At 65.0% G+C, this 56,045-nt stretch carries 51 protein-coding genes and 5 tRNA genes (2 of these 56 only partly in view); 30 read left to right on the top strand and 26 right to left on the bottom strand.

The window, feature by feature from the left end; translation table 11 throughout:
* On the bottom strand, positions 1–2,357 hold the 5' portion of the coding sequence (locus IE243_RS23840) for an enoyl-CoA hydratase-related protein (RefSeq protein ID WP_191318106.1). Its footprint begins 4 nt before the window's first position; only the first 2,357 of its 2,361 coding nucleotides appear in the window; it begins with the start codon at positions 2,355–2,357; its stop codon lies beyond the left edge, outside the window.
* 249 nt (positions 2,358–2,606) lie between these two features.
* Complete coding sequence (locus tag IE243_RS04260) at positions 2,607–4,751, bottom strand: sensor histidine kinase (RefSeq protein ID WP_191318105.1); 2,145 nt, start codon at positions 4,749–4,751, stop codon at positions 2,607–2,609.
* Between the two features lie 107 nt (positions 4,752–4,858).
* Between IE243_RS04260 and IE243_RS04255 the strand changes: the two genes are divergently transcribed.
* The 3 genes from IE243_RS04255 to IE243_RS04245 all read left to right on the top strand — a co-directional run bounded on the left by IE243_RS04255 (position 4,859) and on the right by IE243_RS04245 (position 6,564).
* A complete protein-coding gene (locus tag IE243_RS04255; protein WP_191318104.1) occupies positions 4,859–5,590 on the top strand; it encodes a response regulator transcription factor in 732 nt (243 codons plus the stop codon).
* Between the two features lie 144 nt (positions 5,591–5,734).
* The gene (locus IE243_RS04250) at positions 5,735–5,998 is read left to right on the top strand and encodes a hypothetical protein (RefSeq protein ID WP_191318103.1); all 264 of its coding nucleotides are present in this window, start codon (positions 5,735–5,737) and stop codon (positions 5,996–5,998) included.
* Between the two features lie 377 nt (positions 5,999–6,375).
* Positions 6,376–6,564, top strand: coding sequence for a DUF3008 family protein (locus IE243_RS04245; RefSeq protein ID WP_191318102.1), 189 nt, complete (start codon positions 6,376–6,378; stop codon positions 6,562–6,564).
* A gap of 266 nt (positions 6,565–6,830) precedes the next feature.
* On the opposite strand, the gene IE243_RS04240 is transcribed toward IE243_RS04245, so the two are convergent.
* The 5 genes from IE243_RS04240 to IE243_RS23130 form a co-directional block, all read right to left on the bottom strand.
* On the bottom strand, positions 6,831–7,532 hold the full coding sequence (locus IE243_RS04240; RefSeq protein WP_191318101.1) for a nitroreductase: 702 nt from the start codon (positions 7,530–7,532) through the stop codon (positions 6,831–6,833).
* A 187-nt stretch (positions 7,533–7,719) separates the two neighbouring features.
* Positions 7,720–8,547: an SDR family NAD(P)-dependent oxidoreductase gene (locus IE243_RS04235; RefSeq protein ID WP_191318100.1), complete on the bottom strand. Its 828-nt coding sequence runs from the start codon at positions 8,545–8,547 to the stop codon at positions 7,720–7,722.
* 470 nt (positions 8,548–9,017) lie between these two features.
* On the bottom strand, positions 9,018–10,124 hold the full coding sequence (locus tag IE243_RS04230; RefSeq protein ID WP_210319792.1) for an NADH:flavin oxidoreductase: 1,107 nt from the start codon (positions 10,122–10,124) through the stop codon (positions 9,018–9,020).
* A gap of 144 nt (positions 10,125–10,268) precedes the next feature.
* Positions 10,269–10,544 carry a con-10 family general stress protein gene (locus IE243_RS23400; protein ID WP_244642746.1) on the bottom strand — a complete coding sequence of 92 codons (276 nt, stop codon included), beginning with the start codon at positions 10,542–10,544 and terminating at the stop codon, positions 10,269–10,271.
* 448 nt (positions 10,545–10,992) lie between these two features.
* A complete protein-coding gene (locus tag IE243_RS23130) occupies positions 10,993–11,391 on the bottom strand; it encodes a hypothetical protein (protein WP_191318098.1) in 399 nt (132 codons plus the stop codon).
* Between the two features lie 102 nt (positions 11,392–11,493).
* Between IE243_RS23130 and IE243_RS23125 the strand changes: the two genes are divergently transcribed.
* From IE243_RS23125 to IE243_RS04210, 3 genes are all read left to right on the top strand, one after another.
* Positions 11,494–11,814 carry a hypothetical protein gene (locus IE243_RS23125; protein ID WP_191318097.1) on the top strand — a complete coding sequence of 107 codons (321 nt, stop codon included), beginning with the start codon at positions 11,494–11,496 and terminating at the stop codon, positions 11,812–11,814.
* A 9-nt stretch (positions 11,815–11,823) separates the two neighbouring features.
* Positions 11,824–12,111 (top strand): hypothetical protein, encoded by a 288-nt coding sequence (locus tag IE243_RS04215; protein WP_191318096.1) that lies wholly within the window; start codon positions 11,824–11,826, stop codon positions 12,109–12,111.
* 460 nt (positions 12,112–12,571) lie between these two features.
* Entirely contained in the window at positions 12,572–13,408 is an 837-nt protein-coding gene (locus IE243_RS04210; RefSeq protein ID WP_191318095.1) for an alpha/beta fold hydrolase, read from the top strand.
* 122 nt (positions 13,409–13,530) lie between these two features.
* On the opposite strand, the gene IE243_RS04205 is transcribed toward IE243_RS04210, so the two are convergent.
* From IE243_RS04205 to IE243_RS04185, 5 genes are all read right to left on the bottom strand, one after another.
* The gene (locus tag IE243_RS04205) at positions 13,531–14,499 is read right to left on the bottom strand and encodes an alpha/beta fold hydrolase (protein ID WP_191318094.1); all 969 of its coding nucleotides are present in this window, start codon (positions 14,497–14,499) and stop codon (positions 13,531–13,533) included.
* Between the two features lie 399 nt (positions 14,500–14,898).
* Positions 14,899–18,633 carry a vitamin B12-dependent ribonucleotide reductase gene (locus IE243_RS04200; protein WP_191318093.1) on the bottom strand — a complete coding sequence of 1,245 codons (3,735 nt, stop codon included), beginning with the start codon at positions 18,631–18,633 and terminating at the stop codon, positions 14,899–14,901.
* Positions 18,634–19,480: 847 nt separating this feature from the next.
* Positions 19,481–19,888 (bottom strand): nucleoside diphosphate kinase regulator, encoded by a 408-nt coding sequence (gene rnk, locus IE243_RS04195; protein ID WP_191318092.1) that lies wholly within the window; start codon positions 19,886–19,888, stop codon positions 19,481–19,483.
* Between the two features lie 667 nt (positions 19,889–20,555).
* Positions 20,556–20,632 (bottom strand) — tRNA-Arg (locus tag IE243_RS04190).
* Positions 20,633–20,954: 322 nt separating this feature from the next.
* The gene (locus IE243_RS04185) at positions 20,955–21,263 is read right to left on the bottom strand and encodes an ETC complex I subunit (RefSeq protein WP_191318091.1); all 309 of its coding nucleotides are present in this window, start codon (positions 21,261–21,263) and stop codon (positions 20,955–20,957) included.
* 384 nt (positions 21,264–21,647) lie between these two features.
* Between IE243_RS04185 and IE243_RS04180 the strand changes: the two genes are divergently transcribed.
* Together IE243_RS04180 and IE243_RS04175 are read left to right on the top strand one after the other, a co-directional pair.
* Positions 21,648–22,175 carry an invasion associated locus B family protein gene (locus IE243_RS04180; RefSeq protein ID WP_191318090.1) on the top strand — a complete coding sequence of 176 codons (528 nt, stop codon included), beginning with the start codon at positions 21,648–21,650 and terminating at the stop codon, positions 22,173–22,175.
* A gap of 357 nt (positions 22,176–22,532) precedes the next feature.
* A tRNA-Pro gene (locus tag IE243_RS04175) sits at positions 22,533–22,609 on the top strand.
* A 543-nt stretch (positions 22,610–23,152) separates the two neighbouring features.
* Here IE243_RS04175 and IE243_RS04170 read toward each other — a convergent pair.
* Positions 23,153–23,560 carry a hypothetical protein gene (locus IE243_RS04170; RefSeq protein ID WP_191318089.1) on the bottom strand — a complete coding sequence of 136 codons (408 nt, stop codon included), beginning with the start codon at positions 23,558–23,560 and terminating at the stop codon, positions 23,153–23,155.
* Between the two features lie 307 nt (positions 23,561–23,867).
* Positions 23,868–24,233, bottom strand: coding sequence for a hypothetical protein (locus tag IE243_RS04165; RefSeq protein WP_191318088.1), 366 nt, complete (start codon positions 24,231–24,233; stop codon positions 23,868–23,870).
* A 576-nt stretch (positions 24,234–24,809) separates the two neighbouring features.
* Between IE243_RS04165 and IE243_RS04160 the strand changes: the two genes are divergently transcribed.
* From IE243_RS04160 to IE243_RS04150, 3 genes are all read left to right on the top strand, one after another.
* Positions 24,810–26,738, top strand: coding sequence for an ArnT family glycosyltransferase (locus tag IE243_RS04160; RefSeq protein WP_244642745.1), 1,929 nt, complete (start codon positions 24,810–24,812; stop codon positions 26,736–26,738).
* Between the two features lie 348 nt (positions 26,739–27,086).
* The gene (locus IE243_RS04155; protein ID WP_373301559.1) at positions 27,087–27,830 is read left to right on the top strand and encodes a glycosyltransferase family 2 protein; all 744 of its coding nucleotides are present in this window, start codon (positions 27,087–27,089) and stop codon (positions 27,828–27,830) included.
* Entirely contained in the window at positions 27,830–28,162 is a 333-nt protein-coding gene (locus IE243_RS04150; RefSeq protein WP_191318086.1) for a lipid-A-disaccharide synthase N-terminal domain-containing protein, read from the top strand. The genes IE243_RS04155 and IE243_RS04150 overlap by 1 nt, the downstream gene beginning before the upstream one ends.
* A gap of 127 nt (positions 28,163–28,289) precedes the next feature.
* On the opposite strand, the gene IE243_RS04145 is transcribed toward IE243_RS04150, so the two are convergent.
* Together IE243_RS04145 and metC are read right to left on the bottom strand one after the other, a co-directional pair.
* The gene (locus IE243_RS04145; protein WP_191318085.1) at positions 28,290–29,411 is read right to left on the bottom strand and encodes a DUF4424 family protein; all 1,122 of its coding nucleotides are present in this window, start codon (positions 29,409–29,411) and stop codon (positions 28,290–28,292) included.
* An 8-nt stretch (positions 29,412–29,419) separates the two neighbouring features.
* Positions 29,420–30,628 (bottom strand): cystathionine beta-lyase, encoded by a 1,209-nt coding sequence (gene metC, locus IE243_RS04140; RefSeq protein ID WP_191318084.1) that lies wholly within the window; start codon positions 30,626–30,628, stop codon positions 29,420–29,422.
* Between the two features lie 244 nt (positions 30,629–30,872).
* Between metC and IE243_RS04135 the strand changes: the two genes are divergently transcribed.
* The 4 genes from IE243_RS04135 (at position 30,873) to IE243_RS04120 (ending at position 35,272) form a co-directional block, all read left to right on the top strand.
* The gene (locus IE243_RS04135) at positions 30,873–31,898 is read left to right on the top strand and encodes an amino acid ABC transporter substrate-binding protein (protein WP_191318083.1); all 1,026 of its coding nucleotides are present in this window, start codon (positions 30,873–30,875) and stop codon (positions 31,896–31,898) included.
* Positions 31,899–32,125: 227 nt separating this feature from the next.
* A complete protein-coding gene (locus IE243_RS04130; RefSeq protein ID WP_244642744.1) occupies positions 32,126–33,340 on the top strand; it encodes an amino acid ABC transporter permease in 1,215 nt (404 codons plus the stop codon).
* 1 nt (position 33,341) lies between these two features.
* Positions 33,342–34,493 carry an amino acid ABC transporter permease gene (locus IE243_RS04125; RefSeq protein WP_191318082.1) on the top strand — a complete coding sequence of 384 codons (1,152 nt, stop codon included), beginning with the start codon at positions 33,342–33,344 and terminating at the stop codon, positions 34,491–34,493.
* A gap of 56 nt (positions 34,494–34,549) precedes the next feature.
* Positions 34,550–35,272 carry an amino acid ABC transporter ATP-binding protein gene (locus IE243_RS04120; RefSeq protein WP_244642772.1) on the top strand — a complete coding sequence of 241 codons (723 nt, stop codon included), beginning with the start codon at positions 34,550–34,552 and terminating at the stop codon, positions 35,270–35,272.
* A 22-nt stretch (positions 35,273–35,294) separates the two neighbouring features.
* Here IE243_RS04120 and sseA read toward each other — a convergent pair whose 3' ends face one another.
* From sseA to IE243_RS04100, 4 genes are all read right to left on the bottom strand, one after another.
* Positions 35,295–36,164, bottom strand: a complete 870-nt coding sequence (gene sseA / locus IE243_RS04115; protein WP_191318080.1) for a 3-mercaptopyruvate sulfurtransferase — start codon at positions 36,162–36,164, stop codon at positions 35,295–35,297.
* Between the two features lie 152 nt (positions 36,165–36,316).
* Positions 36,317–37,087: a type IIL restriction-modification enzyme MmeI gene (locus tag IE243_RS23835; protein WP_308432015.1), complete on the bottom strand. Its 771-nt coding sequence runs from the start codon at positions 37,085–37,087 to the stop codon at positions 36,317–36,319.
* A 319-nt stretch (positions 37,088–37,406) separates the two neighbouring features.
* Positions 37,407–37,571, bottom strand: coding sequence for a hypothetical protein (locus IE243_RS04105; RefSeq protein ID WP_191318078.1), 165 nt, complete (start codon positions 37,569–37,571; stop codon positions 37,407–37,409).
* A gap of 288 nt (positions 37,572–37,859) precedes the next feature.
* Positions 37,860–38,630 (bottom strand): VOC family protein, encoded by a 771-nt coding sequence (locus IE243_RS04100; protein ID WP_191318077.1) that lies wholly within the window; start codon positions 38,628–38,630, stop codon positions 37,860–37,862.
* A 211-nt stretch (positions 38,631–38,841) separates the two neighbouring features.
* On the opposite strand from IE243_RS04100, the gene IE243_RS04095 reads away from it, so the two are divergent.
* On the top strand, positions 38,842–39,420 hold the full coding sequence (locus tag IE243_RS04095) for a TetR/AcrR family transcriptional regulator (RefSeq protein WP_191318076.1): 579 nt from the start codon (positions 38,842–38,844) through the stop codon (positions 39,418–39,420).
* Positions 39,421–39,561: 141 nt separating this feature from the next.
* On the opposite strand, the gene IE243_RS04090 is transcribed toward IE243_RS04095, so the two are convergent.
* Both IE243_RS04090 and IE243_RS04085 read right to left on the bottom strand, forming a co-directional pair.
* A tRNA-Asn gene (locus tag IE243_RS04090) sits at positions 39,562–39,636 on the bottom strand.
* Between the two features lie 72 nt (positions 39,637–39,708).
* Positions 39,709–39,783, bottom strand: a tRNA-Asn gene (locus IE243_RS04085).
* A gap of 194 nt (positions 39,784–39,977) precedes the next feature.
* On the opposite strand from IE243_RS04085, the gene IE243_RS04080 reads away from it, so the two are divergent.
* From IE243_RS04080 to IE243_RS04055, 6 genes are all read left to right on the top strand, one after another.
* Positions 39,978–40,051 (top strand) — tRNA-Cys (locus IE243_RS04080).
* Between the two features lie 76 nt (positions 40,052–40,127).
* The gene (locus IE243_RS04075) at positions 40,128–40,787 is read left to right on the top strand and encodes a protein-L-isoaspartate O-methyltransferase family protein (RefSeq protein ID WP_191318075.1); all 660 of its coding nucleotides are present in this window, start codon (positions 40,128–40,130) and stop codon (positions 40,785–40,787) included.
* 575 nt (positions 40,788–41,362) lie between these two features.
* Positions 41,363–42,751, top strand: a complete 1,389-nt coding sequence (locus IE243_RS04070; RefSeq protein WP_244642743.1) for a TolC family outer membrane protein — start codon at positions 41,363–41,365, stop codon at positions 42,749–42,751.
* 497 nt (positions 42,752–43,248) lie between these two features.
* A complete protein-coding gene (locus tag IE243_RS04065) occupies positions 43,249–44,199 on the top strand; it encodes a PopZ family protein (protein WP_191318074.1) in 951 nt (316 codons plus the stop codon).
* A gap of 195 nt (positions 44,200–44,394) precedes the next feature.
* The gene (locus IE243_RS04060) at positions 44,395–47,151 is read left to right on the top strand and encodes a valine--tRNA ligase (protein ID WP_191318073.1); all 2,757 of its coding nucleotides are present in this window, start codon (positions 44,395–44,397) and stop codon (positions 47,149–47,151) included.
* Between the two features lie 495 nt (positions 47,152–47,646).
* Positions 47,647–48,615: a tetratricopeptide repeat protein gene (locus tag IE243_RS04055; protein ID WP_191318072.1), complete on the top strand. Its 969-nt coding sequence runs from the start codon at positions 47,647–47,649 to the stop codon at positions 48,613–48,615.
* 231 nt (positions 48,616–48,846) lie between these two features.
* Here the strand turns inward: IE243_RS04055 and xth are convergent, their stop codons facing one another.
* Positions 48,847–49,644 (bottom strand): exodeoxyribonuclease III, encoded by a 798-nt coding sequence (gene xth, locus IE243_RS04050; RefSeq protein WP_191318071.1) that lies wholly within the window; start codon positions 49,642–49,644, stop codon positions 48,847–48,849.
* A 311-nt stretch (positions 49,645–49,955) separates the two neighbouring features.
* On the opposite strand from xth, the gene IE243_RS04045 reads away from it, so the two are divergent.
* Complete coding sequence (locus IE243_RS04045) at positions 49,956–50,786, top strand: transglycosylase SLT domain-containing protein (RefSeq protein WP_191318070.1); 831 nt, start codon at positions 49,956–49,958, stop codon at positions 50,784–50,786.
* Between the two features lie 441 nt (positions 50,787–51,227).
* Here IE243_RS04045 and IE243_RS04040 read toward each other — a convergent pair whose 3' ends face one another.
* Positions 51,228–51,812 (bottom strand): P-loop nucleotide/nucleoside kinase family protein, encoded by a 585-nt coding sequence (locus IE243_RS04040; protein ID WP_191318069.1) that lies wholly within the window; start codon positions 51,810–51,812, stop codon positions 51,228–51,230.
* A 121-nt stretch (positions 51,813–51,933) separates the two neighbouring features.
* Here IE243_RS04040 and IE243_RS04035 point away from each other — a divergent pair, with 121 nt between their 5' ends.
* From IE243_RS04035 to IE243_RS04010, 6 genes are all read left to right on the top strand, one after another.
* Positions 51,934–52,386: a hypothetical protein gene (locus tag IE243_RS04035; protein ID WP_191318068.1), complete on the top strand. Its 453-nt coding sequence runs from the start codon at positions 51,934–51,936 to the stop codon at positions 52,384–52,386.
* A gap of 45 nt (positions 52,387–52,431) precedes the next feature.
* Positions 52,432–52,815 carry a hypothetical protein gene (locus tag IE243_RS04030; RefSeq protein ID WP_191318067.1) on the top strand — a complete coding sequence of 128 codons (384 nt, stop codon included), beginning with the start codon at positions 52,432–52,434 and terminating at the stop codon, positions 52,813–52,815.
* Positions 52,816–52,826: 11 nt separating this feature from the next.
* The gene (locus tag IE243_RS04025; protein WP_191318066.1) at positions 52,827–53,144 is read left to right on the top strand and encodes a hypothetical protein; all 318 of its coding nucleotides are present in this window, start codon (positions 52,827–52,829) and stop codon (positions 53,142–53,144) included.
* The gene (locus IE243_RS04020) at positions 53,141–53,743 is read left to right on the top strand and encodes a hypothetical protein (RefSeq protein ID WP_191318065.1); all 603 of its coding nucleotides are present in this window, start codon (positions 53,141–53,143) and stop codon (positions 53,741–53,743) included. Before IE243_RS04025 ends, IE243_RS04020 begins: the two co-directional genes overlap by 4 nt.
* Entirely contained in the window at positions 53,740–54,003 is a 264-nt protein-coding gene (locus IE243_RS04015) for a hypothetical protein (protein WP_191318064.1), read from the top strand. The genes IE243_RS04020 and IE243_RS04015 overlap by 4 nt, the downstream gene beginning before the upstream one ends.
* 137 nt (positions 54,004–54,140) lie before the next feature.
* Positions 54,141–54,719, top strand: coding sequence for a hypothetical protein (locus IE243_RS04010; RefSeq protein ID WP_191318063.1), 579 nt, complete (start codon positions 54,141–54,143; stop codon positions 54,717–54,719).
* On the opposite strand, the gene IE243_RS04005 is transcribed toward IE243_RS04010, so the two are convergent.
* Positions 54,661–55,311 carry an SOS response-associated peptidase family protein gene (locus tag IE243_RS04005; RefSeq protein WP_308432019.1) on the bottom strand — a complete coding sequence of 217 codons (651 nt, stop codon included), beginning with the start codon at positions 55,309–55,311 and terminating at the stop codon, positions 54,661–54,663. The genes IE243_RS04010 and IE243_RS04005 overlap by 59 nt on opposite strands.
* A gap of 69 nt (positions 55,312–55,380) precedes the next feature.
* On the bottom strand, positions 55,381–55,722 hold the full coding sequence (locus tag IE243_RS04000; protein ID WP_191318061.1) for a hypothetical protein: 342 nt from the start codon (positions 55,720–55,722) through the stop codon (positions 55,381–55,383).
* A 149-nt stretch (positions 55,723–55,871) separates the two neighbouring features.
* On the opposite strand from IE243_RS04000, the gene ku reads away from it, so the two are divergent.
* Positions 55,872–56,045 carry the 5' portion of a non-homologous end joining protein Ku gene (gene ku, locus IE243_RS03995; RefSeq protein WP_191318060.1) on the top strand. Its footprint extends 645 nt past the window's final position, so the window shows 174 of its 819 coding nt (coding positions 1–174); it begins with the start codon at positions 55,872–55,874; its stop codon lies beyond the right edge, outside the window.

Genomic DNA, 56,045 nt, shown 5'->3' with positions numbered 1-56,045 from the left:
GAGCCGCTCCATTGGGGTTTGCGTTTTTCGGCGAAGGCGGTGACGCCCTCGCGGAAATCGCGGGTGCGCATCAGTCGACCGAAAATGCGGTTGTTGGCCTCCATCGCCTTTTCAAGCGATTCCAGTTCTTCCAGCCGGTTCAACGCCTCCTTCGAGGCCCGGATCGCCGACGGTGAGTTCTCCAGAAGCCGGGCGGCGAAGGCGCGCGCCGCGGCCATGGCCTGGCCGTCTTCCACCTGCTGGTTGATGACGCCCAGGTCTTCCGCCTCGGCCGCGCCGAAGTGGCGGCCGGTGAGGATCAGCTCCATCGCCGCCTTGCGGCCAATCTGCCGCGTCAGGCGCTGCACGCCGCCGGCCGCGGCGTAGAGGCCGACTTTCACCTCCGGAAGGGCGAACCGCGCCTTGCTGTCGGCCACGGCGAGATCACAGGCGAGGACAATTTCCAGGCCGCCGCCCATGGCGACGCCGTTGACCGCGGCGATCACCGGCTTGGTGCGATCAAAGCGCGAGCACAGACCGGCGAATCCCGAGGACGGCATCGACATGTCGCCGCCCCTGGCCGTGACCTTCAGATCGTTGCCGCTGCAGAACGCCCGGTCGCCGGCGCCGGTGATGACGCCGACCCACAGGTCGGGATCGTGCTCGAATTCATCCCAGATTTCATGCAGTTCAAAGTGAACGGCGCTATGCAGGGCGTTCATCGCCTCGGGACGGTTCAGCGTCACCTCGAGCACATGACCATCGCGGCGGACAAGCACATGCTCGAACCGCCGCTCTGGCAGGCCGCCAGCAGGGGCGGGCTCGCACAGACGGTGGGACGGCGCGATGAAGTTGACGCCGTTCTCATGGACGATGCGCACCCGCCGGCCGACAGGGTCGGCCTCGTGCAGGCTGTACAGGGTCGGGCGGTGGCCGGTGCGGACCCGGGCAAGAATGCGCCCCCGGCTGTTGGACGCGATCAGATAGCCACGCGAGGGACGTCCCTTTTTCCAGGTGACGGTGTAGGCCTCGACGGTGGCCTCGGTGGTCTCCGACAGCAGGCGTGGCGCCGGCGCGGCGTCGATGCGGGCCTGCATGTCGTCGCCAGGAACAACGGCGTGACGCGGCCGCCATGCGTCTGGCGAGGTGGTTGAGTAGACGCCCGCGGCTTCCTTGGAAAGGAAGCCGCCGTTGGCCAGCACCAGCCCCCAGGCCCCAGGCGACGCCCGCATCCGCTCGGCCATCGTGGCGATGGCGTGCATGGAGTAGTTGTTGCCGGCGCCGCCGAAGAACGGCAACCCGCCGGTCACCGTGCACGGCGTCTTGCGCCAGTCGAGGCCGATGGCTTCGGCGGCGATCAGCACGGCGCAGGGGAAGCAGCTGTACAGGTCGAACTGGCTGATGTCGGCGGTGGTCTTGCCGGCCATATTGAGCGCGCCATGCAGCGCCGCTTCCATGGCGCGCGACCGCGACAGATCAGGCCGCTCGACGATCAGCCTGTCCTTCGCGGCGGCGTAGCCGTGCAGGAACACCCATTTCGAGGGGTCGACCCCGGCCTCGCGCGCGGCGCCGACCGAGGTGAGAATGAGGGCGGCGCCCTGGTTCACCGCATCCTGCGCCACATGCCACTTCAAGTAGGGATCGGCGATGCGGTAGTTGGCGGCGCTCTCCGTCGCCAGAAACTCACGGCTGCGGGCCTCGGGGAACTGCGCGTAAGGGTTCTGCGCCGCCACGGTCGAGAACCCGGCCAGAAGCTCCGCCATCAGGTCGACATAGGCGGTCTGGTCGAGGCCGAGGCGGTTGCGCAGGGCATGCTCGAACACCGTGTAGCTCTGGGTTGGCATGCCAAGACCGTTGGCGATCTCGTATTCGGACAGCAGCGTCGGCCCGATGCCGCGATCTTCCCACGCGCCATCGACAGTGCGCGACCAGTCCAGCCGGGCCTTCGTCCTGAGCGCCATCTTGAGGGCTGCGGTCGCCTCGGAGCCGGCCAGCAGCGCCGCCCGGACCTCGCCGGCGAAAATCGCTTCCGCAGCCTCATTCACCAGCGCCTGGGGCTGATCGCCGCCGACCACTGAATAGACGCGCCGGGTGGGGGACAGGCCAAGCTCCGCCGCCAGGGTCGCCGGCGGGTTGGCGCAGCGGCCGAGCGGATGGCGCACGCTGCGCATGGAATCATGGTTGGCCCGAACGACGAAGACGCTGTCGATCACGGATGCCAGGGCGGCGGCCGCGCCGCTGTCAGCCAGGGCGGCCCTGGCCGCGTCGACCTGAAGGCTCAGGGGGCTGGGCGCCGCCGCGACATCCTTGCCGTCCCAGTGGCGAACGATCTGGCCAACGCCGACCAATACTGGAGTGCGGGGATCTGTTTCCAACATGGTCGGCTCTGTCTCCTCATGTGATTTAAATTCATATTTAAAATGTCGATTAAATGAACGTTTAAGGCGCGTCAATGCACATGACGCGATCGCGGGGCCAGGCGTCGGATCGCGCGCGGACGCCGGCTGGATGCGGATGGGTCAGGCGGATGCGGAACGCGCCAGCGCGCACGCGGCGACCACATTCGTCAGACGCCGCGCGCCCGGGGGCAGGAAAAGCGGGAAAGGGAGCGGCGAGCCTCCGGGGCTTCAGGACGCCGTGATTGCGGCGCGGGCGGGATCAGCGGCCGCGTCGGTTTGCGACGCCAGCGGCAGCGTGATCGTCACCGTGGTTCCAGCGCCGGCGATGCTGTCGATATGAAGCTTGCCGCCATGCGCCGCGACGATCCGCGAAACCAGGGAGAGGCCGAGGCCAGAGCCCTCCGTGTTGATGGCGTTGGAACCCCGCACCGCGCGCGCGGTGACGGCGTCGATCTCCCCGGCGGGAATGCCGACGCCCTGGTCCCGCACGGTGATGACCGCATCGGCGCCTGTCGCATCGCAGGCCAGTGCGACCGGCGGCGCCCCGTTCGCGACGGAATATTTCACCGCGTTCTCCAGCAGATTGATCAACGCCAGTTCGAGCATTTCCGCATCGGCGCGGATCGTCGCCCGCCGCGCGGCGGGCGTGGTTTCCAGGCTGATCCGCCCGGAGAGCATGTCGCCGGCGCGCGCGGCCGCGGTCGCGACCACATCAGCCAGCGGATGCGCATGCATCTGTGGGGCGAAGGCGGCGCCATGCAGACGGCTGCGCGCCACATTGACTTCCAGCGTCTCCACCAGGCGGACAATGCCGCGTCGCACCCGGTCCAGGCGTCCCCGGTTGGCCGCGTCTTCGGGCGGCAGACTGAGGCCAATGCTGTCCACATTTGAGCGGATCACCGCAAGGGGTGTGCGGTACTGGTGCGAGATCACCTCCATGAACCGCACCTGACGCTCCTGGGAATCCAGCTCCGCCTGCAGGGCGTCCTCGGCCACCCGCTTTGCTTCGGCCAGTTCGGCCGTGCGGGTTTCCACCAGGCGAGCGGCGCGACGCTCCGCCGCCTGGGCTGCCTGCAGCGCCTGCTCACGCATGGATTTGTTGAGCGCCTCGGCGGCGCGCAGACGCACCGCCAGCGAGCCAGTGAGCAGCAGGGTGTGCACAAGGCAGCTGACGGCATAAGCGTGCGCCACCCAGTTGGGCAGCGAAAGCATGCCGGTGCGCTGCACCATGGTGATGATCAGGCCGCACCACAGGATGGTGTAGGCGGCGGCGCGCAGGCGGGTGCCGGAGGCGTTGCGGTCAATGCCGACAATGCCCATGACCATGCCGAGCGTCGACAGGGTGGTGATGACCAGATAGCCAGGCCCGGCGAATTCGGGATGGACGTCGGCGAGCGCGAAGCCGACGCCCACCAGCCCTGTGCAGGCCAGCCCCTGGAAAATCCGGTTGATTACCGGGTGGCGGCGCGGCAGCTCCAGGATGCTCGCGCCGGCCACGCCGCTGGCGAACAGGCCCAGCCAGACGGATCCGCCAGTGAACCAGTCGTTGCCGCGTCCGCCATGGGGAAACAGCCACAGGCGCGACACGCCCAGATTGCCCATATAGACCATCATGGCGGCGCAGGTGCTGAAAGCCAGCAGGATATAGAACGGCTTGCGATCGAACAGGAAGAACACCACCTGGATCGCCGCCAGCACCGCCATGCCGCCGAACCAGAAGCCGGAAAGCAGGGCGCCGCTGGTGACCCGCCGGGTATGGTGCGCGGGCGGGTACAACGACGCGGTGATGGAGAGCGCGGAATGGCCGCTGGCGATGCGAACCAGCGCCAGGGTTTCATGGCCGGGCGCCAGGGAGACCGGAACGACGTTCTCCAGGCCGGAAACCGCGTCCGCGGGCAGGGGGCGATGGTCGCCCATGGCGTAATGGACGAAATCCGCCGCCGTCAGGCCGGGCCTGTTCTGCGCCACGTAAACGTCAATCTCGTCGACAAAATTTGGCGCCAGCGACAACAGCGCCTCGCGAACGCCAGATTCGCCTGCCGGCGCGGCCATGACGATGCGCAGCCAAGCGGTCTTGCGCGTGTAGCCAAGATTGACGCTGGCGCCCGACGCGGGCGTGAAGCGCTCTGGACTGGCGATCGCCTGGGCAAGCGTCAGCCTGCCTTGCGGGTCGACCAGAACGCCGACGCGACCGGCGAGTGAGAAGCCATTGTCGGCAGGCGAAGCTGTTTGCCCGTGGCGGGCGACGCCAGCCACCAGCAGCAGGAGCAACGCCAGCAGGCCCAGCGCCAGCGCCGTCAGCGACAGCACGCGCCGCCATTGCCGGCGCATCGCCAGCATCGGGTTCCCGGCCGCTGCTGTTTCGCCTGGCATGGGGCGCCTTCCTGAAAATTGACAGGCCACTATATGGTTGAGCTATGGCTGGCGTCCGGGGCGCCGGTTATCTGTGTGTACTGTCCGTTTCCGGGATTGCACAACCTATGGAAAATACGCCGCGAGACGAACCGCCTGTTCGCACCCTTCTGGTGGAGGACGATGAGGATCTGCGTCAGGGCCTCGCTGACTATCTCAGGCTCAGCGGCGTCGATGTGACGGAGGCGGGCTCTGGCGTCGGTTTCTATCGGGCGCTGCGCGGCGGCGATTTCGACGTCGCCATTCTGGACGTCAACCTGCCGGACGTCAGCGGCTTCGAGCTGGCCCGGGATCTGGCGCCCGGGCGGGGCGTCGGCGTCATCATGCTCACCGCCCGCGCGGGCCGTGACGACCGGATGCGCGGCTACGCCGAAGGCGCTGACATTTACCTCACCAAGCCGGTGGACAGCGAGGAGCTGTTGCATGTGACCCGCAATCTGGCGCGTCGCGTGCGCGACGCCCGGGCCCCGCAGCAGGAACTCGCCGATGAGGCGCCGCCGCAGGGCTGGCGGCTCGACGCCAGGCGCCAGCAACTGGAGGCGCCGGACGGCGCGGTGATTTCGCTTTCGGGGCGGGAGTTGATGCTGCTTGAGCGGATGGCGCTGGCTGATGGCGCGACGGTGCCCCGGCTGGCGCTGGCCCAGCATCTCGGATATGGCGACGCCAGCGTCGAGAGCCGGAGCCTGGACGCCGTGCTGCGTCGGCTACGACAGAAATCCGCCGACGGCGGCGTCGACCTGCCGCTCCGGGCCGTGCATGCGGTCGGCTTGCGCTTCACCGGGCGCCTGACGCTGGTCTGATCAGCGCCACGCCGCCTGGCGACCTGGCGCTGCCGCAGATCAGATGAAAACCCGTTGAAGTGACTTGCCTGGCGGCTCATTTACGCCATTAATCAGGCTTTGCGGTTATGGCGACGCTGTAGCTGTCTCGGAAGGGTGGGCGCGATGGCCAGGCGAACAATTGACTATCTCCTGCGGGAGATTGAAGTGTTGGCGACCAGCACCCAGGATACGGGCGAGATTATCCAGAAAGTCATGGAATCCCTGAGGCGGTTCAGGATCTTGCGCGAACTGGAACGGCCGATCTCCGATGCGGAATGGCAGGGCATTCTTCTGAGCGCGCGTGATCTGATGAACATGCGCATGCCATATGGCCATATCGTCAACGAGGTTATCACGCGGGAAATCGGCATGGCGGACGCCGGCTAACCGGCAACCGGCGACCTGGCGGGGCTCCTTCAACGATCCGTGATGGAACCAGCCGGAACCGGATACTGTTAAGCTTGCGCAGCCTTTGTTGCATTCTGTCATCGTACTGGCCCCGCTCTTGGCGGGGCCTTTTTTCGGAAACGACGCCCTCACGCAGGCCGTCGTCGGGCAGGCCTGGATTTCGGCTGCACCGGATCGGGAAATTTCCCCGGTTCGCCGCCCCCAGGGAGCCTTCACTGAGACGTCGTCATGGGAGCGCCAGAGCGGGGTTCAGGTCGGCTGACGCCCGCGCCATCCTCACATCTCCTGTCGGGCATCCCTACGGGAACATCATCCCTGGCCTCGGGGTTTACCCAATGATGTGAAGGAGATGAGAAATGCCCGCCAAATCAGCAGCCCAACAGAAAGCCGCCGGCGCGGCCCTCGCCGCAAAGCGCGGAGATCTCAAGAAGAGTGAGCTTCGCGGCGCTTCAAAATCGATGGAGAAATCGATGAGCGAACGGGAACTCGAAAAAATGGCCTCCACCAGCCGCAAGGGCAAGCCGGAGCACGTTTCAAAACACTAGAGTAATTTCCGATCTACATGGATCGGGAATTGTTCCAGCTTCCCTTGTTTTGAGCGAACTCTGATCGATCAGACGATTCCGTCTGGTCGGAAAGCGCTCTGATGGCGTTTTGTTCCGACGTTCGCTTCACCACCTGTGGTGAAGGAAAAGCCCGGGCAACGCATGGCGTTTCCCGCACATGCGTCGCGCCAGTCCGGGCTTTGCAGGTCGCGGATGCTACAGCATCTTCCGCCACAGCATCTTCGCGAAATCTTCGCGACCGGACGTCAGTCGTCGAAGCCGACGAACGTCGTGGCTTCGTCGACCGATTTGCGACGGGAAATCACGCTGTTGGCCGGGAAGCTGTCGTCCGGATAGCCCATGGCGATGCACATCATGATCACCTGATCGTCAGCGATGCCGGCATGCTCGCGCACGACCGGGGATTGCATGATGCCCTGGCTGTTGATGACGCAGCCAAGGCCCCGGGCCCAGGCGGCGTTGACCAGGGCGTTGGCCACGGCGCCGCAATCGAACGGGGCGATGTCGCTGCCATGCATCACCCGGTCATAGGTAATGACGACCGACACCGGAGCGTCAAACTGGCGAAAGCCGCGCATGACCCAATCGAGGCGCTTTTCCTTGTCGTGGCGTTCGATGCCCATGGCGCCGAAGAGCTGTTTGGCGATGTCGATCTGCCGCTCCCGGTGCACGCCGCCGGATTCATCGCGAATCCGGAATTCACGCGAATGGGGCACGCCGGCCAGATTACGTTCGGTATTGCCGGCCCGGATGCGATCGAGCGGCGCGCCAGTCAGCACGTAGAAATTCCAGGACTGGGTGTTGTGCGAGGAGGGCGCGCGCATGGCGATCTCGAGGATCTCGCGGATCAGCTGCTTCGGAACCGGGTCGGATGTGTAGCCGCGAATGCTGCGCCGGCCACATACGACCTCCTCGTAGCTTGCGCCCTGCTGAACCGGTGACGTCATAAGTTTCTCCCTCATCGTGTTTATCGGTGCATGGCTGTAGCAATATTCGATCAGATCGAAACGGGAATTTGCTTCAGCCAGATAACTGGTGCGCTCTGGACGCAGCCCGGCCGCCACTTGCCGCGGGACAGCCGCCGCGCCGCCCAGACGCCGGATCATCCCCTGAAGCCGCCGCCAGGCTGGGCGTTCAGACCGGCGCGCCCGCGGTTTGATCCTCAAAGCTGGTGCGCCCGCCGGCGGCCATGCCGCCATCGACGACCAGATCGTGACAGTTGATGAAGGCGCCTTCGTCCGACGCCAGGAATAACGCCGCCGTGGCGATGTCATGCGGCGTCCCCGAACGGTGCAATGGCGTCGCCCGGGCAAGGTTCTGCGTCAGCTTGCGCATCTTTGCTTCTGAATGGGCCGGATCAAGGCTCGTGGCGACCTGCGATCCGCCAAAGAAAATCGGCGTGGCGATCGCGCCCGGCGAGATGCTGTTCACGGTGATGCCGGAGGGGCCAAGCTCCAGGCCGGCCATTTCCGTGGCGCGGCGCACCGCCGCCTTGGCGATGGAATACAGATAGCCGCCCATATGGCCGCGGATGGCGGCGATGGAGGCGTTGTTGATGATGGCGCCGCGTCCTTGGGCCTTCATGATCGGCGCCGCGTAGCGGATGCCAAACAGCACGCTGCCCACCAGCAGGTCCATGGCGTGATGATAATCATCGGCGGTGATGGTGTCGGCGCCGCCCTGGGTGGGGCCGCCGGCGTTGGAGAACAGGCAGTCCAGCCGGCCGAAGCGCTCCGCCGTCGCCTCGACCGCCCGCTTCACGTCCGCCTCACGCGCCACATCGGCGGCGATGAACGCGGCGTTGGCCCCAAGCTCCGATACAAGCGCTTCGCCTTTCGCGGCGTTGCGGCCGGCGATCATCACCTTTGCGCCCTCCGCGACAAACAGCCTGACGGTCGCCTCCCCAATGCCGCTGGTTCCACCAGTAATCAGCGCCGCCCGCCCAGCAAGACGATCTCCCATCCCGTTTCCTCCCATGCGCCTGTTATCCAGGGCCCAGGGACCCGTTTCCGCCATGCGCAGCCCGCCATACAACGCGGCGCAGCGAAGGACAGAACAACGAAATCCATGGCATCCTGTTGATTTTATATCAGTTTCACGAAGCTGCGCTTGGCTCTGGCTGGACACGACAGCGGACGCCAATGGCAAAATCGCCGCGCCAGCATCTGTCCGGACTTTCATCCGCGCAAGCTGTTTCGGCCGGGACGATCGTCCGGGTCGCAAGCCTGGCCGCGCCATGTGTCTTCGCGCACATACGGGTGGAGCGCAGGCTCATATGTTGGCGGCATGAAACGCGGCGACGCCGCGTTTCGGGGATCGGGAGATCCCCACTCCAGCGAGACCTCCCTGAATTTGGCCGCCTCAAAAGGGCGGCCTTCTTTTTTGCGCGTTCGGGCTGTCCCGGAGGCCCCGCCCCTGGAACAGCGCTTTCCTCAGAACAGGGTCCCCAGATCCGAGCGCTCGAAGTTCTTCAGTTCGTCCGTGCGACCGTCGCGGATCTTCAGCACCCATTCCGGGTCGGAAATCAGCGCGCGACCAACGCCCACGAGATCGAACTCTCCGGCTTCCAGCCGGCGCAGCAGGCCATCGAGCGAGGCCGGCTTTGACCCCTCGCCAGCGAACGCCGCGATGAATTCGCCGCTGAGACCGACCGAGCCAACGGTAATGGTGACCTTTCCGGTGAGCTTCTTGGCCCAGCCCGCGAAATTAAGGTCCGAGCCCTCGAACTCCGGCTCCCAGAACCGACGCTGCGAGCAATGGAAGACATCGACCCCGGCCTCCGCCAGCGGCTCCAGCCAGGCCCGCATTTCCTCGGGATTATGGGCGATGCGCGCGTCGTAGTCCTGCTGTTTCCACTGCGACAGGCGCAGGATCAGCGGAACATCAGGGCCGATCGCCTCCCGGGTCAACCGCACGATCTCGCCGGCGAAGCGGGCGCGCTCGGGAATGCCGGCGCCGCCCCAGGCGTCGTCGCGTTCATTGGTGCCGCGCCATAGAAACTGGTCGATCAGGTAGCCATGCGCTCCATGCAGCTCCACGGCGTCGAAACCGATGTCCTTCGCTGCTCGCGCCGCGCGCCCGAAGGCGTGCAGCGTGTCGGTAATCGCTTCTTCGGTCATCGGCTCGGTGAAGCGTTTGCCGGGGCGCGACAGGCCCGATGGGGCGTCTACCGGCTGTGGGTCCCAGGATGGATCGCGGCCACGCGCCGCTCCGACATGCCAGAGTTGCGGCGCGATAAGGCCGCCTTCGGCGTGCACTTCATCGACAACACGGCGCCAGGCTGGCAGGGCGTCGCCAAAGAAGTCGGGCACGTTCGGGTCATTTTTCGCAGCCGGGCGCTCGACGACCGTGCCTTCGGTGACGATCAGGCCCACATCGGCGGCCGCGCGCCGGCGATAATAGGCGGCGACATCGCCGGTTGGCACGCCTTTGGGCGAGAACGAGCGCGTCATGGGGGCCATGACGATCCGATTCTTGAGGCGCAAGCCCTTGAGATTAAAAGGCTGAAACAGGGCGTCTGTTGACAAGGCCGTCTCCATTCGTGAACGCAATGCGGACATGCGCCGATGCGTCAGACATATGTGTCAGCCCGGTCGTTTATCAATCCGGTAATTTTTTCCCCGGTCAGCCGCAGCCTCGCGCCGCGTCAGTTTCCCTGCGCGTCCCAACGGGAAACGACAACGCTATTCTGTTTCATCTTCCGCGCGCCGGCTTTTGCGACGGCTCCTGGCGATCTTGCCTGCGGATGAAGCCAGGGCGCGATCCTGGGAAAATGAACGCCGCTCAGCATCAACATTCCGCCCGCCCTTGCGGCCTGCGCTCGCGGCAAGTTCTGGCTGGATCGAGAACGCCCGCTTTTCCTTCGGCACGCTTTGTCCGCCAAGACTGGCGATTGCCTTTACCTTCGCCGGATCCATTGCAGCAAATCCCCGACGAGACTTTGGCTTTTCATCACTCATGACAACGCCCCCCTATTTCTGCTTCATGAGTGCCGGATGCGGTGGATTTGGTTCAAATTGTTCACGGCATTGTGGCCCTTGTGGCAAATCCGCGGCATTCCAGCGGATTCATTACGTCTTCAGGCAGCCTGGCGTCCGTAGCCCGTGGCAGGCGCAAGTGAGCTTCAGGCAAGAAAGCTTCAGGCAAGAGAGCTTCCAGCAGGAGGGCTTCAGGCAGGCGAGCCGTGGCGGGGCTGTCATTGGGAGAAAGGCGGCGCCTGCCGTTCTTCTCGCTGCCCATGCAAGTTTCGCCGGCTCTCCGCCGCTGAACTCCCAGACCGGCTCTAGGCCATTTCTGACCGGCGCACATGGCCATTTTGGCATAGAAGCGGTGATGTCCCGCCAGTCTGGTCAGGCGGTGAAAGCCCAGATCAAATCAGACAGACAGACCCCAGATAACCGGGTTGCCTCAATGACGGCGCTCCTGGATGACGACGACGAAGCTGGATATGACGGGAGACGCTGCTATAGGAAGTAAATCCGTCATCGCGCCAAGGCCATGACGCAGCGTCGTTCGCCGGGCGTCCAGGCCTTTCAGGGAGCCATTTTCTTCGGGGAGGGGGGAAATATGAGGGGTGACGCGGCGGCAGATCATGCCAACCAGTTTGCCGGCGTTGCTGATGCGCCTGAGATTCCAGCCTGGGTGCTTGAGGATGGAGCGGCCCTTCGGAAACATCCCGCATTTCCGCAGGCGCTCCGGCTTCATGCCCAATTGATAGCTGGCAATCTGGAGAGATCCCGCGACCTGGTCCGGCTCACCAGTGAAGAAGCGCAACTGACTCTCGGGATCGCGCTGACGGCGCTTCATCTGGCAAGGAATCCCGGGGATCCGCGTTCGGGAGCCACCCTGACCCGCATTCAGGCGTTCGCCGCGCGTTATGGTCTCGCCAGCGCCAACCGGGTGGCGGCGTTGATCAGCCTCAAAAGGCACGCCGGCTACTGGCGGCAGGTTGACGTCAGCGAAGACCGGCGCATCAAACGGCTGGAGCCAACCGAAAAAGGCGACGCGCTCAGCCGGCTGATCGCCCAGAGCACGCTTGCGCCCATCCAGTTGCTCAGCGACCGGTTCGACTATTTCAGCCTGCTGGAGAATGATCCGGATTTCAGGGCCAGGTACTCGGTGGAGGGGATCAATCTCTACGCCAGGGGCGTTCGCCTGGCGCTGGCCATACCGGACGCGCAGTTTTTCATGGGACAGATCGCCGGCCGTCAGATCATGTTCAAACTCTGACTGGCCCTGGTGGCCCAAAGCGAAACCGGTTCGTCCATCGTGTCATGCCCCTATGGCTATCTCGCGAGCTGTTTTGGCGTCTCGCGGGCTCACGTCCGCCGCATGATGGAAGCAGCGCAGGAGCGGGAGCTGGTTGTCATTCGCAAGGCCGGAGGGCAGGAGATTGAGCTCTTGCCCAAATTTGTCGACCTGCAGGAGACATTCACGTCGTTGGCTTTCGCCCTCCTGAAAAAAGCGGCGGATCTCGCCGCATCCGGCGAAGGACGCGGCAAGATCGACTGGGGCATCGACATCTGATCGTTGCGCTGACCGTTTGGCCGCGACGGCCCGGTAACTGAACCTCATTGCGGCGCCCGCGCTGGAGGAAACGCGGCGCCCGGGGGCGCGGATCCGGGATAGACAGCGCGGCGTCCGGAACTCTGGCCGGTCCCGCGCCCCGCCATGCGGACGGGCGGAGCCATCAGCGGGGGTTGAACCTGAAGACTGACCTCCCGATTTCATCTTCAGCGCCTACGTTTCCGGGCACGTTTCCTGTCAAGCCAAAACGACTGGACCGGGTGGGCGCGCATGGATCGCAAACAGCAGGCGGGCGTTGCAAAAAGCTGCCCGGACGTTCGACACGGCGTGATTTTCGTCATCCGGTTCATCGCGTGGGTCGGCTTTGCACTTCGCCTGTATAGCCGGAGATCATGCGTAGCTGACCGGAAACCGCGCCCCGCTGCCGATCCTGGCCTTCACCATCAAAGGAGAAGTTGTCATGGCGTTTGTCACAACAAAGGACGGGACGGACATCTTTTACAAGGATTGGGGTCCCAGGGACGCGCAGCCGATCCACTTTCACCACGGCTGGCCGCTGAGCGCCGATGACTGGGACAACCAGATGCTGTTTTTCCTCAGGGAAGGCTTCCGCGTTGTCGCCCACGACCGGCGCGGGCATGGACGTTCGGGACAGGTCAGCGACGGCCATGACATGGACCACTACGCCGCTGATGCATCGGCCGTGGCCGAGCATCTTGATCTTCGCAACGCGATCCATATCGGTCATTCGACCGGAGGCGGGGAGGTTGCGCGCTATGTCGCGCAATATGGCCAGCCGCAAGGGCGCGTCGCCAGGGCGGCGCTGGTCAGCGCCGTGCCGCCGCTCATGCTGCGGACGGACAGCAACCCCGACGGCGCGCCGATCGCAGTGTTCGACGGTTTCCGCGCCGCGCTCGCCGCCAATCGCGCGCAATTCTTCCGCGATGTGCCGGCTGGCCCGTTCTACGGATACAACCGACCTGGCGCGCAGCCCTCGCAGGGCGTTATCGACAACTGGTGGCGGCAGGGCATGATGGGCAGCGCCAGGGCGCACTACGAGGGGATCAAGGCGTTCTCGGAAACCGATCAAACGGCTGATCTGAAAGCGATTGCCGTGCCGACCCTGGTCATGCAGGGCGATGACGACCAGGTGGTCCCCTACAGGACGGCGGCGATGATGCAGGACAAGCTGCTGCGGAACAGCCAATTGATCATCTATCCGGGATTCTCGCACGGGATGCTCACGGTCAACGCCGATGTACTCAACGCCGACCTGCTCGCTTTCATACGTGGCTAGGCGATGCGCGCCGGGCAGGCCCCGGCGCGCGCCTTCAAAGCATCATGTCCTGTTTCCCCCGGCCTGGCCAGCAATCCTGCTGCTTCGCCAGGGGGCGCCGGCCTCGGGGGAAGCGTTGCCGTTTAGCGCTGGCTCTTCAGCCAGGGCAGGAGCAGATCGTTGACCTCTCCGGGACGCTCCTGTTGGGTCCAGTGACCGCAGCCGGCAAGAACGTGGGCGCCCTGCAGGTTGCTCACGTGCTTCTTCATCACCTCAACCGGATCAGGGCCGCCAAACATATTGAAGGCAGGGTCCCTGTCGCCGGCGATGAACAATGACGGCTGCGCGATCTTCCGTCCTTTGAACTGCTGAAGATATGCGAAATCCCGCTCGTGATTGCGGTAGCGGCTGAGCGGCCCGAAGAAGCCCGAACCTTCAAACTGGCCCACATAATAGTCGAGATCGGCCCTTGTCATCCAGGCCGTCGGCCCCGGCGGCCGCTGCAGCCCGGTGAGCAGGTCCTGGTCGGCGGTCTTGTTGTTTGGCCACGATCCGGCCGGCGCGTCGCCGGAAATCGCGTGATAGAAGGTGGCCAGGAAGTCGCGGGGATCACTGTCGAAGTCGTGCTCCGCGCGCCCGACCTCCTGAAAATAGACCTGATAGAAAAAGCGGTTTCTGGAGGTGAACAGCTCGTCGAAGACCTCGGTCAGCGGCCGGTGCGGAACACCGGCGTGCACGATCGACATGGCGCACACGGCCTTGAACCTGTCCGGCCTGATCATGGTGGCGTTCCAGACGATTGGCGCGCCCCAGTCATGACCGATCAGGATCGCCTGCGCGCCCGGCTGCAGCGCGTCGACGACGCCAACCAGGTCGCCGACGATATTCTCCATCGAATAGTCTTCAACTTTGGGCGGCTTGGCCGAGCCGCCATAGCCGCGCACGTCAATGGCGCAGGCGGTGAAGCCCGCCGCGGCAATCGGGCCGATCTGATGGCGCCAGGAATACCAGGACTCCGGAAAGCCATGGACCATGATGACGAGGGGGCCAGTCCCCTCAACCACGGCGCGGATGCGCGCGCCGCCTGCGTTGATCATCTGGAAATTGGGCATTGGTCGCGCTCCCTTCAGGCGGCCAGTGACGGGATCGACGCATGGCGAAGCAGATAGCCCATGCGCTTGCGGCTGTCTTCTCGCCCGGATTGATGTCCTGACCGGGCCGGGACGAGCTGCGGGCGCATCCGGACAACCAGGCTGATTCATGGCGTGGGGCAGAACACGACAATCTCAATATCGCGGTCGCTTCCGGGTTTGCAATGCAGCGTAGCGGCGCCGCGCACGGCGGCGGCGCAGGCCATGACGGCCTCACAATCCGCCAGCGGCTTGCTCCCATGAAAAAGGGGAGCCTCAAGAGGCTCCCCAGGTTCGAAATCGTATGCAAGCGTTGTGATCTGCTGCGCTATTTTCCCTGCATGCGCGGACAAACGTCAGGTTTATCCGCGCGTGTGCTGGTCAGCTGCACCCGGTCGTGCCGCCACAGGTGTCGCATTTCAGGCAGGTGCCGTTGCGAACCAGGGTGAAGTTGCCGCATTCGCCGCAGGCGTCGCCCTGGTAGCCCTTCATCAGCGCTTCCTTGCGCCGGTCCGATGAAGATGGAGCCGCAGCCGCGGCGGAGCCGGCTGGCGCGAATTGCAGCTTTGTCGAAATCGCCTCGGCCTGGGCCTCGTCGTCATCGTTGTCGTTCAGATCCGGCAGCGGCTCCTTCAGGGCCGTCGCCGCCTGGGCTCCGCCGAACGCGGTCGGCGCGCCGTCCTGACCGCCGGCGATGGCCAGCAGGTTGGTCGGCTGGCGGCCGCGCACAAAGCCTTTCGACACCAGCGGGCGCGCGGCGGGCGTGGCGACCGGCTCGCCGTCCGGCTGCTGCCGGCCCTGGGCCGCGCCCTTGCCGATGACGTCGAAGCCGATCTCCGACGGGTCGACATGGGCGAGATCGTCGCGGCCGAGATAGGAGATCGCCAGCTCGCGGAACACATAGTCGAGGATCGACGTGGCGTTCTTGATCGACTGGTTGCCCTGGACGAAGCCGGCCGGCTCGAAACGGGTGAAGGTGAAGGCCTCCACGTATTCGTCCAGCGGCACGCCATATTGCAGGCCAAGCGAAATGGCGATGGCGAAATTGTTCATCATGGCGCGGAAGGCGGCGCCTTCCTTGTGCATGTCGATGAAGATCTCGCCGAGGCGGCCATCCTCATATTCGCCGGTGCGCACATAAACCTTGTGACCGCCGACGATGGCCTTCTGGGTGTAGCCCTTGCGGCGCTCGGGCAGCTTCTCGCGCTCGCGGATCCGCTGCACCCGCTCCACCACCTTCTCGACGATGCGCTCGGCCACCTGGGCCGTGCGGGCCGCCGTCGGCTGCGCCAGCAGGGTGTCGACGGCGTCCTCGACCTCGTCGTCCTCATCCGAGATCAACGCGGCGTTGAGCGGCTGCGACAGCTTGGAGCCGTCGCGATACAGGGCGTTGGCCTTGAGGCCAAGGCGCCAGGACAGCATGTAGGCGCTGGAGCAGTCCTCGACCGTCGCGTCGTTCGGCATGTTGATGGTCTTGGAGATGGCGCCGGAGATGAACGGCTGAGCCGCCGCCATCATCTGGATGTGGCTCTCCACCGACAGGTAGCGCTTGCCAATGCGACCGCACGGGTTGGCGCAGTCGAACACCGCATAATGTTCTTTTTTCAGATGCGGCGCGCCTTCCAGGGTCATGGCGCCGCAAACGTGGATGTTGGCGGCGTCGATGTCCTTGCGGTTGAAGCCGAGGAACGACAGCAGCTCGAAGGAAGGATCTTCCAGACGCTCCGCCGGCGTCTTCAGCTTGCCTGTCAGCAATTCCTCGCCCAGCGTCCACTTGTTGAAGACGAACTTGATGTCGAAGGCGCTCGGCAGCGCCTTTTCAATGGCGGCGATGGCCGCGTCGTCAAAGCCCTTCGCCCGCAACGTCGTGTGGTTGACGCCAGGCGCCTGGCCCAGCGAACCGTGGCCGATGGCGTAGGCCTCGATCTCGGCGATCTGCGCTTCCGTGTAGCCAAGGCGACGCAGGGCGTCCGGCACGGCGCGGTTGATGATCTTGAAATAGCCGCCGCCAGCCAGCTTCTTGAACTTGACCAGGGCAAAGTCAGGTTCGATGCCGGTGGTGTCGCAATCCATCACCAGGCCAATGGTGCCGGTCGGGGCGATCACCGTTGACTGGGCGTTGCGGAAGCCGTGCTCCTGCCCGAGCTTCAGGGTCTCATCCCAGGCGGCGCGAGCCACCTCGATCAGCCGCTGGTCCGGGCACGAGGCGGCGTCGAGGGCCACGGGGGCCACCGACAGGCCTTCATAGCCGCTGGTCACGCCGTGGGCGGCGCGGCGATGGTTGCGGATGACCCGCAGCATGTTGTCGGCGTTGCGGGCGTAACCGGGGAACGGACCAAGCTCCTTCGCCATCTCGGCGGAGGTGGCGTAGGACACGCCGGTCATGATGGCGGTGAGGGCGCCGGTGAGGGCGCGGCCCTCGCGGCTGTCATAGCCGAGGCCCATGGTCATCAGCAGGCCGCCGATATTGGCGTAGCCAAGGCCGAGGGTGCGGAACTCGTAAGACAGGCGAGCGATTTCCTTCGAGGGAAACTGCGCCATGGTCACCGAGATTTCCAGAACCACCGTCCACAGCCGGCAGGCGTGGGCGAAGCTCTCCACGTCCATGCGTTGGGCGTCGCGATCATAGAACTGCAGCAGGTTGGCCGAAGCCAGATTACAGGCCGTGTCGTCGAGGAACATGTACTCCGAGCACGGGTTGGAGGCGCGAATGCGGCCGTCCGCCGGGCAGGTGTGCCAGTCGTTCATGGTGGTGTTGTAGTGCAGGCCGGGATCGGCCGAGGCCCACGCGGCGTAGCTGATCTTCTCCCACAGCTCGCGGGCCGGCAGGGTTTTCTTCACCTTGCCGTCGCGGTAGTTCAGCGCCCACGAACCATCGTTCTCGACAGCGCGCAGGAACTCGTCGGTCAGCGACACCGAATTGTTGGAGTTCTGGCCGGAAACCGTGAGATAGGCCTCCGAATCCCAGTCGGTGTCATAGACGTCGAAATCAAGGTCGCGATAGCCCTGGCGGGCGTACTGGATGACGCGCTTCAGGTAGCTGTCCGGCACCTGGGCGCGGCGGGCGAGGCGCAGTTCGCGCTTCAGCACCGGGTTGCGCTCCGGGTCGAAGCAGGCGTCGCCTTCGCCTTCGCAATTCACGCAGGCCTTCAGCACCGCCTTCATGTGGCGGCGCACGGTCTTGGAGCCGGTGACGAGGGCCGCGACCTTCTGCTCCTCCTTCACCTTCCAGTCGATGTAGGCTTCGATGTCCGGATGGTCGACGTCGACCACCACCATCTTGGCGGCGCGGCGCGTGGTGCCGCCCGACTTGATCGCCCCGGCGGCGCGGTCGCCGATTTTCAGGAACGACATCAGGCCGGAGGAGCGGCCGCCGCCGGACAGGCGTTCGCCGTCGCCGCGCAGGGCCGAGAAGTTCGAGCCGGTGCCCGAGCCATATTTGAACAGGCGCGCTTCACGCACCCACAGGTCCATGATGCCGCCTTCATTCACCAGGTCGTCGGCGACGGACTGGATGAAGCAGGCATGCGGCTGCGGATGCTCATAGGCCGATTCGGAAGCCTTCAGCTCGCCGGTCTGGAAATCGACATAATAGTGACCCTGGCCCGGGCCATCGATGCCATAGGCCCAGTGCAGGCCGGTGTTGAACCACTGCGGCGAGTTGGGCGCCACCATCTGGTTGGCCAGCATGTAGCGCAGTTCGTCAAAGAAGGCGCGGGCGTCGTCCTCGGCGGTAAAATAGCCGCCCTTCCAGCCCCAATAGGTCCAGCAGCCGGCGAGACGATCGAATACTTCCCTGGCCGAGATCTCGGAGCGGGTGCGCTCATCGACGGGCAGGCCGGCGAGGGCGGCGTCATCCGCAACCGAGCGCCACAGCCAGGAGGGGACGCCGTTTTCCTCAATGCGCTTCAGCCGTGACGGCACGCCGGCCTTGCGAAAATACTTCTGGGCGAGCACGTCAGCCGCGACCTGGCTCCAGCCAGCCGGAACCTCCATGTCCTCCAGACGGAAGACCACGGAACCGTCCGGATTGCGGATCTCGCTGGTGGTCTTGCGAAACGCAATGCTCTCCCAGACTGGCTTGCCCTCGGTGGTGTAACGCCGCTCGATCCGCATGGAAGACTCCGTCACGCCTGCCCGTAATTATCCGGCGGCGGCTCAGCTGTGTCGTGGCGATGGGGCATCCTCCACGCGACGCAGGCTGCGTCTCGTCTGGAAAATGCCAGCAAATCAACAAGATGGACGAAACCCGGCGTCTGAACCGCCTGGCGTTGCCCTGAAGCGCCCAGCGCCGCACGGCCAGAAAAACCGCGCGCCACAAGCGAACTGTCGTATGAGACGGTCCGGCGCAGTGCGAAGCCTCACCCGGGAGCGCCCGCCGCCTGTCGCCAGAGTCACCGGACGATTGCCGGGCCTGACCGGCCCCGCGATCGTCTCGCCTCGCGTCAGACACTATATATAGATCAATTAACGGATCGTCACCCTAGGACTTGTGTCGGGCGACAGCCTTCTTGACGCGCGCAACCCGCGACGAACACGAGACTTTCGCCTCAAGCGTCGCCGTTTCCGCAGCCGTTATCAAACCGTAAAAATATATCCGCCATGTGGAAACCGGGGACTTTTGCAATGCCCCGGCGTCCGGATGTGGATGCGGTGCATTTGCCTGGCGGGCTGTTGCCATTTGGGCGCCCCGCGTTCTCGCGGTTTTCGGCGCCCCGAAGGCGTCGCTGCCGGACGTTCCGGCTCGCGCATTCGTGAAATGCTGGATGTGGCCCGGCGTCAGGCCCGCGCGCCGATTCTGGAGCTGTCGCAACGCCAGATGAAAACGGCGGGCGCATGCCCGCCGAATCAGATCCTCGCCGCCCAGAGAGTCCGGAACGGACGTGCGGCCAATGGCGACCGCGATCCGTCCTCGTCCCGGACCAGGCCGCGGCAACGCCGGAAGCGGTTGCCTGCCGCCCGCTCAGGCGGCCGGCGGTTTGACGTCGACGATGGTCAGTTGATGGGCTGCCCCATCCCGGGCGGTCCATTTGATGGACTGGCCAGGATTGAGCCCAATGAGGGCTGCGCCGATGGGGGTGAGAATCGAAATCCGTCCGGCTTCGATATCCGCTTCGCCCGGATACACCAGCCGCACGGTCCGCTCGCCTGCGTCGGACCGGTAGGTAACCGTCGACCCCATGCGCACCCGGTCCGCCGGCGCCGAACCGTCCTTCACCACCCTGGCGCGATCCAGCTCCTGGAGCAGCACCTCGGCGACATCCGGCATCCGGTCGCTGGCGGCCTCGGCGAGCATGGTGAGACGATGATGGTCATCCGCGCTGATAACCAGGGCAGGTAAACGGGAGCGGGTGCTGCTGAGTTTGGTCATGGGTCAGGCCTTCCAATCCGGCGCGCGTTCTTGCTGGACCGGGTGCGATAGTAAAGACGTGTTGGGAAAGCGCGCCTGCTACGGGCAGACGGATGGCCTGAAGACACAGGCAGCGCGTCCCCGACGTCCGGGGCGCGCGGACGAACGTCGGGCTAATGTCCCGCTATCGGGCAGTTAGCTTGCGGATGTCCCGCTGTGGCGAGTACGTCGTTCATACAGGAAAGATGTCGACGCGACGCCTGAAAGTCAAGGATTCGACCGTGAAACGAGCGCCTTGACGGCCATTCGCCAACGGTTATCGGCGCCTCGACGGCGGGGAGCCGGCGCATGGGCGACCTCCATCGTCAAACGCCGGAAAAGGCGCCGGTGCGATCAGCAGGCAGCCGCGCAAAAGAGTGGAGGCAGGCGGCCGAAAGCGACCGTGAGAGCGGCTGACGCCAAAATCCGGCGCCCCTGACGCATGGAGTTGACGAAGCCCCGAGCGGCGCGATGCATCCCGCATGAACGTGCGTCACGCTCATCTAGCTTTGCAGGTCGTGGATGGCTGGCGTCGTCGCGATCCTGCGCCATGGCATGGGAAAGCAGGGGGGGGCTGGCCATGGCCCGAAAGCCGTCCCTGACCTGTTCCAACCCTTTGATACGCAAGGGCGTTGATATGCAAAGGCGTTGGCGACCCCGGCAGGATTCGAACCTGCGACATTCGACTTAGAAGGTCGACGCTCTATCCAGCTGAGCTACGGGGCCCCATGGCATGCTGGCGGACCAGCCATGAAGAAACGTGTGTCCAGTTCGCGAGGCGCCCGATGACTATGGCGCTCCGCCACGCAGGCGGCCACATCTGTCAAACCTGACCCGGCCGCCTGATTCCGTCAGTCAATTCCATGGCCGTATAGGCCAAAATCCGGCGCATGCGGAGCGGAAATCACATCGGCGCCGGTTTTTGGGGACGCCGGTTTTTTGGGATCCCATTTTTGGACGTCGGTGTGGCTGTTGCAGCGGCCGATGCGATGGCAAGCCTCAGCAGCCGCGAACGCAGGTCATCGGCAGGGCGGACCGTGTGGATCGTTCAATGGGTCCACTGGCCGATGCGGTCGGATTTGAAATTATCGGAATAGGCCGCGTTATGCCGCGGCCGGGTTGGGCGCGGCTCTTCAACGCGCCAGGCGACGCCATTCCGTTCCGCATAGGCGATGGCTTCTTCCTTGCTGTCGAACCACAGGCGCAGCTGCTGGCGCGTGTCCGACGAACTGGTCCATCCCATCAGCGGCTCCACGCTGCGCGGAGAAGCCGGATCGAAAGCAAGCAGCCAGCGGCCAGATTTGGCCTTGCCGGATTGCATGGCGTTACGGGCGGGCTGCAGGATTCGCGCGGTCATGAGACTTTCCAGCCAGAGAAGTGATTGCCAACCAGAGGGCCGGTCGCCATCCAGGGAAGCGATTGCCCAGCAAGCAGGTCTTGCTGACCCGGTACCATATTACGCGGCCAGATGACAATTCTCGCCATCGTCCGGTCCCTTCATTCCGGCGTCTTGCCCCAGGGCGGGGTCCCAACCTTCCAGAAGCGCCCGCAAGGCAAGCCCGTTGGCGTGGGCCGGGAGGGAGACGCCGCGCCCCCAGATAAATGCAGGCCGCAAAAACGCCATACATGCATTTCTATACTTCTATATTGGCATGAATTCTAATATATACATTACCAAATCATCGTGACCGGATGTCGCGTCCGGTCTGTTTTTTTCAACTTTGCTGATGAGAAACATCATATGATTCGCACTGCTATCGTTGCGACGGCCATTCTCGCCTCCACATCCGCTTTTGCGCAAACGGGCAGCCCATTGCCCGGCGGCGCCTCTTCCCTGCGGGAGACCCATGGCGACTGGATGGTGAATTGCGTTGTTCCCAAGGATCGCAAGTTGTGCACCGTGTCACAGCAACTGGCGCAGCAATCCCAGGGCGGCGGCGCGCAGCGGGTCTTGTCCATTGAGCTGACGCCATCAGCCAAGGGAGCGGAAGGGGCGCTGCTGCTGCCATTCGGCCTGTTGATGGCCAGAGGGGTCGCCGTGCAGGTGGACGAGGGCAAGGCGCAGGCCGCGACGCCGATCCGCACCTGCGTTCCGGGCGGCTGCATTGCGCCGCTGACGCTCGATTCCTCCACGGTCGCCAGCATGCGCAAAGGCAAGCAGCTGAAGCTCAATCTGGTCGCCAGCGATACGGAGAAGCCATTCGCGCTGAACGTGTCGCTCAAAGGCTTTGGCGATGCCCTTGATCGCGCCAGCACGCTTCTGAAGTAGTTCTGGAGCCTGGATTGACCACACGGCTTCTGCGCCGGCCTCGACCATCAAAGGTCAACGCATGGCCGGCGCCGTTTTGCACTGAACCCGCGTTGCAATGCTATCCGTGCAAAACCTGAAGGCGTCAAAATCTGAAGGGTATGGCCTCATGCGCCGCGTGGGGCTGATTTTCTCAAAAAGCCGGCCGATATCGGCGGCGGACTGGCCGCGTTTGACCAATGGCGCGATGCGGCGCGAAGCGATCTCGGGAGGTCGGCGCGCTCGCAGGTCGCGCCGTCAAATATTCCACCGTTTTTTTTCTGCCGTAACTTGCGCGGCAGATGCAGAACGCATAGAAAGCACGAGCTTTCAGCATGTCGGGGCATAGCGCAGTCTGGTAGCGCATCTGCTTTGGGAGCAGAGGGTCGCAGGTTCAAATCCTGCTGCCCCGACCATACATCATCATGCTGCTGAATGCTTGCCGGGTCGCATGCCCGGGCCAGCCTGGTCTGGCGCCGGTCATGGATCGGCAGCGCATGAGCCGGATCAGGCTCTCACAGAATTCCACATCTTGCTGATCTTTGATTGCCGGTCGCACGTCGCGTCGGCCGGATTCGCGCCGGTTCTTTTTTCTGCCGGTCACCGGCAGCCTGGCGCACGATTCCGCAGATGTGTTTCCTCACGCCGCACAACATCGCCAGACCAGCCGTTTGGGCCGCCCGGTTTGTTTGCCAGGCAACCAGCGCAAGTGCGGGCAGGGCAGGAGCGGACAGCCAGAACAGGCGCGCAAGAAATGAAGCGCTTCATGCGCGGCGGCGCGGCATGAGGGGCGCGCGCCACGTCACGCCAAGGCCTTCTCCACGTCAAGGGCCCGTCACGCCACAAACCCGCCACGCCGCAAGCCACGTTGACGCCAACTCGCGCCAGGCCTCAGGCCTCCCCAACGTGGGACTGACCGGCAATTTTCCTCACCCCCAATGAGCCAGTCTCACTGGGCGTCAGCTGCGGCTGCCGCGTCCCTGGTGTTGGCGGCGTTCCTGATCCATCACCGAGCGAACGATGGCTGCATACTGCTCGCGCGCCTGGGCTTCGGTGATCTCGCCGCGCTGGATCTTCTCGGCGAGAGCAATGTTCTGCGCCACCAGGATGCGGGAAATGCGCTGCTCCTCCGGTGGGGCGTAAGGGGTGATGTAGCGCTCGCGCACTGCGGCCTTGCACTTGGTGGAGGCGACGATGTTGGCTGACGCTTGGTCACAACGCGCGTATTCAGCCTCTGCCGCCCTGGCGTCCTGGGCTTTGGCGGCCTGCAACTGGGAGGGCGTCATGTTTGCGACATTGCGGGCGCCAGTGGTCTGGCAGGCGGTGAGAAGCGTCAGCGCAGTCAGGGTGGCGACCAATTTGTGCATCACGGGCCTCGCGATTTTAAGGGCAGGGCAGCCTGTCGCCTTGCATAGGCGATACATCGGCGATCATGGCGAAACCGGAGCCTCTTCCCGATGAGCCTCGCTCCGCAGGAAAAGACGACGGTCCAGAAATCTGGAGCAGGCGGCTCCGTCTGTAGCAGGAAACCGCGCTGCCTGGGGTCGCCGGCGAATGCAGACACCCCGTGCGGCGCTTTCTGCAGATTGGCGCTATTCCGAACAGGGCGCCAGCAAATGAGACCGGATTCAACGCCCAGGGCGCGTGATAACGAAGATATGTAGCGCTTCTGCCTCAGCCGGTCGGCGGCGTGGGGTCTTTCCTGACGGATTCGACCGCATCGCGCAATAGCCGCTCCGCCGCCGCCGCATGAGCCCGGATGCGAGCCCCCTGGGGTCCCGTTTCCATCTCGGCGGCATGGGCGAGAATGGGCGCAATGTTCCGGCGCAGACGCCGCTCCAGAAATGAATCGAGCACGTCCGGCCCGTACAGCTCGACCAGATGGCAGAGACAGTCTTCCAGCCCCGCGCGCAATACCATGACCTGGGCGCTTGGCGGCCCGGAAACAGGCTCTCCCGTCGGTGGCGGCGCGTTGCGCGCATCCCGGCCGTCCTGGCCATCGTCGCTGGCGACAGGCCGGACGGTTGTTGTCAGGCGCATGGCTTCAGGCGATGCTCCGCTCTCCGGGCGGGAACTGGCGTCCGCTTTTGCAAAGGCTTTGCGCCAACCAGATTTTTTCATTCCCACGCCTCCGTCAGCATCCATCGACGCCCCCATGACCATAGAATTCCGCCGGTCGAAATCAACGTCGCGCAGGCCATTTACCGATGCTGACGCATCCACGACAGGCAAAGCGCGACCCCATGTGGGGCGTTCCCCGACCGGGGACGCCATGTTCCGCCGCGGCTTCCCCTTCACCAGAGCCCAACCAGCCAGGTCCATTCGGTTTTGGCCTGTGTCGCCAGGCCAGAACCGGACGGCGGAAGCGAGATTGCACCGCCAACGCCAGGCGCGGCGCTTCGCGTGAAATGCCGTAACGGCCGCCCGCCGTCATTGAGGACGCGGGCAAGACGCGTTAAAGCGGAAGCCCGGATCCGTCAGGTCCGGCGCGTCAGACGGGCGCCTGACAAAGTCTGTATCCTTGCGGCTGGTCCGGACGCGCTCCGGCGGCGCGCAGCGAACAGATCTCAGCCTGACCTCCGATCCGCGGACGACAGGGGCAGGGGGCAGGCATGAATGCCGTTGCGGGCGTCTGACCTGGGCGCGGCAAGTCTGGTTCAGGTGGTTTGTACGCCGCTTGCGCCTGCCCGGAAGCGACGCGCCGCCTGGCTGGAAGGCGCCCACATCGACCCCGCACTGACGCCAGCCTCGCTGCAAGAGAATCCGATGTCCCACGCTGCCCCCACGAACCTGCCTGGCGCCGCCTCCGCCGCGCCGCCCGTTCCGTCCCCTGGCGATCGTCGCGTGCTGGGCCTGCTGTCCTGGCTGGAAGTTTCGCACTGGCGGGCGGCGGCGGCGTTGCTGCTGCTGTCGCTGGCGTTGTTCCTGCCCGGGTTCTCCTCGCTCCAGCCCATGGATCGCGACGAGCCGCGCTTTGCCCAGGCGACGAAGCAGATGCTGGAGACGGGCGACCATGTCGCCATCCGTTTTCAGGGCGAGGCCCGCAACAAGAAACCGGCTGGCATCTACTGGCTGCAGGTGGGCGCCGTGAAAATCGGCGAGGCGCTCGGCGTTCCGGAGGCGCGGACGACCATCGCCCTGTACCGGGCGCCGTCGCTGCTCGGGGCCATCGCCGCCGTGCTGCTGACCTATTGGGCGCTGCTGGCGTTCGGCGGCCGCCGCCTCGCCATCACCGGAGCGGCGCTGTTCGCCGCCACCATCCTGCTCGGCGTTGAGGCGCGCCTCGCCAAAACCGACGCGGTGCTCACCACCTGCTGCGTTGTGCTGATGGGCGGCCTGGCGCGGGCATGGATGCCGTCCCGGCGCGATGTCTGGCGGGATGGCGACGCGGCGGCGGCGCTGCCGCTGGGCGTGCGCCTGGCGTTCTGGGGCGCCCTTGCTGCATCCATCCTGGTGAAGGGACCTGTCGGTTTGATGATCGTCGGCCTGCCGGCGATCGCCCTCAGCATCTGGCTCCGTTCGGCGCGCTGGCTGCTGGCGCTACGTCCGCTGACCGGCGTGCTGCTCGTGGTTCTGCTTACGGCGCCGTGGTTCATCGCCATCGCCATTGAAACCAGGGGCGCCTTCTTTGCCGAAGCCGTCGGCAAGGACATGCTCGGCAAGGTGGGCGGAGGCCAGGAGAAGCACTGGGGCCCGCCCGGCGCCTATTTCATCGCTTTCTTCGGCACAGCCTGGCCGCTGGCCCCGTTCGCCGCCATCACGGCGCAGACCCTGTGGCGCGAGCGCCGCAACGACGCGGTGGCCTTCGCCCTGGCCTGGATCATTCCGGCGTGGCTGATCTTCGAGGCGGTGCCGACCAAGCTGCCGCATTACGTGCTGCCCCTGTATCCGGCCGTGGCCCTGCTCGTCGCCCGCGCCCTGTGCAATGGTTCGCTGGCCCCATCGCTGCGCTGGGGCGCGCGGCCTGCCATGCTGCTGCTGCCGCTGATCCCGGTGGCGGCGCTGTTCCTGCTGCCGGCCGCCGGCTGGGCGCTGGACGGCGCCATTGCCTGGATCGCCGTTCCCGGCCTGCTGGTCGCCGCCGCCATCGCCGTGACGGGCTGGCTGGCCTATTGCGCCGGCCATATCTGGCGCTCGGCGCTGCTGGCGATTTTCGCCTCGGTGGTTTTCGTCGCCACGGTGCTGGGGGTGACCCAGCCGCACCTGGCCGGCCTGCGCGTTTCGCCGCGCCTCGCCGAAGCCATGCGGACCGCCGCCGCGTCGGCGGGGTGCCCGGAGGTGAAGGCGCTGACGGCCGGCTACCGTGAGCCGAGCCTGGTGTTCCTGACCAGAACCGACCTGGTGATGGCCGATGGCGCCGCCGCCGCCGACTGGATCCGCCAGGGGCCGTGCCGCGTCGCCTTCGTCACGGCGCAGGAAGAGCCGGCCTTCCGCCAGCGACTGGCGGGCGACCCGCGCCAGCCGGCGCTGTCCACGCGCATCAGGGGCTTCAACCTCAATGGCGGCAAGCGCCTCGACATCGGCGTCTGGATGTCGGCGCGCTGAGAGCTTCAAAGCCTCAGAGCCTTCGGGCCTCCCGGGAAAACCGGCCCGGGACATTCGGTCCGGAGGATCAGGCGAGGGCGACGCTGGCGCCTTGTCGCGGGGCAGTCGCCGCCAGCTTCCGGAGACGCAGGCGGGGCTGGCGGGGGCGGCCATGCGCGCCGCATCATTGCCGTCTGCGACCCGGCTTGCTATGTGCGCGCCCTGCGCATCTGGTGGACGCGGCATGGGCAGGCATGCATATGACGCGCGGTGCGTCGGGCATTCTGGTAAAGCCGGGTTGTTCCGGCGGCCGGAGCCTGGCCCTGAAGACCGCCAGTCGCCGGACCCGCTAAATGGAAAGCTGTGCCCTTGAGCGAACCGACCGACTTCCTCCCCGCGGTGACCGTCATCGTTCCCGTCAAGAACGAAGCGGACAATGTCGCGCCGCTGATCGCGGAAATCGCAACGGCCTGCGCGGCCTTCGCGGCGTTCGAGGTCATTTATGTGGATGATGGCTCGACCGACGCCACGCCCGCGGTGCTGGAGGAGCAGGCCCGGACGCGCCCGTGGCTGCGCCGCCTGCGCCATGACATATCCCGGGGACAGAGCGCCGCCGTGCGTAGCGGCGCCTTCGCGGCGCGCGCGCCCATTCTCGTCACCATCGATGGCGATGGCCAGAACGATCCGGCCTTCATTCCCTCGCTGGTGCGGGAGTTGACGGAGGGCGGCTCCCGCGTCGGCCTCGCCGCCGGCCAGCGCGTCGGGCGCAAGGACACCGGCTTCAAGAAATTCCAGTCGCGGGTCGCAAACGCCGTGCGCGGCGCCATCCTGCGCGACGGCACCCGCGACACGGGCTGTGGGCTGAAGGCCATCCGCCGCGAGGTCTACCTGCAATTGCCATATTTCGATGCGCTTCATCGCTTCATGCCGGCGCTGGTGCGACGGGACGGCCATGAGGTTGCGCTCGTGGACGTCATCGACCGGCCGCGCATGGCCGGCGCGTCAAAATATGGATTCTTCGACCGGCTCTGGGTGGGAATACTCGATCTGGCCGGCGTCTGGTGGCTGATCCGCCGCCGCAAGGCCCCGCCGCATGTTCAGGAATTGCGCTGATGCTGATTCGCCTGTCGCACGATGTTGGCGGCTATCTCTATGACGTATTCATTGCCCGCGCCGACCTGTGGCTGGTGCTGGGGCTTGTCGGACAGTTCCTGTTCGCCATGCGCTTCGTGGTGCAATGGCTGGCGAGCGAGAAGGCTGGCCGCAGCGTGGTGCCGGTCGCCTTCTGGTTCTTCTCGATCGGCGGTGGGCTCATCACGCTGCTTTACGGCCTCTACAAGCGCGAGCCGGTCATTATCCTCGGCCAGGCGTTCAGCGTCTTCATCTATCTGCGTAATCTCGCCCTGATCCGCAGCAGTCGTCAGAAAGAGAGCGAGACCGCCTGACCGGCCGCACGCCCGCGCAAAACCCGTTCATGCTGAACCGGATTTTGCGCCGTCTTTAATGAGTTGACGCGTTTCCAGACATGACGTGGCGTCCACTTCGCAGGAAAACGCTCCCGACAAATCGCGCTCACTGATCCTGCGGCGCCGCGTCGGCGTCATCAGGCGGCGGCGCGCCCTGGCTGGCCACCTTGCCTGGACTGACGAACAACGCCTTCAGGTCTTCGTCGAGCACGACGTTTTCCCGCCGGATGCGCCACTGTCCCGGCCCGACGCGCTCCAGCCCGCTCATGCAGGCGGCTGCAATAACGTCGTCAGCCCCGGTATTGATGGCGATGGTCACGACGCCGGCGGGCCCGGCGAAAGCCGGACCGGTGCTGATGCGCAGGCGCAAACCCCGCTCCAGCAGCCAGTCGTTGCCAGGGCCATTGTTCCGGGCGGCGGCGGCCGCGTCGTTGACGGCCGCCCCGGCGCAATGGCGTTCGTAGCGCGCCGCATGCGCCAGCTGGTTGCGATCCGCCAGCGGCGTGGCGGCGACAGAAACGGAGGCGGCGTGCCGCCAGGCGATAACCGTTTCCTTGCCCGCCGGAAACACCTGGGGCCAGTGCCAGGCGGTTTTCAGCAGCCAGCGCGGGCGGGGCTCGAGTCGTTCGCCAAGCCGATCCATGTCGATCAGTCCGGCGGCGCGCAGGTCCTGCAAGGCCTGCGGGTTCAACTTGCCCAGAGCCTCCCAGGCCGCCACGCCGGCGGGCTGCAACGGCGCGCCGGCGTCCCCGATCAATTCCGTGCGCTCCAGCCCGGCGCCGAACACGTGGGACTCGTCCATCAGCGCCACGGCGGCGCCGCCAACCGTGGCGGCGAATCCCATGAAGTTCATCTGCTCGGGCTGGGGAATGGCCACATAGCCAAAATCGGGCGCGGCGGCGTCCAGATCGGGCGCGGCGAAGGACGCCCGGAGGGCGACGTCGCGGTCCGAACGGTTGAAAAGCACGTAGCGCCCACGCACTTCCTGAGGCGTGACAGTGATGTCCAGCGACCGCAGCTGCAGCTCGGGAGGGCGCGGCAGTTGCAGCGTTCCCACCGGCAGCGCCGTGCGCGCGTCGCCGGCCATTGTCTGGGCGGCCGCGGACGATGGGCTGGACGCCGCACCGGCAGGGGGCGCCTGGCGGCCTGGCTCGGCCACTGCACTGGCGGCGCCCAGAGCGACGCCGCTCGCCGCCATCAGCCACATGAGGGAAAGACGGCCTGCCATGGCGGGGCTCAGCCAGCTGCGCCGGACGATCCGGCGACGTCCCGCAGCCTGTCGAATCCGCGCTCCAGGTCGGCGGTGAGGTCGTTGATGTCCTCAAGTCCCACCTGGAAGCGCAGGGCCGGTCCGCCGGGGCTCCATGTGGTCGCTGAACGGTAGGCGGCGCAATTGAACGGGATCACCAGGCTCTCATAGCCGCCCCAGGAATAGCCGAGGCCGAACAGGGCCAGCGCGTCGAGGAAAGCGTCCACCGCCGCCTCGGGAACCGGATTCAGGACGATGCTGAACAGGCCGCTGGCGCCAAGAAAGTCGCGTTTCCAGATAGCGTGATCCGGGTGACTTTCCAGCGCCGGATGCAGCACGCTTTTGACCTCTGGCCGCGCCTCCAGCCAGCGGGCGAGGGCGAGGCCCTGCCGCTCGGCCTCACGCAGGCGCAGCTCCATGGTGCGCAGGCCGCGCAGGGCGAGGAAGCAATCCTCCGGCCCCGCGCACATGGCGAAAGCCTCCGCCGTGCGGCGCAAGCCCGGCAGCGCCCGCTCATTGGCTGAAACGAGCCCCAGAAGAAGATCCGAGTGGCCGCCAAGATATTTGGTGCCAGCCTCGATGGCGAGATCGACGCCGCGTTCATGCGGCGGGAAGAACAGCGGCGTCGCCCAGGTGTTGTCCATCAGCACCAGCGCGCCGGCCGCGTGCGCCGCCGCGGCGATGGCCGGAATGTCCTGCACCTCGAAGCTCTGCGAGCCTGGCGCTTCGGTCAGCACCGCGCTGGTGTTGGGGCGGATCAGACTGGCGATTCCCGCGCCAAGATAAGGATCATAATAAGTGGTTTCGACGCCCATGCGCGCCAGCACCGTGTCGCAGAAGCGCCGGGTGGGGCGATAGGCCGAATCCGTCACCAGAATATGATCGCCAGCCTTCACGCAGGACATCAGCGCCAGGGTGATGGCGGCGAGCCCCGAGGGGACGAGCGCCGTTCCCGCCGCGCCGGAAAGCTCCGACCAGGCGTTTTCCAGCGCCTCGGTGGTCGGCGTGCCATGGGTGCCGTAGGTGAAGCGGGCGTCGGAACGCCGCAGCGAGGCTGCGTCTGGCGACAGCACGGTGGAGCCCCGATAGATCGGCGTGTTGACAAAGCCGAACTGCTCGTCCGGATTGCGACCGCCGAGCACCAGGCGGGTGCGGCTGGACAGGCGACTGCGTTCATCATCACTCAGTTTGCGCATGCCCGGATGGCTCCTCGTCACAACGGTTCGACCCTGGAGGTGTGCGGTTTTTGCGCGCCGGCCGTCAACCCCGCGCCCGCCAGGATCGCCATTGTTTCTCCCCAGGCCGCTGCCTGTGGAACCATGGCGCGACGGCGGAAATTACCGCTTTGGGGTTGACCTGCGGGGCTCACCCGCCATGTCATGCAGGTGCGAGCCACACCAGACCCGGCGCCGGAAAGCGGGCGCAAAGGAGGACAGACGGATGAAACGCGCCCCCGTGTTGATGGCGATGACCTGTGGCGTGATCGCCGCCGCGGCTAACGGCGCGCCGGCCTCCGCCGGCGTGCTTGACCAGGTGAAGCAGCGCGGCGAGCTGATTTGCGGCTCCAATCCTGGCCTCGCAGGTTTCGGAGTGCCGGACGACAAGGGCAAATGGACCGGTTTCGACGTGGATTATTGCCGGGCGATTTCAGCCGCCATTTTCGGCGACCCGGACAAGGTCAAATATGTGCCGCTAACCGCCAAGGACCGCTTCACCGCCCTGCAGACGGGTGAAATCGACGTTCTGGTGCGCAATACGACCTGGACCATGACCGGCGACACTGCGGTGGGCGCCAGCTTCACCAGCATCAATTTCTATGACCAGCAGGCGTTCATGGTCCGGGCCAGGCTCGGCGTGAAATCCGCCCTGGAGCTGAATGGCGCCGAGATCTGCGTGCAGCGCGGCACCACCAACGAGCTGAACCTCGCCGACTTTTTCCGCGCGCACAAAATGGACTACAAACCCGTCGCCTTCGGCAGCGCCGCTGAAACCGTGAGGGCCTATGACGCTCATCGTTGCGATGTCTTCACCAGCGACAGCTCGGCTCTCTACGCCGAACGCCTGCGCATGACGAACCCGGCCGAGAATATCGTCCTGCCGGAGCGGATTTCGCGGGAGCCCTTCGCCGCCGCCGTGCGCAAGGGCGACGGCCAGTGGTTTGACGTGGTGCGCTGGGTTGGTTTTGGCCTTGTCGCGGCGGAAGAGGCCGGGATCACCAAAGCCAATGTCGAGGAGAAGCGCGCCAGCGACAATCCGGAATTGCGCCGCATGCTCGGCGTCGACGGCAAGCTTGGTTCAGGCATCGGCCTGCCAAACGAGTGGCTGGTCAATATTGTGCGCGCGGTCGGCAATTACGGCGAGATTTATGAGCGCAATCTCGGCGAAAACTCACGCCTGAAAATCCCGCGCGGACAGAATAATCTATGGAACAAGGGCGGATTGATGTACGCTCCGCCAATTCGCTAGCGCGCCCTCCAGCAAAGACCGGCGACGCCCGCATGAAGATGATCTGAAAAACACCTGTACAGACCATCTTCCAAAACCAGACTTTGACTGGATATGCTCAGGCGCCATCTCCTGATGGCCAATGCATCCCCGTGAAAGTCAGATAAACACCGGCGAAAACTTCCCGGATTGGCGCGAATTTTGTTCTGATCCATGAAGTCACGACATCGATCAGGGGCGGGCGCGGCGTGAAGGCAGGCAAGCCGGTCAGGACATACGGACAGGGGCGGGGCCCGGCGATCGCCTGGTGGGGCAATCCGGCGGCGCGCGCCCTGATCTGGCAGGCGTTGCTGGCGATCGCCGTGATCAGCCTTTTTGTCTGGGCTGGTCGCAACGTCGTGACCAATCTGCGCGCCTCCCACATCACCTGGGGTTTCGGTTTTCTCGCGGAGCCGGCCAGTTTCGACATCACCGGCTCGTTGATTCCGTTCCGGGCGGGAGACAGCTACGGCCGGGCGTTGATGGCCGGTTTCGGCAATACCCTGACCGCCTCGCTCACCGCCATCGTCATCGCCACGGCGCTCGGCTTTGTCGTCGGCGTTGCGCGCCTGTCCAATAACGCCCTCGTGGCCCGCAGCGCCTCAGCCTATGTGGAGGTTCTGCGCAATACGCCGCTGCTGCTGCAGTTGCTGGTCTGGTACAACGTTGTTCTGAAGGCGTTGCCCGGGCCGCGCCAGTCCATCGCTTTGCCGGGCGGTCTGCTGCTCAACAATCGTGGGCTTTACGGCCCATGGCCGGTTGAGTCGCCGGGCTGGAACGCCGTTGGCGCCGGACTGTTGACGGCGCTGGGACTCTGCATCGGCCTTGCCGCATGGAGCGCCCGGCGGCGGCGCGAAGGCAAGGCTGCCCTGACGCTCTGGGCCATTGCGCCGGCGGTCCTGATCTGTCTGCCGCTGGCGGCGGCGTGGCTGACGGCGGGAAGCCTCGTTGGCGCCCTGCCGGTCACCTGGCCGGAGTTGCGCGGCTTCAACGTCGGCGGCGGCGTCACCCTTCTGCCGGAATTCGTGGCGCTGGTGCTCGGCCTGTCGCTTTATACTTCGGCCTTCATCGCCGAGATCGTCCGCTCCGGCGTCCAGGCCGTGCCAAAGGGGCAGCGCGAGGCCGGGCGGGCGCTGGGCCTCGGCGAAGGCCCGATCCTGCGCCTGATCGTCATTCCCCAGGCGTTGCGGCTGATCATTCCGCCGCTCACCGGCCAGTATCTCAATCTCACCAAGAACTCGTCCCTGGCAGTCGCCATCGGCTACCCGGACCTGGTGTCGATCGGCGCCGGTCCGGTGTTGCAGAACACTGGCCAGGCCCTGGAGGTGATCTCACTCATCATGCTCATCTATCTGGGCCTGTCGCTGCTGACGGCGCTGCTGATGAACTGGTGGAACGCGCGCATGGCGCTGGCGGAGCGCTGAGATGACGACGACGCCTTCAACGCCGGCCAACCAGCCTCCCGCCCATGGCGCTCTGGCGCGCCCGCCGCAGCAGGCGCCCGGGCTCATCCAGGGCCTGCGCAGCCTCGTCGCAACGCCGCTGAATGCGCTGCTTACCGTGCTGGCCCTCGCCATCGCCTGGTTCCTGCTGCGGCCGGCCATTGAATTCCTGTTCATCGACGCTGTCTGGAGCGGCCACGACCGCGCCGCCTGCCTGGCCGGAGAGGCTGGCGGCGAGACCGGCGCCTGCTGGCCCTATATCGCCCGTCGGCTCGGCTACTTCATCTATGGCCAGTATCCGGAGGCGCAGCGCTGGCGGCCGAACGCAGCCATGGCCCTGTGCGCCCTCAACATTGGCTGGGCGCTGTGGCCGCGCGCCCCGTTCCGTGGCGCGGCGCTGTTCTCATTCGTGCTGCCGTTCCCCGTCATTGCGTGGATCCTGCTCTACGGTCCCGGCTTCTCGGGCCTCGTCGCCGTGCCCAGCAATCTGTGGGGCGGCGTGCTGGTGACGCTGGTGATTTCGATTGTCGGCATCGTCGTTTCTCTGCCGCTCGGCGTGCTGCTGGCCCTGGGCCGACGCTCGCAGATGCCCGTGGTGTGCGCCGCCTCCACCGTGTTCATCGAGGTGATGCGCGGCGTGCCGCTGCTGGCCGTGCTGTTCATGGCCAACCGCATGCTGCCGCTTTTCCTGCCGCCGGGCGTGCTGCCCGACCCGCTGGTGCGGGTGATGGTCGGCGTCAGCCTGTTCGCCGCCGCCGGCATGGCCGAGGTGATCCGCGGCGGCCTGCAGGCGCTGCCGAAGGGCCAGTACGAAGCCGCCGCCGCGCTTGGCCTCGGCTACTGGCAGATGATGTTCACGGTGATTCTGCCGCAGGCGCTGACCCTGGTCATTCCGGGCATCGTCAACACCTTCATCAGCCTGTTCAAGGACACCACTCTGGTGACCGTGGTGGGTATCTTCGACCTGCTGACGACCATCGACGTCAGCTCCCGCGATCCGGCCTGGGCGACGCCGGTGACCGCGTCGACGGGCTACGCCTTCGCCGCGATTTTCTACTTTATCTGCTGCTACGCCATGTCCCGCTATTCAGCGGCGATGGAACGGCGTCTGGCGGCCGCAGGGAGCCGGTCATGACGGCGAACGAACCTTCCACCCGCCGGGCTGCGTCCGGCGAAGGCGACGCCGTGGTAATGCGCGGCGTCAGCAAATGGTACGGCGACTTCCGGGTGCTGACCGATATCGATCTCAACGTGCGGCGTGGCGAGCGGGTGGTGATCTGCGGACCGTCAGGCTCCGGCAAATCCACCCTGATCCGCTGCATCAACCGGCTGGAGGAGCATCAACAGGGCGAGATCATCGTCGATGGCGTCGAACTGACCCGCGACCTGCGCAGCATCGACCGGGTGCGCCGCGAGGTCGGCATGGTGTTCCAGCAGTTCAACCTGTTTCCGCATCTCACCGTGCTGGAAAACTGCGTGCTGGCGCCCATGCGCGTGCGCGGCGCCAGCCGGCGCGCGGCGGAGGAGCAGGCGCAGGCGCTGCTGGCCCGCGTGCGCATCCCGGAGCAGGCGGGCAAATACCCCGGCCAGCTCTCCGGCGGCCAGCAGCAGCGCGTCGCCATCGCCCGGGCGCTGTGCATGAACCCACGCATCATGCTGTTCGACGAGCCCACCTCGGCGCTCGACCCCGAGATGGTGAAGGAGGTGCTGGACGTGATGGTGGAGCTGGCCGGCGACGGCATGACCATGCTGTGCGTCACCCATGAGATGGGCTTCGCCCGCCGCATCGCCGACCGGGTTATTTTCATGGACGGCGGCCAGATCATCGAGCAGGCGGAGCCGGAGACTTTCTTCACCGCGCCGAAGCACGCCCGCACCCGGGCGTTCCTGAGCCAGGTGCTGGGCGACCAATGAGGGCCGGGCGCCGCGAGCCTGTTCAGGCCGGACCGGTTGCGACCGGCGCGCCGGGCAGGGCGCCCCACTCGCTCCACGAGCCGTCATAAACCGGAGGCAGGGGGGCGCCCAGTTCCTGCAAGGCCAGCGCCACGATGACAGCCGACACGCCTGAGCCACAGGTGGTCGTCACCGGTTTGCGGATGTCGACGCCGGCCGCGTCGAATATGGCCTGTAGCTCAGCAGGCGATTTCAGCATGCCGTTGGCGACCAGACTCGACGACGGCGTATTGCGCGCGCCTGGCATGTGACCGGCGGCGAGGCCGGGGCGTGGTTCTGGCGCCAGGCCGGCAAAGCGCTCTGCCGGGCGGGCGTCAACGATCTGGCGATCACCGCTGGCGACGGTCGCCGCCATGCCGCGATGGTCGACGACGGCGCCAGCCTGGAGGCTGGTCACAAACGTCGTGGGTTGGGGACGATGCGCCGGACCGGATTCCAGCGGCCAGCCTTCGGCTTTCCACGTCGGCAGACCGCCTTGCAGGATGAAAACCTGGCGCGCGCCCATCACCCGCAGCATCCACCACACCCGGGGAGCGGAAAACAGTCCTGCGCCGTCATAGACCACGACCGGCCGGTCGGCAGTGAGTCCCAGCGCGCCGGCGCCTGCGGCAAAATCTTCCGGCGACGGCATCATGTGCGGCAACGGCGACGCCTTGTCCCGGATGGCCTCGATGTCGAATCGCACGGCGCCTGGAATATGCCCGGCCAGAAACTCGGCCTCCGGGTCGCGGGCCATCGCCGGCAAATACCATGAACCATCAACAACCGCTGGCGGTGGAGCGGCGGCTTCGCGACCGGCGAGACCAAGCTGCCCGGCAAGCCAGCCGGCGGTGACGAAAGGAGATGTTTTCATGAGCAGGGCTCCGGATCATGCGCGGTCAGGTCCGCAATCTGACCTTTCCCGGGCGCCCGCGCCAGTCAAATGACGCCAGCGGGCATGCGGAAAGCGGACGGAGAGCCATACGGCCATGGATCGCCGACGGGGTTGGCCGGCGACCGGAGGCGTCAAACCAGTATCCGGCAGGCGGAGCCGCATTCCCTGACCCCGAGGCGCGGCGCGAACCGGCCTGCCGTCGGCTCGGGAATCATGGTGGCCTGGCCGCGCAGCCGTGGCTGCCCGCGGGCGCGCGCCGCAGCCCGGTCAAGCAGATAGCGGGTGAGGGCGTCTTCACGGGCGGGGGACGCGCTGAGTTCGCTGGCGAGACTGCCAGGGTTGGTCCATATGGCGCGCAGACGCTGCTGGATATCGGCGCGACGCAGATCGTCCATGACGATGCAACGCCGCGCAGGGTCCGGGAATGGCGCATAGGCTTCCCCCGTTCCCGAAAAATCGGCGTAGATCTCGATCATATGGCCGACATCGAGAATGATCAGGAACGGCGGTGGCTCGGGCAGGGCCCGCGCATAGTTTTCAGCCTGCATGCGCGCGGCGTTCATGGCCCTTCGCCAGGCCGACACGCTCCGCGTCGCGGGAGCTGGCGGCGGCCAGCCGGCCGCCTTGCGGCGCGCCATCGTCGACTGCTTCGACTCCAGCACAAAGCAACCACGCTTGTAGAGGTCGATGCGGCCGCTGCATGCCCGGCCGTTCAGGAGGCCGAAGCTGACAGATTTTTCAAAGATATAATGATTGTCACAGTCATGCTCCGCGGCGAACTGCGGCAGCGGCAGGGCAAGCGCTTCACAAAGCCTGCATATGAAAAGTTGTGCATTTGAAATTTCCGAAGGTCCAGATTTCTTTGATTCTTCTATAAGAAAATAAATGGAATCCAGCCCCATGTCGCCCCTCCATGGATTGGATTTATATTTTCATCGAACATAAAAAATATTCAAATCTATTTGAGTTGTATTTATTTTTATCGTTAAAATTATAGAAATAATCAAATCTAATTGCATTCTACTGGTCTGTGTTCCATGGGGCGACAAACGGCTCCCGGATGTTCACCCAACAGGAAAAGTCGCGCGGAAAACGGCGACTGACCTCACAGTCTGTATGGAAATCGATGATCGCAAGCCGGCGAAAGAGTTGCATCCCGCCAACTTGCGCCCCGCCAGCCTGCCTCGCGCCGCGTTACGCATTGCCAGAGGACAACCACCTTCAGCATCCGCCAACGCCAGCAAGACTGGCGACGCCGCAAAGCGAAACCAGCCACGGAACCGGCTGGACTGACATGGACGGATCCTGAAAACCCGGAATGGCCATCGCAATCGGAAACCCACGCGCTTCGATGCGACCAGGCCGCGCCGCCTGGGTCGCCGTCATGCGCCACATCCATGATTGGGGCCCGCATCGCGGAGATTCGCGCGCTGGGAGACGTGGAGAATCATTCCAGGAATGGACAAAACCGAACCGGTCTGGCGGATCTGGCCGGAACGGGTCGGGGCGCGACGGCGGAGGATCACGATGGTTCTTTCGCGCGCCAGCCGCCGGATGACGCCAGACCTGCTCATCGTAACCGCCGCGCCGTCGCCTGGCCGGCATCGCCCGCGGCACCAGCCGCCGCCCGCCATTCACGCCGGCGGGGCAGCTTCCAGATGAAAACGCCAGTGATCAGACCGCTTCAAAGCTGACGCCGCACATGCGGAATCCTGCTCCGTCCGGCGCATGGCCACGCTCCGCCGCCCGCGCCATGACGCCAGCCGGATCTGCCGTTGCAACCACGACGCCGCGCAGGGTTTCACGGCTGCCGTCGGGGCCCTGCACAAAGCGGATGTTGATCATGTCGACGTCGATCAGGCCGCCGTCCCCTTCCTGACGGTAAGGCTTTTCGACAATTCTGGCCCAGTGCTGGCCAAGGCCATGCGGATCGGGGCTTTCGACGGTGATTTCGCGGATGCCCTGGGTAACGTCGGTGCAGATGGCGTGCTGCCAGCCGTCGCCGCCGGCGGGATAATAAGGCCCCTCCAGATTCTCCTCGCCTGGCGTGTGATCGAATTCGATCATCGCCGCCCGGCATTGCCGCGGGTGCAGTTGCACGCCGACAAAGCCATCGTGATCAAGGGCGTGGGCCGTCGGAACGCCGATGGCGTTGGCGTGCGCGCCGCGCCGCAACGGGTCGCTGCAGTTGAAGATCGCCATGTAACCGCCTACGCCGCCGCTGCGCTCCATGAAGCGTCCTGCGGCGGTGTTCTCCTCGAATGGCGCCACAACCTCCACGAACGCCAGGCCGAACGGAAACAGGGCGTTGTGCAGGCCATATTTGGCCACATGCGGATCCTGATAGGCCAGCCTGACGCCAAAGATGTGCTGGAAATCGGTGATTGCGCGCTCAAGATCATCCGTCGCCAGGGCGATCTGGCGCAGGCGGAAGTAGTCTTCCATAGGGTCCTCCCGGACAGTCCCCGGCTGTCCCGGGGCTTCTGACTTCTGTTGCTGACTGCGTATGAAGTATGCACCAGTAAACAAAGACGCGGCCACCCCGGAGAGCGTCACGGATGCGGATTTATGGAAATTTCAGTTGCAAAATGTTCCGCAACGCGGCCAAGAGGGGACAGAAAAGCCGTCAGTCAGGAAAGCGCCAGGTCGCCGGAACATGTCGCCAGAAACAGAAGTTCGCATGGACGCCCGCCAGCGCAAAACCAGACACGCCCTTTATGAAGCTCTTGACGCCCTGCTCGGCGAGCGGGCCTACCGCGACATCACCGTCACTGATCTGGTGCAGCGGGCCGGCGTTGGACGGCAGACGTTCTATCGCCACTTCGACAGCATCGACGCCATGCTGGAACAGCGGTTGAGCGACGATCTCGCCCGGCAACTCGCGTTTGCTGACGAACATGCCGGCGCCACGTCCCATGTCCGTTGGGTCGAGGACGTCACGGCCTTCGCCTTCGCCCGCGCCAGCCAGCAGCGGCGGCTGTACCGGCTGATTCTGAGCGGGCAGGCGGGAAGCGGCGCCCTGACGCTGTTCGCCGTCCAGATTGGCAAGATGATGAACATCGCCAGCGCGCAGCCCGGCTTTCTGCCGGAAGATCCCGAAGAATCGCGTTTTGCCCAAAGCTTCTATGCCGGAGCTGTTGGCGCGCTGATGCTGGAATGGCTGATCGCTGACAACGGACGCACGCCTGAGCAGATGGGCGCGATGTACGCGCGCCTGTCAACGCAGCAGGTCTGAACCGGCTCGCGGATCAGTCAGGAAACGCCGAGCACTGGCCCGCGCATCCACGCCGGACCAAAGCCCAGCCCGGCTTCCCTGCCTGAAAAGCCCGTGGCCTGAAAACCCGGGCGGGCGTGACGATGTGATGAAAAAAGGAGATGGCTCCCCGGGCCGGATTCGAACCAGCGACCAACCGGTTAACAGCCGGTTGCTCTACCACTGAGCTACCGGGGAAAGCCTGTTGCGAAATAAAAAACGCCCTGGCGGGCGCATCGCAACTCATATCAAGTCCACCCTGAAAAAGGGTGGCTCCCCGGGCCGGATTCGAACCAGCGACCAACCGGTTAACAGCCGGTTGCTCTACCGCTGAGCTACCGGGGATCACTTGATGGCCGGGGTGTAGCCCAAGCATCCGGGCTGCGCAAGTCCCGCCGCGCTGAAAAGGCCGCGGCCTGACCCCAGCTGTGGAAGTGTGGACAAGTGGAGCCCTGGGGCGCCTCCGAAAACCCGGCTTGTGAAAACCGCATGAAAGACTGTTGCCCTTTCACTGCGGCCTGGGCTATTAGCGCCGTCAAGGCCTCGTGGCGGAGTGGTTACGCAGAGGACTGCAAATCCTTGCACGGGGGTTCGATTCCCTCCGAGGCCTCCATATACTTATGTCGCCCGTCCGGCGGTTCCGGGATCCCGCGGCGGGACACCCACGTGAGACCCCGCCTGAGGGAGTCATGCAGGACTACGCCGCCGCACGCCGCACCATGGTTGATTGCCAGGTGCGTACGTTTGACGTCACCGACCTTTCCGTCATCGCCGCTTTCGACGTGACGCCGCGCGAGATCTACGCGCCGGCCGGACGCGAAGCCATGGCTTATGCGGACGTCGCCATTCCACTCGACGGCGCTCCCGGACGCGCCATGCTGCCGCCGCTGGTCCTGGCGCGGATGCTGCAGTCATTTGGTCCGCTTGATGGCCTGAAGGTGCTCGAGGTGGGGGCAGGGACGGGCTACGGCTCGGCGCTGCTGGCTCGCCTTGGCGCCCAGGTCACCGCGCTTGAATCCGACGATGGGCTCGCCGCCGCGGCAAAAATCAATCTCGAGCGCGACGGCGTTGCTGGCGTCCGGGTTGTCACCGGCCCCCTGGCTGGCGGCCACGCCGCCAACGCGCCATACGACGCCATTCTGCTGAACGGAGGGTTTGAAACGTTGCCTGACGCCCTGCCGCAGCAACTGGCTGACGGCGGCGCCCTGGTGGCGATCGAAGTCAGCGGCGCCGCCAGCCGGATCATCGTCCTGCGTCGGGTTTCCGGCGTGAACAGCACGGCTGTGATCGTCAATGCCTGGGCGCCTGTGCTGGAAGGGTTCGCGCGGAAGCCAGAATTTACATTCTGACCGGCGCCCGGTCGTTCAGATGAAAAGGTCGGCGTAAGCCGGCCTTTTTTTATGGTTAAAGCTTGCGTGCGTTCCGCCTGAAACGCGCATCAGCGACAGTTGCAGACGCCTTGATGTCATTTCGCTGGTTACTGTGGCCTTTCTGCACGCAACAGGGCTCCAATTCCTTTCAATGTACGGAAACTGTAGATGGCTTGTCTGCGGTTTCCTGAAAAACCTATGCCGCGCCGCAACCCGCGACGAGCGCCGGGGTGGGCGGTCCGCGGCCGGGCGCCGGCAAGCGACGGAAAATGACGGCGTTTTCCGAATCGCGGCCGCAAATCCGCTTATGAATTTATGGTAAACGGCAAGAGCGGGCACTGGACAGGAGGGGGGCGTTTCGGCGACTGTCCGCTCCAGAGCCTGCATGGATTCGACCATGCCTGGCGCCGGGGTCCGCCGCGGCGCTGCATCTACAGGTTTCCGGCTCCGGCCGGATCGGTCGATCCACGGCGCGACGTTGCTCTCCGGGGGCGTCGCCCGGGGGCTCGCCGGCATACTATGGAGCGCTGTCTGCGTTCCGGTGAGGTAAGCAAGTGACGAAGAAGCGTGGTTTCCAGCGTTCCATCCTGTTCAGCACGGTGGCGGGCCTTGCGGTGACGTTCGCTGCGGCGGCGTCGGCGGAAACCATGAATGGCGCTCTCGCCAAAGCTTACATGGGCAATCCCACGCTGAACTCCCAGCGCGCCTCGCTGCGCGCGACCGACGAAGGCGTCGCCATCGCCAAATCAGGCATGCGCCCGCGCGTCAACGCCAGCGGCAGCGTCGGATACACCGCGCGCAGCACCCAGGGAATGGGCACGGGCGGCGGCAATGTGGACCTGTTTCCTGGAGCCGTTGGCGTGGGCGTCACCCAGCCGCTGTATGATGGCTTGCGCACGCTGAACTCTACCCGCGCCGCTGAATCCCAGGTGTTCGGTCAACGCGAAGGCCTGCGCAATCAGGAGCAGAATACGCTGCTGTCCGGCGCCACGGCCTATATGAACGTGCTGCGCGACACCGCGACGGTGAACCTGCAGCGCAACAACCTGGAAGTGCTGCAGGAGCAGCTGCGTCAGACCCAGGACCGGTTCAACGTCGGCGAAGTGACGCGCACTGACGTGGCGCAGGCCGAAGCCGCGCTGGCGGGCGGCCGCTCACAGCTCTCCGCCGCCGAGGCCAATCTGAAGGCGAGCATCGCCCAGTATCGCCAGGTCATTGGCGAGCAGCCGACCAAGCTCGCGCCTGGCAAATCGCTTGAGCCGTTCCTGCCCAAAAATCAGACCGCCGCGGTCAACCTCGCCTTGCGCGAACATCCCGCCATCGCCTCGGCCCTGCATAGCGCCGACGCGGCCGAGTTGCAGATCAAGGTGGCCGAGGGCGCGCTGCTGCCGCAGGTAGGCGTTTCGGCCAACGTGTCGCGTTCGTTCGACAACAATGTGCGCGGCGACGCCATATCGTCGGCCAGCATCGTCGCCCAGCTGACGGTGCCGCTATATGATGGCGGCCAGTACTACGCCCAGACCCGTCAGGCCAAGGAACTGTCCAGCCAGGCCAATATCAGCGTCGACATTTTCCGCGATCAGGTACGGGCCGCCGTTGTGTCGAGCTGGAGCATGCTCGACGCGGCCCGGGCCCAGATCGAGGCCTCGACCGCCCAGGTCAAGGCCAACGAAATCGCCCTGGCCGGCGTTCGCGAAGAGGCCAAGGTTGGCCAGCGCACCACGCTGGATGTGTTGAACGCCCAGCAAGCCCTGCTGCAGTCCCGCGTGTTGCTGGTGACGGCGCAGCGCGACCGCGTCGTCGCGTCCTACAATGTGATGGCCTCGATTGGTCGCCTGACCGCCCGCGACCTCAGCCTGCGCGTCTCCGGCTATGACCCCAAGGTTCACTATGACCAGGTCAAGGACAAGTGGATCGGCCTGAGCACGCCAAGCGGCCGCTAATATTCCAGGATCGCCCCGAGGGCGGTCACGCGATCTGCGACAAGGCCTCGCACGGGGCAAACGGGCGCGCTCTTCGTCATGGCGCCCTGGACGCTCCCTGTTCCTTTGCCTGATAAATGCGTCGCGTTTCGGTGTGGAAGGGCGTCTGGCCCAGGCGCCGCCCCTCTACCGTGGGCAGGGACAATCCTTTATATTTTCCTAAGAATGATATTGCCCCGCCTGTGATGAAATGGCGCCTGACCTTGGCGCAATGCGTGACGGACGGGCTGCATCTTCCGGCTGTCAGGTCTGGATGATGTCATTGGCGACTGGCGGTTTCACCCGCCTGCTCACTCGCGCCTGTGCTGGGACCTGAACCGGGACCTGAACTGGCGGTGACCGGCGCGTAAAATCTGGCCATGGCTTCCCTGGTCATCAATCTGTGGAGGGGTCTTATGGGGTCGGGCGGGACTGAAGCGCATGCTGACGGTCTGACGACGAGGCGTGTTGATCCGGACATGGAGCAGATTCTGGCCTCCATCCGCAGGATCATCTCCGACGACCAGAAAGCTCTCGGGCTTCCCATGGACGACATGCCGCTCCGGGCAGCCCCACGGCGCGTCAGCGCTCCGCAAACGGCCCGGTCGCCGGCGGAGGCGCCGTCCCCGGCGCGGGCGACGCGCGCCGCCATCCGGCCGGTTTCCGCAACTCCTGCGGACACGGGCGCGCATCGCGCCGGCGGCGATCATGATGCTGACGACATCGACCTCAGCCTGCACCGCATGAGCGCGGAGGCGTCGCGCATGGCCGACATCGACACCGGCCTGCCGCCGCGCGCCAGGCCGCCCGTCCGGCTTTCCGCCGCCCCGCCCGTCGACTACCGCCCGCCAGAGGCGCGCGAACAGGCGTCGCCCGCCACCGGTCCGTCGCCCCTGGTGGACCAGCGCCTCGCCAGCATCATCCGCCGCGCTGTGGCCGAGCAGGTCGAGGAAGTGACCCGGGCGACCGCATTGGGCGGGCAATGGCCAGCCACGACGCCGCAACTGTCTGAACCGTCCTGGCGCGAGCCGGATCCCGAAGAAGCTTTTCTGGATCAGGAGGAGGCGGAAGCGCCCCGGATCTGGCCTGCGCGCCGCGCTGTCGGCCCGCGCGCGGATATGACCGGACCAGTCGCCGGCGGGGTTCCCGCCGGGCCTCTGGCGTCCATTCCGGCCGAGACTCAGGTGGTGCATCATGCGCGGGAGGCCGTCGGCGTTCTCGTCTCTCCGGCGACGGCGGCGCGCATTTCCGGCGCGTTCGATGCACTGACCCAACGCGTGGCGGCCGAACGCGCCCGCACCATGGAGGAGACCGTCACGGACATGCTGAGGCCGATGCTGGCCAGTTGGCTGGAGGCTCATCTGCCGGAAATCGTCGAGCGCCTGGTCGCGGAACAGGTGACGCGCCTGAGCCGTGGCGAGCTTGACTGACCCCTGATCCGCGCGGTTTTCCGGCAGCCGGACGCCCGGTCCCGATCGCGGGCGGCCAACGCCCCGGAATGACGCCAGATCAAAAAATTGGAGCCTTTCCCCAAGCCTGTGTTTGTGGGAAACGCATCAGGTATCCGTAAGGCGTCTTATCTGGCGGTAGCCGGATGGCGCGAGCATTGATGGTAAAGTCGCGACATGGACAAGACATTTGAGCCTGCCGCCGTCGAGGCGCGTATTGCCGGCCTGTGGGAACAGGCGGGGGCCTTTCGCGCTGGACGGCCGGAGCGGGCTGACGCGGAGCCTTATTGCATTGTCATTCCGCCGCCGAATGTCACCGGCTCGCTGCACATGGGCCACGCTCTCAACAATACCCTTCAGGATGTCCTCTGCCGCTTTGAGCGCATGCGCGGCAAGGACGTGCTGTGGCAGCCTGGCATGGACCACGCCGGCATCGCCACCCAGATGGTGGTCGAACGCCAGCTGGCCGAGCGTGGCGAGCCTGGCCGCCGCGACCTCGGCCGTGAGGCGTTTCTGAAAAAGGTCTGGGAGTGGAAGGCCCAGTCAGGCTCCACCATCATCAACCAGCTCAAGCGCCTTGGCGCCTCTTGTGACTGGTCGCGCGAGCGCTTCACCATGGACGAGGGCCTGTCCCGGGCCGTGGTGAAGGTGTTTGTCGAACTGCATCGCCAGGGCTTCATCTATCGCGACAAGCGCCTTGTGAACTGGGATCCCAGATTCCAGACCGCCATCTCTGATCTTGAAGTGATGCAGGTTGAGACCAAGGGCAATCTCTGGCATTTCCGCTATCCGCTCGCCGCCGAGCCGGAGCGCTTCATCACCGTCGCCACCACCCGTCCGGAAACCATGCTCGGCGACGTCGCCGTCGCCGTGAACCCGGATGACGAGCGTTACGCCGACCTGATCGGCCGCATGGTCCAGTTGCCGCTGGTCGGCCGTCTGATCCCGATCGTCGCCGACAGCTATTCGGACCCGGAAAAGGGCACCGGCGCCGTCAAGATCACCCCGGCCCACGACTTCAACGACTTCGAGGTCGGCCGCCGCCACGATCTGCGCCTCATCAATGTGTTCGATTCCGAAGGCCGGCTGGACCTGAAGCACAACGCCGCCTTCCTGGATGAAGCGGAAGGCGACGATCTCGACGCCGTTCTGGCGCTGCACGGCCAGGACCGGTTCGAGGCGCGCAAGGCTATCGTCGCCATGATGGATGAGCGCGGCCTGCTGGTCGCCATCGAGCCGCACGTCCACATGGTCCCGCACGGCGATCGCTCCGGCGTGGTCATCGAGCCGTTCCTGACCGATCAGTGGTACGTCAACGTCAAGCCGCTGGCCGAGCGCGCGCTCGACAAGGTGCGTGAGGGGGAAACCCGTTTCATTCCAGGCAACTGGGAGAAAACCTTCTTCCAGTGGCTTGAGAACATCGAGCCATGGTGCATCTCCCGCCAGTTGTGGTGGGGCCACCAGATTCCGGCCTGGTACACGCCAGACGGTGAAGTCTACGTGGGCGAAAGCTTCGAGGAAGTGCTGCCGGCGGCTCTGGCTTCCGCGGTGGAGCGCGGCGTGCTGGAGCCGGCCCAGGCCGCGGCCTGGGCGGCTGATCCGGCCGCCGCCGCCAGCTTCCTGGTGCGCGACGAAGACGTGCTCGACACCTGGTTCTCGTCCGGCCTGTGGCCGTTCTCGACGCTCGGCTGGCCGGACGACACGGCGGAACTGAAGCGGTTCTATCCGACGACCACCCTGGTGACCGGCTTCGACATCATCTTCTTCTGGGTCGCCCGGATGATGATGTTGGGGCTGTTTGTCACCGACGAAGTCCCGTTCCGTCACGTTTATCTGCACGCGCTCGTCCGGGACGAGAAGGGCGCGAAGATGTCCAAGTCGAAGGGCAATGTCATCGATCCGCTCGATCTGATGGACCGCTTCGGCACGGACGCCCTGCGCTTCACCCTGGCGGCCATGGCGGCCCAGGGGCGCGACATCAAGCTTTCCACCCAGCGGGTGGAAGGCTATCGCAACTTCGCCAGCAAGCTGTGGAACGCCGCCCGCTTCGCCGAGATGAACGGCTGCGTCCGCGACGCGACGTTCCGGCCGGACAGCGTGCGCGAGCCGCTCAACCTCTGGGTGCTGGGCGAAGCCGGCAAGGCCATCAACGAGGTGACGCTGGCGCTGGAGGCGTTCCGCTTCAACGACGCCGCAAACGCCGCCTACCGTTTCGTCTGGAACGTGTTCTGCGACTGGTATCTGGAACTCGCCAAGCCGGTGCTGCAGGGCGCCGAAGGCCCGGCGAAGCAGGAGGTGCGGGCGGTTGTCAGCTACGTGCTCGACCAGATCTGCAAGATCCTGCACCCGTTCATGCCGTTCCTCACCGAGGAACTGTGGGGCGTGACGGCGGAAGCGGCGGGCGGCCGCGACGGCGTGCTGGCGCTGGCCCCATGGCCGGTGGATCCGGCGGTGGACGCAACGGCGGCGGAATCGGAACTTGGCTGGGTGGTTGAACTGATCTCCGGCATCCGTTCGGCGCGCTCGGAAACCAACGTTCCGGCGGGCGCGCAGATCCCGCTGGTTCTGGTCGGCGCGTCGGACGTCACCCGCAACGCCGTTGACGTCTGGGGCGACACCATCCGTCGCCTGGCCCGCGTTTCCGGGATCAGCTTCGCTGACGCCGTTTCCGGCCGCGCCATCCAGTTGCTGGTGCGGGGCGAAACCGCGGCGCTGCCATTGGAAGGCGTCATCGATTTCGACGCCGAACGCGCGCGCCTGACCAAGGAAATCGACAAGCTTGCCGGCGAGATCCGCAAGATCGAGGCCAAGCTCTCCAACGCCGATTTCCTGGCGCGCGCGCCGGAAGAGGTGGTGGAGGAACAGAAGGAGCGGCTCGCCGAAGCGGCGGAACGTCGGGTCCGCCTCTCGGAAGCGCTGACGCGCCTCACCTGAGGCGCGGGTCATCGCCACACGATTTCAGGGCTCCCGCTTCGCGGGGGCCTTTTTTGTTGCGTCCATGGAGAGCCTGAATGTGCCCTTTATACAACGTGCGCCGGGAACCTGCGCATGCCCGCACTTCGGCAAACCGGCGCCCCCAAGCCGCCATAAATGAATTGGAAGAATGCATCACCTGCAAGAACATGATTGTACTTGGTTTTTGGCAGGCAGATTCCAGCAGGGATCAACAGATGCGCGTTATGTCGCCGAATTGGCAAGCTGCATACGCTGTGTATTGTGATCCCGCCGCGCCAGCCGCAGAAGATAGCTGCAGGCGCCAGGGCGGGTTGGGTCAGGACGCGATGGCCGAAACATTGCGTCGGCGTCCAGGACCGGGGGTCCGCCCCAGACAACAGGATTGGGCGTGTTGCGATTGCGCAGCATGCTCCGGCAGGTCGCGGACAGCGCCTGCATCATTTCATGCGGCGCAGGCGCGCCGGGGTGTGAGAAATGGGCGTTTCTGACTACCGTCACATCGTTTGTCTTGGAACAGCCCTTCTGCTTTGCAGCCAGGCGTTTGCCGCTGATATCCCGTCGCCTGGCGCTTCCTCGCCGCGCGCCATCGCCAATCTTGGAGCGGTCCGCGACGACGGCGACACCGACGCCGGGCGCATCGCGCCAGGCGACAGACCGTTTGCGGGCGGCTCCCTGGCCTCGCCGTTCGCCATCGCGGCTTCCGGCGCGTCCCCGGGCGGCCCTGTGGTGAAGTTCCGCTCCGAGCGGGACGCCTTCCGCACTGGCATTCGCGATTATTACTCAGGCGACAAGGCCAGCGCGGTGCAGGCGCTGGAATACGCGGCGACGCGCGGGCATTCGCCGGCGCAGTGGAAGCTGGGCCGGATGTACGCTGAAGGCGACGGCGTGCCCCACGACGACCTGAAAGCTTTCGAGTACTTCTCAAAAGTGGTGGAAGGCGCCGAGGACAATTCGCGGCGGGCCGTCGCGCGCTTCATCTCCAGCGCCTACGTCGCGCTTGGCGGCTATTATCTGGACGGCATCGCTGGTTCCTACGTGCAGAAGGACGAGCGCCGGGCCCGGGAAATGTTCCATCACGCCGCCAGCTACTATGGCGACCCCGACGCCCAGTACAATCTCGCCCGTCTGTGCCTCGCCGGCCAGGGGGGCGCCCGCGACGCCCAGCTCGCCGCCCGCTGGCTGCATCTGGCGGCGGAAAAGAACCACGCGCCGTCGCAGGCGTTGCTGGGCCATCTGCTGCTCACCGGCCAGGGCAACGTCACGCGGCAAACCTCACGCGGCCTGATGTGGCTGACCATCGCGCGCAACGGCGCCGATCCGCAAAAAGACGCCTGGATCATCGAGATGTATGACCAGGCCATCGCCCTTGCCCCCGAGCGGGATCGCAACGCCGCCCAGGCCACCGCCCAGGCCTATATCGAACAGCGCGGCGGCAAGAACTGACAGCCGTTCAGGCGCCAGTCCAATCTCTCAAACAGTTGCGTGCATGACGGCGCGGGATGGGAAATCCCGGCGCATGACCATGTCCATCCGCACCCGCCAGGGCCGAAACCTGGCCGGAATTCCGGCGCGTCCGCAACCGCAAGCAGCGCGCAGCCAGCCCTCAGGTCCGGCCACAGGTTCCTGGGCATGTTGCCCTGACGGGTTGCCTCATGCGTTGCTTTGGCGGCGTCCCTATGCCGCGCGGGGCGCGATTTCCAGATCGATGGACAGCGGCGCGTGGTCCGATGGCTTTTGCCAGGCGCGGGTTTCCTTGTGAATGATGGCGTCGCGGAGCAGGTCGGCGGCGCGGGGCGTCAGCAGGGCGTGGTCAATGCGGATGCCGAAATCGCGCTGGAAAGCGCCAGCCTGATAGTCCCAGAATGTGTACAGGCCGCTGCTGTCGTGGCAGGCGCGCAAGGCGTCCGTCAGGCCGAGGTTCTGAAAGCCCTGATAGAGCGCGCGGCTTTCTGGCTGGAACAGCGCGTCGCCGAGCCAGGCCGCAGGGTCCTTCGCGTCGCGCGGCTCGGGAATGACGTTGTAGTCGCCGGCGAAAATGGCCGTTTCCTCAGCGGCGACCGAAGCCGCCATATGGCGCCCCAGCCGCTCCATCCAGGCCAGCTTGTAGGAGAATTTTTCCGTGCCCAGGGGGTTGCCGTTGGGCAGATAGATCGACGCCACCCGAACGGCGCCGCCATTCACGGAAATCACCGCCTCGATATAACGCGACTGTTCATCGGTCTCGTCGCCCGGCAGGCCGCGACGCACGTCCTCCAGTGGAAAACGGGAGAGCAGGGCGACGCCGTTGAAGGTCTTCTGGCCATGAACCGCCACGTTGTAACCCAGGGCCTCGATGCGCGCCGCCGGAAACGCCTCATCCATGCACTTGATTTCCTGCAGGCAGAGTACGTCAGGCGCCGCCGTTTGCAGAAATTGCTCCAGGTGCTCCAGGCGCTGCCGGACAGAGTTCACGTTCCAGGTTGTAATGCGCATCGGTTACTCCCCGCGCCTGGGATAGCGGCGGCTGATTCATGAGGCCCCACCTTAAAGCAGCGGACCGAAAAGAGGACGGGCTCCGGCAAAAATCCTGGCCTGGGGATAGCGAATGGACCTTGTCGACGCGCTGAATCTTCAGATGTCTGGAATATAAATCAGTAAAACCAGAATTTGCCACAATTAAGCATTTATATTCACCCCCATATACTAGGAATAATTTCTCGAAAGGAAATACTGTGAAAATTCTTGTTCGACGTATTCCCGGATATGACGCCGTCAAGCGCGTCATGTCCGGGATCCCTTTTGGCATGACATCCGCCCTGACCGGATTTACGCTGTCAGCGATCATGATCTCCGGGTCGTCTCAGGCGATCACACCGTTTCTGATCCCGCTTCCGGCGGAAGAGCGCGTGGAGCCTCTGGCGGTTTTGCGTGAGGTTTACGCGCCGGAGACGATCAGCGTTGGCAATCTGAGCCTGCCCGCGGACGTGGCCATGAGCATCGTCAGGGCCAGCGCCGGCACTGGCGTGGATCTGAAGCTGCTTATCGCTGTGGCGCATCGGGAGTCTGCATTCAAACCCGAAGCCAGGGCGCGCACGTCGAGCGCGACCGGCCTGTACCAGTTCATCGACAGCACCTGGCTTACCGCCGTGCGCCAGTTCGGGGCCAGGCATGGCCTGGCCCGTGAGGCCGCCATGATCGACCCATCAGGCGAGGTTGCGAACGGCGCGCGCCGCGCCTGTATCCTCGGGTTACGCAAGAATCCCGATCTTGCCGCAGCCATGGCCGCGGAGATGCTGAAGCGTGACGCCTGCTACCTGAAAACCAGTCTGGAGCGTGAGGCCACCGACACAGACCTGTACGCCGCGCACTTTCTCGGCGTCCGGAAGGCGGCGAAACTTGCCGCCCTGGCCACGGCGAAGCCTGGAGAACCGGCGGCGCGGGTTTTTCCCCGGGCGGCAAAAGCCAACCGCTCCATCTTTTACCAGCGCAAGGGCCGGAAAGTGACAAGCCGTACGGTGCGGGGCGTCTACGAACGACTGGCGCTGCCCTATGCACAAGAGGCCGAGCAGGTTGCGCGCAAGGCGCGCCGGATCTTCGGCGAGATCAAGCCCCGGCAATCCGTCGGCCTCGGCTGACGGCAAGCCGGGCGAGCTGGACAGCTCCCAGGCTTCCTCCGGGCCTTCAGACGGCCCACAACGCACGCTTCGCGCCCCGGCTGAAGACAGGTCGGGGCGAACTGTCTGGAGGCCAGCCTCCCATGCAGAATCGCGGACGATGCATACCGGGCAGGGGGTAAAAGCACGATTTGTGAATGGGAAGACGGCGATGCGGATGCGCGTCCAGCCTGACCTGGCGTAGTCGTCATCTGACCAGGGACGGACACGGGAGGGGGGTGCAAACGCACATGTCCATTTGCAGGCCATATGCCTTTTCACGATAATGCAGCAGCCGGATTAAATCTGCAATATCAAGGCAATGGTGGTGAGCGCGCAGGGATTCGAACCCTGGACCTACTGATTAAAAGGAAGTGATTTTTTGAAAATTCATCGATACTTCAAACTTATAAGTTTGCAGTCTTAACGCGCGAAAGTGCCGAAATGGCCCTTAAAACGCGGGGTTTGTAAACACAGATTACCAATGGAGCAAGCGCATTGCCGCGCCAGATCGGTAGGGCAATTGCAGTTGTCAAGGATAATATCGCCGGCACTGGGCACCGCCTCCGAGGCATGCGCGGACAGCGGCCCAAAGCCCGGCCGGCGCACCTCTATCAGGATGCCGCCACGCGCCTTGATCGCCGTCGCCTCATCCGCAAAGCGCACGCTCTCCTGCACCACACGCCCGCCGGCCGCTATAATCGCGTCAGCCTTGGCCAGCCAGAGCGACAGCCAAAGATCCGGCCGGCAGACGCGGCCCCAATCGCCGATTGTTTGTTGGGCCTCTGTCGCGGTGACGCCAAGCTCCGGGATGATCTCCCGCTTGAGATCGCCGTCAACAAACCGGGCGACGGTCTGGGCGTCATAGCCGGTTGATCGGAGGAGGGCGCCCAGCATCGTCTTGATCGGCGATGCGATATGCGGAGCAACAAACCCATGCTCCGCGCAGAGGATGCGCGCCACGGTGCTCTTGCCGACCCCGGCATAGCCCATCAGTCCAATCAGCATGTGTCCTCCAAATAAATTCGATTTTGCCGAATTTAAATATTTACAAATCCGGGGATGTCGTACTATATTGATCTTGTTCAGGGGGCAGGACAGCCCGCCCCGCAACAGGGAAGACCTCACCATGGCCAAGTACACCGCCAAATTTTCTTGCGGCCACACCGAAACGGTTGAGCTGTATGGCCCGGAGAAAGACCGCTCCCGCAAACTGGCCTGGATGGCCGACAAGGTTTGTGATGCCTGTTACAAGGCCGCCAAGGCCGTTGAGGCCGCCGGTGAGCTTCCCGCCCTCGAAGGCTCTGAGAAGCAGGTCGCTTGGGCTACCGAGATCCGCGCTACCATCATCGCCGACCTGAAGGCGCAGCGCGCCGCGATCGGGGCCATCGCCCAGCGCATGGCCGGAAACGCCGCCGCCGAAGCTGGCATTGCCGCCGCCTACGCCGCCATGGACGCCGCCGCCGCCAAGACCGCGGCAGCCTGGTGGATCGACAACCGCGCCGCCGGTCGCGCCGCCGCCGCGGCCCTGACGGATGATGCCGGCGCCAAGGCGCTGATCACCCACACCATCAAGGCGTAAGGACTGACGGGGCCGGCAACGGCCCCGCATCCTGGGAGGCGGAACGTGGCCCACACCCATGACATCGCACGCGAGATCGACGCCGGTCTGTTTGAGGACTGGTCAGAGTGGTCGAGCCTTGACGCGGATGACCCCAACTCGCGGTTTGGGCTCGACACGCCAAACGGCACGGGTGGCCGGGTCGGCCGCTATACTGTGTGGATCTCCCCACACCATCATGCGTCGATCATCGCCAGCAAACTGCCGGGCGCCAGCAGGATGGCCGGTACACGGGGCAGTGAGGGGTGGCGCATCCCGCCTGAGCACTGGCGGGCGCTCAGAGCCGCGCTGCCGGCCATCAAAGACGCGCAGACAGCCGTGATGCGAGCAGAGCGCGCGGCCCTCGCCAGAGCCCGTGCACACGCGGCGCGGCGCAACCAAGGGATTTGAGGGAGGCCAGCATGCAGGTGTTGCAAGTCCATATCGCCGAAGACGGGCCGAAACTGCGTGATATCACCCGCGACCTGGGCGGGATTGAGTGCCATCCAGTGCGTCCGGCGCAGGAGGTTGCGGCAGGTTTTAGCTTTACCCAGCGCGCGGTGAGCCTCTGGACCTACACGCGCAAGTCCAACGGCCAGCAGGTCTGGCTGATCGAGATGGAGGTTTTTAGCCCGCCAGACGCCCAGTGGTACGAGAGCTGGGTGGTCGACGCAGAGCCGACAGACGATCAGATCATGACCATCATTACCCACGGAGTTGAGGCGGGATCCGTATTATGAGCAACGACCATGTCGCCCATCCAGATGCCAGCGTATCCGGCCAGATCGGCCTTCGGCTGGCCATGCTCGAGGCCGGCGGAATTGACGGCATCACCCATGTGCGCGGACTGCATGAGGCGGCGCTCGCCATCGAGGCCGAGATTGACCGCCGCACCGAGGACGCCCGGATTGAGCATAAATCGCCAACCGGCGGCTTTATGGCCGACACCGCCGGTCTGATGCAGATGCTGGATGAGACGGGGCGACTGGCGCGCCTGGAGTTTGACAGCGCCCTGAGCAGACAAAGAATCGTCAGCGCCGAGATGCCCCATGCCAATGGGAAAGAGGCACTGGCCCTTATCGCTCAGGTGCGGTCAGAGCCATGGGGCCAACCGCAGAATCTCTTCAGTCGGGTCGGGCTCGCGCTGTGGGGCGATAAATGGCAGACGCCGATGTCCAACGCCCTTGGGATCAGCAAGGCGACCATCAATGATTGGCGGCAGGGCAGGTCATCGCCACGCGCCGGTGTCTGGGCAGATCTCCTGACGATCGCCCGACAGCGGGCCGCCGTGCTCGCGAGCGTGATCGCGGAGATCGAAGCCAAAAAGGACGAGCTATGAGCCAGTCGCCCAAGCGACGGTCAATCGGCGACCGGCTTAGCAGGGCCGGATCAGCAGATACCAGACGTGAGATCGCGCTCGACTGGGCGGACAGTTGGCGCGCCGATCACGACGACACCTTGCGCGCCATCGAAAAGCATCTTGAACGTGGCGACGTCGACGCCGCCGGTCAGCACTTGGGGCGGCTCAAGGCGCTCAATGAAAAGGCGCATGACGCCCTTCCGCGTGTCCTGGCGGCGCTTGCCCGCGATGACGATTGACAACCCGCCGCCTGAATGGATGATTGGGATGTCGTCTCCGGGCGCGGATTGAAATCTAAACCGTATCTCATTTCGAGTCGCCCGAAAGGGCGTGGATCAAAAGACACCCTTGTCTCCCCAATCTCAGGGATTGATCCATGCCGCCTGCAAGCCGCAGCCGCAATGCCTTGCGCACCCGCGCCTGCCCGATCTGCCTGACCACATTTGAGGCTAAGATAAAATCCCGCAAGATTGCCTGCTCCGCTCCCTGCGCGGCAGAGTTGCGCGCCCAGGGATGGGCCAGCATCCGCGAGATGTGGGACGGCGAGGGATCAAAGGTCCGTATTGCCCGGGAGCGGCGGGAGCGGGCGAGCCGCGTGCAGCCAATTGGCGTTGCGGCCGCAAAGCTGTCGCCCCGATCAGGGAGATTTGAGACCAATATCAACGCCAGCGTCTGGATCGTCATTGACCCGACCGGCTACCGCCGCGAGGTCCGCAACCTGCGCCTCTGGTGCGAGCACAATGCGGACCTGTTTGCGCCCCATCCGTGGCGCAACACCTACGCCGGCCTGCGCCAGGTTGCCAAATGGTTGAGGGGCAAGTCTGACAGCCAAATCAGCACCTGGCGTGGCTGGTCGCTGGCGGATATCCCGACGCGGCCGGTGGAGCACGGCTGGTCTATATCCGCTCAAACACCTCCAGCGCGTCATCCGCCAGCGGACGCTGTAGGGCGCTAGCCTCGGCCCACGGCGCCCGCATCCACACATCGATCTCATCTGGAACCGTCAGGATCACCGGCATGGCCTTGGGGTGGATGGGCCGCACGATTTCATTGGGCTCGCAGGTCAAAAACGCAAACAGATCTGCCGTCTCCCAGCCTGTCTTGATCTTGCGGACGCCCTCCCAGCCGCGCAGCTCGATCCCGGCAAAAAACGCCAATGGCTCAGGATCATCGCCGCGCAAGCGGAACCATACCGGCTGGTATTTCCCGGCCGAATCGCGGCCGGGCTCGCTGAAGGCCGTAAGCGGCACAAGGCAGCGATGCTCCGGCGTCAGCCATGGTTGCCAATGGCGCGATTTGGTGTTGCGCACGTTGGTTGTGCCGCCGTCCGGCTCCATCTTGAGCAGATCGTCAAAATCGACGTCTTTGCCTTTGGCTCGAAGCTTGTCAGCTCGCTTGGTCGCCGCCTCATAAATGGCCTGCCGAGACGATGGCATGCCCCAGCGCGCCATGGCCAACACGCGCTCGCCAACCTCATTACGGACGATCGGGGCGAGATAATCCGGATAGACGTCGCCAGGCTGGAGATTGCCGGCGTCCGACCGCATCGCCCGGGCGAGCTCAACGATGGCCTGCGGCCCTTTGGTCTGGCTGTATAGGTTGCACATGCCGGACCTCTAAGGCTCTGACGTAAAGGGCTTGGCCTGGTCGCGAAACGGCGGAATATCCGCCGGCTGCTCCCTGTACAGATCATAGCAATAACCAGCGCACCGCATCCCATATTTTTGCGGCTTGCGAATGCGCTCATCGGACCAACGACACCCTTTGCGGAACAGCAGCAACAGGCGGCCCATGGTTACGCGGTGGCCGTATTTGGCCGCGCAGGCAACCGAGCGCACGTCAGCCCGACGACCGCAAAAATAGCAGCGGAACCGTATGGAAACATACGGATAGTCCCGCAATTCCGTCTCGATCGTTGGCGGGGCGGCAAATGTCAGAGTGGATTTGTCAGCGTCCATGATCCTGCCTCGCTCATGAGAACGAAATAGGAACATCGATCGTTCCGAGTCAATGCGGCGACGTTGCCGCTTGCACTGCCCGCTGGCCAGCCTGGGAACGAATCACCGGCTGACAGGTTCTGATTCGCATCAAGCGACGGAGGGCGGACATGGCCCCGCGAACCTACTGGAAGGGATATCTGAAGATGTCCCTCGTGACCTGCCCGGTGCAGATGATGCCCGCGACAAGCGACAACGAAAAAGTCCGGTTCCACACACTCAACGCCCGCACCGGCAACCGCGTGGTCAGCCAGTATGTCGACGCCGTCACCGGTAAGCCTGTC

This window comes from Camelimonas fluminis (genome assembly GCF_014656355.1).
In the GTDB taxonomy this organism is placed as follows: domain Bacteria; phylum Pseudomonadota; class Alphaproteobacteria; order Rhizobiales; family Beijerinckiaceae; genus Camelimonas; species Camelimonas fluminis.
The sequence above is the reverse complement of the archived record's forward strand: the minus strand, read 5'-3'. Positions and strand labels throughout refer to the sequence as shown.

What these genes read in the sequence shown, in the direction of transcription:
- IE243_RS04260 (WP_191318105.1), bottom strand. Translation starts at nt 4,751, where the DNA reads ATGCCAGGCGAAACAGCAGCGGCCGGGAACCCGATGCTGGCGATGCGC.
- IE243_RS04255 (WP_191318104.1), top strand. Translation starts at nt 4,859, where the DNA reads ATGGAAAATACGCCGCGAGACGAACCGCCTGTTCGCACCCTTCTGGTG.
- IE243_RS04250 (WP_191318103.1), top strand. Translation starts at nt 5,735, where the DNA reads ATGGCCAGGCGAACAATTGACTATCTCCTGCGGGAGATTGAAGTGTTG.
- IE243_RS04245 (WP_191318102.1), top strand. Translation starts at nt 6,376, where the DNA reads ATGCCCGCCAAATCAGCAGCCCAACAGAAAGCCGCCGGCGCGGCCCTC.
- IE243_RS04240 (WP_191318101.1), bottom strand. Translation starts at nt 7,532, where the DNA reads ATGACGTCACCGGTTCAGCAGGGCGCAAGCTACGAGGAGGTCGTATGT.
- IE243_RS04235 (WP_191318100.1), bottom strand. Translation starts at nt 8,547, where the DNA reads ATGGGAGATCGTCTTGCTGGGCGGGCGGCGCTGATTACTGGTGGAACC.
- IE243_RS04230 (WP_210319792.1), bottom strand. Translation starts at nt 10,124, where the DNA reads ATGGAGACGGCCTTGTCAACAGACGCCCTGTTTCAGCCTTTTAATCTC.
- IE243_RS23400 (WP_244642746.1), bottom strand. Translation starts at nt 10,544, where the DNA reads ATGAGTGATGAAAAGCCAAAGTCTCGTCGGGGATTTGCTGCAATGGAT.
- IE243_RS23130 (WP_191318098.1), bottom strand. Translation starts at nt 11,391, where the DNA reads ATGAAGCGCCGTCAGCGCGATCCCGAGAGTCAGTTGCGCTTCTTCACT.
- IE243_RS04210 (WP_191318095.1), top strand. Translation starts at nt 12,572, where the DNA reads ATGGCGTTTGTCACAACAAAGGACGGGACGGACATCTTTTACAAGGAT.
- IE243_RS04205 (WP_191318094.1), bottom strand. Translation starts at nt 14,499, where the DNA reads ATGCCCAATTTCCAGATGATCAACGCAGGCGGCGCGCGCATCCGCGCC.
- IE243_RS04200 (WP_191318093.1), bottom strand. Translation starts at nt 18,633, where the DNA reads ATGCGGATCGAGCGGCGTTACACCACCGAGGGCAAGCCAGTCTGGGAG.
- rnk (WP_191318092.1), bottom strand. Translation starts at nt 19,888, where the DNA reads ATGACCAAACTCAGCAGCACCCGCTCCCGTTTACCTGCCCTGGTTATC.
- IE243_RS04185 (WP_191318091.1), bottom strand. Translation starts at nt 21,263, where the DNA reads ATGACCGCGCGAATCCTGCAGCCCGCCCGTAACGCCATGCAATCCGGC.
- IE243_RS04180 (WP_191318090.1), top strand. Translation starts at nt 21,648, where the DNA reads ATGATTCGCACTGCTATCGTTGCGACGGCCATTCTCGCCTCCACATCC.
- IE243_RS04170 (WP_191318089.1), bottom strand. Translation starts at nt 23,560, where the DNA reads ATGCACAAATTGGTCGCCACCCTGACTGCGCTGACGCTTCTCACCGCC.
- IE243_RS04165 (WP_191318088.1), bottom strand. Translation starts at nt 24,233, where the DNA reads ATGCGCCTGACAACAACCGTCCGGCCTGTCGCCAGCGACGATGGCCAG.
- IE243_RS04160 (WP_244642745.1), top strand. Translation starts at nt 24,810, where the DNA reads ATGCCGTTGCGGGCGTCTGACCTGGGCGCGGCAAGTCTGGTTCAGGTG.
- IE243_RS04150 (WP_191318086.1), top strand. Translation starts at nt 27,830, where the DNA reads ATGCTGATTCGCCTGTCGCACGATGTTGGCGGCTATCTCTATGACGTA.
- IE243_RS04145 (WP_191318085.1), bottom strand. Translation starts at nt 29,411, where the DNA reads ATGGCAGGCCGTCTTTCCCTCATGTGGCTGATGGCGGCGAGCGGCGTC.
- metC (WP_191318084.1), bottom strand. Translation starts at nt 30,628, where the DNA reads ATGCGCAAACTGAGTGATGATGAACGCAGTCGCCTGTCCAGCCGCACC.
- IE243_RS04135 (WP_191318083.1), top strand. Translation starts at nt 30,873, where the DNA reads ATGAAACGCGCCCCCGTGTTGATGGCGATGACCTGTGGCGTGATCGCC.
- IE243_RS04125 (WP_191318082.1), top strand. Translation starts at nt 33,342, where the DNA reads ATGACGACGACGCCTTCAACGCCGGCCAACCAGCCTCCCGCCCATGGC.
- IE243_RS04120 (WP_244642772.1), top strand. Translation starts at nt 34,550, where the DNA reads ATGCGCGGCGTCAGCAAATGGTACGGCGACTTCCGGGTGCTGACCGAT.
- sseA (WP_191318080.1), bottom strand. Translation starts at nt 36,164, where the DNA reads ATGAAAACATCTCCTTTCGTCACCGCCGGCTGGCTTGCCGGGCAGCTT.
- IE243_RS23835 (WP_308432015.1), bottom strand. Translation starts at nt 37,087, where the DNA reads ATGGGGCTGGATTCCATTTATTTTCTTATAGAAGAATCAAAGAAATCT.
- IE243_RS04105 (WP_191318078.1), bottom strand. Translation starts at nt 37,571, where the DNA reads ATGACGGCGACCCAGGCGGCGCGGCCTGGTCGCATCGAAGCGCGTGGG.
- IE243_RS04100 (WP_191318077.1), bottom strand. Translation starts at nt 38,630, where the DNA reads ATGGAAGACTACTTCCGCCTGCGCCAGATCGCCCTGGCGACGGATGAT.
- IE243_RS04095 (WP_191318076.1), top strand. Translation starts at nt 38,842, where the DNA reads ATGTCGCCAGAAACAGAAGTTCGCATGGACGCCCGCCAGCGCAAAACC.
- IE243_RS04075 (WP_191318075.1), top strand. Translation starts at nt 40,128, where the DNA reads ATGCAGGACTACGCCGCCGCACGCCGCACCATGGTTGATTGCCAGGTG.
- IE243_RS04065 (WP_191318074.1), top strand. Translation starts at nt 43,249, where the DNA reads ATGGAGCAGATTCTGGCCTCCATCCGCAGGATCATCTCCGACGACCAG.
- IE243_RS04060 (WP_191318073.1), top strand. Translation starts at nt 44,395, where the DNA reads ATGGACAAGACATTTGAGCCTGCCGCCGTCGAGGCGCGTATTGCCGGC.
- IE243_RS04055 (WP_191318072.1), top strand. Translation starts at nt 47,647, where the DNA reads ATGGGCGTTTCTGACTACCGTCACATCGTTTGTCTTGGAACAGCCCTT.
- xth (WP_191318071.1), bottom strand. Translation starts at nt 49,644, where the DNA reads ATGCGCATTACAACCTGGAACGTGAACTCTGTCCGGCAGCGCCTGGAG.
- IE243_RS04045 (WP_191318070.1), top strand. Translation starts at nt 49,956, where the DNA reads ATGACATCCGCCCTGACCGGATTTACGCTGTCAGCGATCATGATCTCC.
- IE243_RS04040 (WP_191318069.1), bottom strand. Translation starts at nt 51,812, where the DNA reads ATGCTGATTGGACTGATGGGCTATGCCGGGGTCGGCAAGAGCACCGTG.
- IE243_RS04035 (WP_191318068.1), top strand. Translation starts at nt 51,934, where the DNA reads ATGGCCAAGTACACCGCCAAATTTTCTTGCGGCCACACCGAAACGGTT.
- IE243_RS04025 (WP_191318066.1), top strand. Translation starts at nt 52,827, where the DNA reads ATGCAGGTGTTGCAAGTCCATATCGCCGAAGACGGGCCGAAACTGCGT.
- IE243_RS04020 (WP_191318065.1), top strand. Translation starts at nt 53,141, where the DNA reads ATGAGCAACGACCATGTCGCCCATCCAGATGCCAGCGTATCCGGCCAG.
- IE243_RS04015 (WP_191318064.1), top strand. Translation starts at nt 53,740, where the DNA reads ATGAGCCAGTCGCCCAAGCGACGGTCAATCGGCGACCGGCTTAGCAGG.
- IE243_RS04010 (WP_191318063.1), top strand. Translation starts at nt 54,141, where the DNA reads ATGCCGCCTGCAAGCCGCAGCCGCAATGCCTTGCGCACCCGCGCCTGC.
- IE243_RS04005 (WP_308432019.1), bottom strand. Translation starts at nt 55,311, where the DNA reads ATGCGGTCGGACGCCGGCAATCTCCAGCCTGGCGACGTCTATCCGGAT.
- IE243_RS04000 (WP_191318061.1), bottom strand. Translation starts at nt 55,722, where the DNA reads ATGGACGCTGACAAATCCACTCTGACATTTGCCGCCCCGCCAACGATC.